At 68.8% G+C, this 56,046-nt stretch carries 52 protein-coding genes and 2 pseudogenes (2 of these 54 running past the window's edge); 29 read left to right on the top strand and 25 right to left on the bottom strand.

Going from position 1 to position 56,046, the window contains the following annotated elements:
* Both ACFWPK_RS02635 and ACFWPK_RS02640 read left to right on the top strand, forming a co-directional pair.
* Positions 1–218: the end of a HAMP domain-containing sensor histidine kinase gene (locus tag ACFWPK_RS02635; RefSeq protein WP_378912803.1), read on the top strand. The gene continues 799 nt to the left of window position 1, outside the view; the window shows 218 of its 1,017 coding nt (coding positions 800–1,017); its start codon lies off the left edge, out of view; the stop codon is at positions 216–218.
* Positions 215–868, top strand: coding sequence for a response regulator transcription factor (locus ACFWPK_RS02640; RefSeq protein WP_301901138.1), 654 nt, complete (start codon positions 215–217; stop codon positions 866–868). Before ACFWPK_RS02635 ends, ACFWPK_RS02640 begins: the two co-directional genes overlap by 4 nt.
* 51 nt (positions 869–919) lie before the next feature.
* Here the strand turns inward: ACFWPK_RS02640 and ACFWPK_RS02645 are convergent, their stop codons facing one another.
* From ACFWPK_RS02645 to ACFWPK_RS02660, 4 genes are all read right to left on the bottom strand, one after another.
* On the bottom strand, positions 920–2,113 hold the full coding sequence (locus ACFWPK_RS02645; protein ID WP_378913139.1) for a cation:proton antiporter: 1,194 nt from the start codon (positions 2,111–2,113) through the stop codon (positions 920–922).
* A 10-nt stretch (positions 2,114–2,123) separates the two neighbouring features.
* Positions 2,124–2,606: a cation:proton antiporter regulatory subunit gene (locus ACFWPK_RS02650; RefSeq protein WP_378912804.1), complete on the bottom strand. Its 483-nt coding sequence runs from the start codon at positions 2,604–2,606 to the stop codon at positions 2,124–2,126.
* Between the two features lie 61 nt (positions 2,607–2,667).
* Positions 2,668–3,147 (bottom strand): cation:proton antiporter regulatory subunit, encoded by a 480-nt coding sequence (locus ACFWPK_RS02655; protein ID WP_378912805.1) that lies wholly within the window; start codon positions 3,145–3,147, stop codon positions 2,668–2,670.
* A 123-nt stretch (positions 3,148–3,270) separates the two neighbouring features.
* Positions 3,271–3,795, bottom strand: a complete 525-nt coding sequence (locus ACFWPK_RS02660) for a pyridoxamine 5'-phosphate oxidase family protein (RefSeq protein ID WP_378912806.1) — start codon at positions 3,793–3,795, stop codon at positions 3,271–3,273.
* 211 nt (positions 3,796–4,006) lie between these two features.
* Here ACFWPK_RS02660 and ACFWPK_RS02665 point away from each other — a divergent pair, with 211 nt between their 5' ends.
* Positions 4,007–4,342 (top strand): STAS domain-containing protein, encoded by a 336-nt coding sequence (locus ACFWPK_RS02665; RefSeq protein ID WP_101468711.1) that lies wholly within the window; start codon positions 4,007–4,009, stop codon positions 4,340–4,342.
* 67 nt (positions 4,343–4,409) lie between these two features.
* Here the strand turns inward: ACFWPK_RS02665 and ACFWPK_RS02670 are convergent, their stop codons facing one another.
* Positions 4,410–5,447: an LLM class F420-dependent oxidoreductase gene (locus ACFWPK_RS02670; protein ID WP_378912807.1), complete on the bottom strand. Its 1,038-nt coding sequence runs from the start codon at positions 5,445–5,447 to the stop codon at positions 4,410–4,412.
* A 150-nt stretch (positions 5,448–5,597) separates the two neighbouring features.
* Here ACFWPK_RS02670 and ACFWPK_RS02675 point away from each other — a divergent pair, with 150 nt between their 5' ends.
* Positions 5,598–6,257, top strand: coding sequence for a cyclodeaminase/cyclohydrolase family protein (locus ACFWPK_RS02675; protein ID WP_378912808.1), 660 nt, complete (start codon positions 5,598–5,600; stop codon positions 6,255–6,257).
* Position 6,258: 1 nt separating this feature from the next.
* Here the strand turns inward: ACFWPK_RS02675 and ACFWPK_RS02680 are convergent, their stop codons facing one another.
* Positions 6,259–7,143 carry an NADP-dependent oxidoreductase gene (locus tag ACFWPK_RS02680; protein WP_378912809.1) on the bottom strand — a complete coding sequence of 295 codons (885 nt, stop codon included), beginning with the start codon at positions 7,141–7,143 and terminating at the stop codon, positions 6,259–6,261.
* A 75-nt stretch (positions 7,144–7,218) separates the two neighbouring features.
* Here ACFWPK_RS02680 and ACFWPK_RS02685 point away from each other — a divergent pair, with 75 nt between their 5' ends.
* The 3 genes and pseudogenes from ACFWPK_RS02685 (at position 7,219) to ACFWPK_RS02695 (ending at position 9,807) form a co-directional block, all read left to right on the top strand.
* Positions 7,219–7,659, top strand: coding sequence for a winged helix-turn-helix transcriptional regulator (locus ACFWPK_RS02685; RefSeq protein ID WP_378912810.1), 441 nt, complete (start codon positions 7,219–7,221; stop codon positions 7,657–7,659).
* A gap of 276 nt (positions 7,660–7,935) precedes the next feature.
* A pseudogene (locus ACFWPK_RS02690) lies at positions 7,936–8,307 on the top strand (L,D-transpeptidase); the annotation flags it as partial.
* Positions 8,308–8,418: 111 nt separating this feature from the next.
* Positions 8,419–9,807 (top strand): hypothetical protein, encoded by a 1,389-nt coding sequence (locus tag ACFWPK_RS02695; RefSeq protein ID WP_378912811.1) that lies wholly within the window; start codon positions 8,419–8,421, stop codon positions 9,805–9,807.
* Between the two features lie 59 nt (positions 9,808–9,866).
* On the opposite strand, the gene ACFWPK_RS02700 is transcribed toward ACFWPK_RS02695, so the two are convergent.
* Entirely contained in the window at positions 9,867–10,718 is an 852-nt protein-coding gene (locus ACFWPK_RS02700) for a bifunctional 5,10-methylenetetrahydrofolate dehydrogenase/5,10-methenyltetrahydrofolate cyclohydrolase (protein ID WP_378912812.1), read from the bottom strand.
* Positions 10,719–10,888: 170 nt separating this feature from the next.
* Between ACFWPK_RS02700 and ACFWPK_RS02705 the strand changes: the two genes are divergently transcribed.
* Together ACFWPK_RS02705 and ACFWPK_RS02710 are read left to right on the top strand one after the other, a co-directional pair.
* A complete protein-coding gene (locus ACFWPK_RS02705) occupies positions 10,889–11,761 on the top strand; it encodes a YdcF family protein (protein WP_378912813.1) in 873 nt (290 codons plus the stop codon).
* A 65-nt stretch (positions 11,762–11,826) separates the two neighbouring features.
* The gene (locus ACFWPK_RS02710; RefSeq protein WP_378912814.1) at positions 11,827–12,633 is read left to right on the top strand and encodes a putative protein N(5)-glutamine methyltransferase; all 807 of its coding nucleotides are present in this window, start codon (positions 11,827–11,829) and stop codon (positions 12,631–12,633) included.
* A gap of 140 nt (positions 12,634–12,773) precedes the next feature.
* Here ACFWPK_RS02710 and ACFWPK_RS02715 read toward each other — a convergent pair whose 3' ends face one another.
* Positions 12,774–13,601 (bottom strand): SDR family NAD(P)-dependent oxidoreductase, encoded by an 828-nt coding sequence (locus ACFWPK_RS02715; protein ID WP_378912815.1) that lies wholly within the window; start codon positions 13,599–13,601, stop codon positions 12,774–12,776.
* A gap of 32 nt (positions 13,602–13,633) precedes the next feature.
* The gene (locus ACFWPK_RS02720; RefSeq protein WP_378912816.1) at positions 13,634–15,208 is read right to left on the bottom strand and encodes a succinic semialdehyde dehydrogenase; all 1,575 of its coding nucleotides are present in this window, start codon (positions 15,206–15,208) and stop codon (positions 13,634–13,636) included.
* Between the two features lie 147 nt (positions 15,209–15,355).
* Between ACFWPK_RS02720 and ACFWPK_RS02725 the strand changes: the two genes are divergently transcribed.
* Positions 15,356–16,036 carry a TetR/AcrR family transcriptional regulator gene (locus ACFWPK_RS02725; protein ID WP_378912817.1) on the top strand — a complete coding sequence of 227 codons (681 nt, stop codon included), beginning with the start codon at positions 15,356–15,358 and terminating at the stop codon, positions 16,034–16,036.
* On the opposite strand, the gene ACFWPK_RS02730 is transcribed toward ACFWPK_RS02725, so the two are convergent.
* Positions 16,010–16,756, bottom strand: a complete 747-nt coding sequence (locus ACFWPK_RS02730; RefSeq protein WP_378912818.1) for a DMT family transporter — start codon at positions 16,754–16,756, stop codon at positions 16,010–16,012. The genes ACFWPK_RS02725 and ACFWPK_RS02730 overlap by 27 nt on opposite strands.
* Positions 16,757–17,162: 406 nt before the next feature.
* Between ACFWPK_RS02730 and ACFWPK_RS02735 the strand changes: the two genes are divergently transcribed.
* Positions 17,163–17,864 carry a response regulator gene (locus tag ACFWPK_RS02735; RefSeq protein ID WP_378912819.1) on the top strand — a complete coding sequence of 234 codons (702 nt, stop codon included), beginning with the start codon at positions 17,163–17,165 and terminating at the stop codon, positions 17,862–17,864.
* A gap of 26 nt (positions 17,865–17,890) precedes the next feature.
* Positions 17,891–18,895 (top strand): ATP-binding protein, encoded by a 1,005-nt coding sequence (locus ACFWPK_RS02740; RefSeq protein ID WP_378913141.1) that lies wholly within the window; start codon positions 17,891–17,893, stop codon positions 18,893–18,895.
* A gap of 110 nt (positions 18,896–19,005) precedes the next feature.
* Here ACFWPK_RS02740 and ACFWPK_RS02745 read toward each other — a convergent pair whose 3' ends face one another.
* Positions 19,006–19,473 (bottom strand): hypothetical protein, encoded by a 468-nt coding sequence (locus tag ACFWPK_RS02745; protein WP_378912820.1) that lies wholly within the window; start codon positions 19,471–19,473, stop codon positions 19,006–19,008.
* Between the two features lie 13 nt (positions 19,474–19,486).
* On the opposite strand from ACFWPK_RS02745, the gene ACFWPK_RS02750 reads away from it, so the two are divergent.
* Positions 19,487–21,358, top strand: a complete 1,872-nt coding sequence (locus tag ACFWPK_RS02750) for a DUF4153 domain-containing protein (RefSeq protein WP_378912822.1) — start codon at positions 19,487–19,489, stop codon at positions 21,356–21,358.
* A gap of 135 nt (positions 21,359–21,493) precedes the next feature.
* On the opposite strand, the gene recD is transcribed toward ACFWPK_RS02750, so the two are convergent.
* The 3 genes from recD to recC are packed head-to-tail and all read right to left on the bottom strand — an operon-like array spanning position 21,494 to position 30,182.
* A complete protein-coding gene (recD, locus tag ACFWPK_RS02755; RefSeq protein ID WP_378912823.1) occupies positions 21,494–23,437 on the bottom strand; it encodes an exodeoxyribonuclease V subunit alpha in 1,944 nt (647 codons plus the stop codon).
* The gene (locus ACFWPK_RS02760) at positions 23,434–26,796 is read right to left on the bottom strand and encodes a UvrD-helicase domain-containing protein (protein WP_378912824.1); all 3,363 of its coding nucleotides are present in this window, start codon (positions 26,794–26,796) and stop codon (positions 23,434–23,436) included. The genes recD and ACFWPK_RS02760 overlap by 4 nt, the downstream gene beginning before the upstream one ends.
* Positions 26,793–30,182, bottom strand: a complete 3,390-nt coding sequence (gene recC / locus ACFWPK_RS02765; protein WP_378912825.1) for an exodeoxyribonuclease V subunit gamma — start codon at positions 30,180–30,182, stop codon at positions 26,793–26,795. Before recC ends, ACFWPK_RS02760 begins: the two co-directional genes overlap by 4 nt.
* A 189-nt stretch (positions 30,183–30,371) precedes the next feature.
* Here recC and ACFWPK_RS02770 point away from each other — a divergent pair, with 189 nt between their 5' ends.
* The 4 genes from ACFWPK_RS02770 (at position 30,372) to ACFWPK_RS02785 (ending at position 34,123) form a co-directional block, all read left to right on the top strand.
* Entirely contained in the window at positions 30,372–30,578 is a 207-nt protein-coding gene (locus ACFWPK_RS02770; RefSeq protein WP_378627280.1) for a hypothetical protein, read from the top strand.
* A gap of 85 nt (positions 30,579–30,663) precedes the next feature.
* Positions 30,664–31,560, top strand: coding sequence for a tat pathway signal sequence (locus ACFWPK_RS02775; RefSeq protein ID WP_378913142.1), 897 nt, complete (start codon positions 30,664–30,666; stop codon positions 31,558–31,560).
* A gap of 157 nt (positions 31,561–31,717) precedes the next feature.
* On the top strand, positions 31,718–33,139 hold the full coding sequence (locus tag ACFWPK_RS02780; RefSeq protein ID WP_378912826.1) for an NAD(P)/FAD-dependent oxidoreductase: 1,422 nt from the start codon (positions 31,718–31,720) through the stop codon (positions 33,137–33,139).
* 204 nt (positions 33,140–33,343) lie between these two features.
* Complete coding sequence (locus ACFWPK_RS02785; RefSeq protein ID WP_378912827.1) at positions 33,344–34,123, top strand: hypothetical protein; 780 nt, start codon at positions 33,344–33,346, stop codon at positions 34,121–34,123.
* Positions 34,124–34,182: 59 nt separating this feature from the next.
* Here the strand turns inward: ACFWPK_RS02785 and ACFWPK_RS02790 are convergent, their stop codons facing one another.
* The 4 genes from ACFWPK_RS02790 to ACFWPK_RS02805 form a co-directional block, all read right to left on the bottom strand.
* The gene (locus ACFWPK_RS02790) at positions 34,183–34,851 is read right to left on the bottom strand and encodes an urease accessory protein UreD (RefSeq protein WP_378912828.1); all 669 of its coding nucleotides are present in this window, start codon (positions 34,849–34,851) and stop codon (positions 34,183–34,185) included.
* Positions 34,841–35,548: an urease accessory protein UreG gene (ureG, locus tag ACFWPK_RS02795; protein ID WP_378912829.1), complete on the bottom strand. Its 708-nt coding sequence runs from the start codon at positions 35,546–35,548 to the stop codon at positions 34,841–34,843. Before ureG ends, ACFWPK_RS02790 begins: the two co-directional genes overlap by 11 nt.
* A gap of 28 nt (positions 35,549–35,576) precedes the next feature.
* Positions 35,577–36,227 (bottom strand): urease accessory protein UreF, encoded by a 651-nt coding sequence (locus ACFWPK_RS02800; RefSeq protein ID WP_378912830.1) that lies wholly within the window; start codon positions 36,225–36,227, stop codon positions 35,577–35,579.
* Positions 36,228–36,355: 128 nt separating this feature from the next.
* Positions 36,356–37,825: an MFS transporter gene (locus ACFWPK_RS02805; protein ID WP_378912831.1), complete on the bottom strand. Its 1,470-nt coding sequence runs from the start codon at positions 37,823–37,825 to the stop codon at positions 36,356–36,358.
* 92 nt (positions 37,826–37,917) lie between these two features.
* Here ACFWPK_RS02805 and ACFWPK_RS02810 point away from each other — a divergent pair, with 92 nt between their 5' ends.
* Both ACFWPK_RS02810 and ACFWPK_RS02815 read left to right on the top strand, forming a co-directional pair.
* Positions 37,918–38,589: a TetR/AcrR family transcriptional regulator gene (locus ACFWPK_RS02810; protein ID WP_378912832.1), complete on the top strand. Its 672-nt coding sequence runs from the start codon at positions 37,918–37,920 to the stop codon at positions 38,587–38,589.
* Positions 38,590–38,650: 61 nt separating this feature from the next.
* Positions 38,651–39,325, top strand: a complete 675-nt coding sequence (locus ACFWPK_RS02815) for a class I SAM-dependent methyltransferase (RefSeq protein WP_378913144.1) — start codon at positions 38,651–38,653, stop codon at positions 39,323–39,325.
* Between the two features lie 36 nt (positions 39,326–39,361).
* Here ACFWPK_RS02815 and ACFWPK_RS02820 read toward each other — a convergent pair.
* Positions 39,362–40,267 (bottom strand): annotated as a pseudogene (locus ACFWPK_RS02820) (DUF418 domain-containing protein); the annotation flags it as partial.
* 237 nt (positions 40,268–40,504) lie between these two features.
* Positions 40,505–41,725 carry a DUF418 domain-containing protein gene (locus ACFWPK_RS02825; protein ID WP_378912833.1) on the bottom strand — a complete coding sequence of 407 codons (1,221 nt, stop codon included), beginning with the start codon at positions 41,723–41,725 and terminating at the stop codon, positions 40,505–40,507.
* 220 nt (positions 41,726–41,945) lie between these two features.
* Between ACFWPK_RS02825 and ACFWPK_RS02830 the strand changes: the two genes are divergently transcribed.
* From ACFWPK_RS02830 to ACFWPK_RS02845, 4 genes are all read left to right on the top strand, one after another.
* Positions 41,946–42,932, top strand: a complete 987-nt coding sequence (locus ACFWPK_RS02830; RefSeq protein WP_378912834.1) for a zinc-binding dehydrogenase — start codon at positions 41,946–41,948, stop codon at positions 42,930–42,932.
* Between the two features lie 174 nt (positions 42,933–43,106).
* Positions 43,107–43,550 (top strand): PaaI family thioesterase, encoded by a 444-nt coding sequence (locus ACFWPK_RS02835; RefSeq protein ID WP_378912835.1) that lies wholly within the window; start codon positions 43,107–43,109, stop codon positions 43,548–43,550.
* Positions 43,551–43,571: 21 nt separating this feature from the next.
* Positions 43,572–44,423, top strand: coding sequence for an alpha/beta fold hydrolase (locus tag ACFWPK_RS02840; RefSeq protein ID WP_378912836.1), 852 nt, complete (start codon positions 43,572–43,574; stop codon positions 44,421–44,423).
* A gap of 90 nt (positions 44,424–44,513) precedes the next feature.
* Positions 44,514–45,737, top strand: a complete 1,224-nt coding sequence (locus tag ACFWPK_RS02845; protein ID WP_378912837.1) for a cytochrome P450 — start codon at positions 44,514–44,516, stop codon at positions 45,735–45,737.
* 58 nt (positions 45,738–45,795) lie between these two features.
* Here the strand turns inward: ACFWPK_RS02845 and ACFWPK_RS02850 are convergent, their stop codons facing one another.
* Entirely contained in the window at positions 45,796–46,566 is a 771-nt protein-coding gene (locus ACFWPK_RS02850; protein WP_378912838.1) for an SDR family NAD(P)-dependent oxidoreductase, read from the bottom strand.
* Between the two features lie 58 nt (positions 46,567–46,624).
* Here ACFWPK_RS02850 and ACFWPK_RS02855 point away from each other — a divergent pair, with 58 nt between their 5' ends.
* Positions 46,625–46,984, top strand: coding sequence for a MerR family transcriptional regulator (locus ACFWPK_RS02855; protein WP_378912839.1), 360 nt, complete (start codon positions 46,625–46,627; stop codon positions 46,982–46,984).
* A gap of 39 nt (positions 46,985–47,023) precedes the next feature.
* On the opposite strand, the gene ACFWPK_RS02860 is transcribed toward ACFWPK_RS02855, so the two are convergent.
* Positions 47,024–48,334, bottom strand: coding sequence for a hypothetical protein (locus ACFWPK_RS02860; RefSeq protein ID WP_378912840.1), 1,311 nt, complete (start codon positions 48,332–48,334; stop codon positions 47,024–47,026).
* 180 nt (positions 48,335–48,514) lie between these two features.
* On the opposite strand from ACFWPK_RS02860, the gene ACFWPK_RS02865 reads away from it, so the two are divergent.
* The 5 genes from ACFWPK_RS02865 to ACFWPK_RS02885 are packed head-to-tail and all read left to right on the top strand — an operon-like array spanning position 48,515 to position 53,648.
* On the top strand, positions 48,515–49,636 hold the full coding sequence (locus ACFWPK_RS02865; RefSeq protein WP_378912841.1) for an ABC transporter ATP-binding protein: 1,122 nt from the start codon (positions 48,515–48,517) through the stop codon (positions 49,634–49,636).
* 37 nt (positions 49,637–49,673) lie between these two features.
* The gene (locus ACFWPK_RS02870; RefSeq protein ID WP_378912842.1) at positions 49,674–51,044 is read left to right on the top strand and encodes an ABC transporter substrate-binding protein; all 1,371 of its coding nucleotides are present in this window, start codon (positions 49,674–49,676) and stop codon (positions 51,042–51,044) included.
* On the top strand, positions 51,041–51,898 hold the full coding sequence (locus tag ACFWPK_RS02875) for a metallophosphoesterase family protein (RefSeq protein ID WP_378912843.1): 858 nt from the start codon (positions 51,041–51,043) through the stop codon (positions 51,896–51,898). Before ACFWPK_RS02870 ends, ACFWPK_RS02875 begins: the two co-directional genes overlap by 4 nt.
* The gene (locus ACFWPK_RS02880) at positions 51,899–52,846 is read left to right on the top strand and encodes a carbohydrate ABC transporter permease (RefSeq protein WP_378912844.1); all 948 of its coding nucleotides are present in this window, start codon (positions 51,899–51,901) and stop codon (positions 52,844–52,846) included.
* A complete protein-coding gene (locus ACFWPK_RS02885; protein WP_378912845.1) occupies positions 52,836–53,648 on the top strand; it encodes a carbohydrate ABC transporter permease in 813 nt (270 codons plus the stop codon). The genes ACFWPK_RS02880 and ACFWPK_RS02885 overlap by 11 nt, the downstream gene beginning before the upstream one ends.
* A gap of 9 nt (positions 53,649–53,657) precedes the next feature.
* On the opposite strand, the gene ACFWPK_RS02890 is transcribed toward ACFWPK_RS02885, so the two are convergent.
* From ACFWPK_RS02890 to ACFWPK_RS02900, 3 genes are all read right to left on the bottom strand, one after another.
* Positions 53,658–54,587 (bottom strand): LysR family transcriptional regulator, encoded by a 930-nt coding sequence (locus tag ACFWPK_RS02890; protein WP_378912846.1) that lies wholly within the window; start codon positions 54,585–54,587, stop codon positions 53,658–53,660.
* Positions 54,588–54,693: 106 nt separating this feature from the next.
* Positions 54,694–55,365 carry an O-methyltransferase gene (locus ACFWPK_RS02895; RefSeq protein WP_378912847.1) on the bottom strand — a complete coding sequence of 224 codons (672 nt, stop codon included), beginning with the start codon at positions 55,363–55,365 and terminating at the stop codon, positions 54,694–54,696.
* A 58-nt stretch (positions 55,366–55,423) separates the two neighbouring features.
* A protein-coding gene (locus tag ACFWPK_RS02900; RefSeq protein WP_378912848.1) for a hypothetical protein crosses the window boundary here: on the bottom strand, positions 55,424–56,046 show its 3' portion. The gene runs 358 nt beyond the window's last position; only the last 623 of its 981 coding nucleotides appear in the window; its start codon lies beyond the right edge, outside the window — the gene reads right to left on this strand; its stop codon occupies positions 55,424–55,426.

Here is a 56,046-nt window from a genome sequence, read left to right on the forward strand (position 1 = left end):
AGGTCACCTTGCTGATCACGCCCCGAGCCGACACCGTGATGCTGCGGGTGACCGACAACGGTCGCGGCGGCGTGGTCGAGGACGGGGCGGGAATCCGCGGGATGCGCGAGCGCGCCATGCTGATCGACGCGACGCTGACCATCTCCTCCCCGGAGTCGGGCGGCACCGCGGTCGAGCTGATCGTCCCGGTCACCGCGCGCGAAGGAGTTCCGGCATGAGCGCGCCGACCCGGATTCTGCTGGCCGACGACCACGCGCTGGTGCGCAGCGGGCTGCGGATGATCCTGGACAACGAACCGGACCTGCTCGTGGTCGCCGAGGCCGCCAACGGGCTCGACGCGGTCACCGCCCTCGCCGACGACAGCATCGACCTGGTGATCCTCGACATCGCGATGCCGCGGATGACCGGCATCCAGGCCGCCCGCGAGATCACCAGGAACAACCATCCGGTGCGCATCCTGATGCTGTCGATGTACGACAACGAGCAGTACTTCTTCGAGTCGCTGAAGGCCGGCGCCTCCGGCTACGTGCTGAAGTCGGTGGCCGATCGCGACCTCATCGAGGCGTGCCGGGCGACGATGCGCGGTGAATCGTTCCTCTACCCCGGTGCCGTCACCGCGCTCGTGCGCGACTACCTGCAACTGGCCCGGCAGGGCTCCGCGCTCCCGGAAACGATACTCACCCCGCGCGAGGAAGAAGTTCTCAAGCTGATCGCCGAGGGCTATTCGGCCAGGGAGATCGCCGCCGAGCTGGTGATCAGCGCCAAGACCGTCGACCGGCATCGCGCCAATATCCTGCAGAAACTGGGCCTGCGCGACCGGCTCGACCTGACCAGGTACGCCATTCGCGCCGGATTGATCGAGCCGTGAGAACGTCGAAGGCCCCCGGACCGAGCGATCGCGGGGGCCTCGACAAGGGGGTCATTCGGCGAGCGGGTCGACCTCCACACGCTGCTTGCGACCGGCCACCAGGCGCATGACCGGTTCCACGATGCGGGCACCGATCGGGCCGATGATGGCCATCAGGAGCACGTAGGTGGTCGCCAGCGCCGCGAATTCGTCGGGTACCGCACCCGCGGCCACCGCGAGGCCCGCGATGACGATCGAGAATTCACCGCGCGCGACCAGGGCGGTACCCGCGCGAGCCCGGCCCAGTTGCGAGGCGCCCGCGCGTTTGGCCGCCCACCACCCGGTGGCGATCTTGGTGACCGTCGTGACCACCGCCAGCAGCACCGCCCAGCCGAGCACCGGTGGGATGGTCGTCGGATCGGTGCTCAAACCGAACAGCACGAAGAACATCGCCGCGAACAGATCGCGCAGCGGTTCGAGGATCTTGGTGGCATCGTGCGCGGTCGAATCCGAGATCGCGATACCGAGCAGGAACGCGCCGACCGCCGCCGACACCTGCACCGCCGAGGCGATGCCCGCCACCAGCAGCGCCGAACCGAGCAGCTTGAGCAGGAAGATCTCGCGATCCTCACTGGCCACGATCGCCGAGACGTATTTGCCGTAGCGCAGCGCGACGACGAGCACCAGGGTCACCGCGACCAGCGCGATACCCACGGTGGTCATCCCGGCCACGAACCCGACACCGGCCAGCACCGCGGTGAGCACCGGCAGATACACCGCCATCGCCAGATCCTCGAACACCAGGATCGACAGGATCGTCGGTGTCTCCCGGTTACCCAGCCGACCCAGGTCGTTGAGCACCTTGGCGACGATGCCGGAGGAGGAGATGTAGGTGACACCGGCCATCGCGATCGCCCCGGTCGGCCCGAGGCCGAGCATCAGCGCCACGATCACCCCCGGCGTCGCGTTGAGCACCAGGTCGAGCAGGCCGGCAGGCCACGATTTACGCATGCCGGTGACCAGTTCACCGGCGGTGTATTCCAATCCGAGCAGCAACAGCAGCAGTACGACGCCGATCTCGCTGGCGATGTGGATGAAGTCCTCCACCTCGTGCAGCTCGATCAGCCCGCCGGTACCGAAGACCAAACCACCGAGCAGGTAGAGCGGGATCGGTGAGAGGCCGATGCGGGCCGCGATCCGCCCGAGCACACCCAACCCGAAGAAAACAGCCCCCAGCTGGATCAAAGCCAGCGCGGTTCCACTGATCTGCACCGGCTCAGCCGTCGGTCAAGATCGAAGCGGCGGCGTCGAGCCCGGCATTCGTGCCGACCACGACGACCATATCGCCGCTGGCGAACACGAACTCCGGTCCCGGCGATGCCAGGACCTGCCCCGCGCGCAGGACCGCGACGATCGAGGCGCGGGTCTTGGTCCGCATCTCGGTATCGCCCAACCGCCGCGACGCGTACGGCGAATTGGGCGGCACCGGCATAGATCGCGTGCTCACTCCGTCGAGTTCGCGATGTTCTTCACGCAGTTGCGCGACCAACTGCGGTGCGCCGAGCAGGCTCGCCAACGTGCGGGCCTCGACAGCGGACAGTGGAATCTGGACGGTCGAATCAGGATCGCCGACCTTGGTGAAAATCAGGTCGGTACCACCGTCGCGGTGGTCGACGATGCCGATACGGCGGTCCACCTTCGAGAGCGAAAACTCTTTGCGGACACCGATTCCCGGCAGGGATGTGACTTCTACATTCATGGGATCACCTAACCTCAGCTAGGGGATACCTTACCTGCCCTTTACTATCGGCATGGATTCATCAACCGGCGCCGAGCAGCCGCCCCGCCGCGTCGAGACCCTCGTCGGTGCCGACCACGACGACCAGATCGCCGGGGATGAAGGTGAAATCGGTTCCCGGCGACGGGGTTACCTCGCCCGCGCGCACCACCGCGACGACCGAGGCCTTGGTGCGGGTGCGCATCTCGGTGTCGCGCAACGGGCGACCGTCGAAGGGACTGCCACGGTCGATCGCGAACTGCCTGGTCGACAGCTCGCCCGCACTGTGGGTCTCGCGCGTCTTCTGCACCACCTGCGGCGCACCGAGTAATCCGGCCAGCACGCCGATCTCGTTGTCCGACAAGGGAATCGAGGTAGTCGAGTCGTAATCACCGGCGCGCGAGACGACCAGGTCGACCGAGCCGTCGCGATGCTCGATCACGCCGATCCGGCGACGCGCCTCCGCCAGCGGAAAGTCCTTGCACACGCCGATTCCCGGTAAAGGCGTCACATCGATGTTCACGCCCTCACAGTACGACCAGATAGGAATAACACCACCCCCTACCCTGCGCACCCGTGCGTCGAAGCTCGCCGCGTTCGCCTGTCCGGCCTCGGCGGCGTCGGGAACCGAGAACTTCGCGCGCCGCTACCGCGCGAATCGCCAGCGGGTGGCGCCGTGCGGATCGGTGAGCGCGACGCCGACCGCGATGTGCGGAACGAATCGGAACAGGTACCAGGGTGCGGGGCCCGCGCTCTGGGCACTGAACGCGGCGGTGACGGCCTCGCCGTCGCGTTCGGCGGGCCAGCCGGTGTCACGGTAGGCGGCGGTGACCCGATCGAGCTCGCCGTGATCGATCGTGCGGGTGGCGACACCCTCGAAGACGAGGTCGACGTCGTCGGGGAAGCGCAACGACAGCGTGCACGCCGGATTGCCTGCGAGGTAGGTGGTCTTGCGGGCGGCGGGGCCGCTGGTGAAATAGAAGTACTCGCCGACCTGGGCCGCGCCGATCCCGGCCGAATGTGGTCGACCGTCCGGACTCGCGGTCCCGAGGAACTGGGCGGTCTCGAGCGCCGCGAGACCGGTCTCGATGGCACTGCGCGCACGGCTCCACGGCAACTGGTCGGCACCGTAGATATTGAGATCGGTGGCCTCGACGGGTTCGGGCAACATCGTGCTCCCTCTGATCGCAGATCTGCCGGTAAAGGCGCTGGCCGAGAAGGTCAACGGTGGCTCACACTCGCGGTCGAGTATATCCGCGCGACCGGCGCCGACCATGGCGATCGCGCGGCGCTACCCGCTGTGGCTTGCGTATTCGGGCGAAGTCGGGTGTTGTTGAACAGTGACCAACTCTTCCGGAGACGCGTATCCACTCACGGACACGATGACCACCACGACGGCGGTACACGACGGCGTCACGGTGCTGACGGTGACCGGCGAGGTCGACCTGGCGACCGCACCCGCGCTCGATGCCACCATCGAGGCCATCCTGGCCGAGAAACCGGCGGCGCTGGTGATCGACCTGACCGCGGTCGGGTTCCTGGCGTCGGCGGGCATGGCGACGCTGGTCGCCGCGCATCAGCGGGCAGGCGAGACCACCTCGATCGCCGTCGTGGCCGACGGGCCCGCCACCAGCCGTCAGCTGAAGATGACGAGCCTGGACCAGGTGTTCGCCATGCACACCACCCTGGACGCCGCCTTGGCGTCGTTCACGTCCTGACACAGCGAAACGCGCCGCCGACCGGAGACTTCTCTCCGGACGGCGGCGCGTTTGTCGTCGGTGGGTGTCAGCAGAGGGTGCGCAACTGCTCGATCAGCTTCACGCGACCGGCGGCGTTCTCGGCGATCGGCGTGACGTTGAGCGTGGTGACGCCCGCCTCGGCCATCGCGGCGATGCGCTCCTTCACGAAGCTCTCCGGGCCGATCAGCGACACATCGCGCACCAGCTCGTCGGGCACCGCCTGGGTGGCGGCCTGCTTGTCACCGGCCAGGTACAGCTCCTGGATGCGGTCGGCGGCCTCGCCGTAGCCGTACTTGGTGGCGAGGGTGTGATAGAAGTTCTTGCCCTTGGCGCCCATGCCGCCGATGTAGAGGGCCAGGTGCGGCTTCACGAACTCGAGCAGCGGGGTCACGTTCTCACCGATCGCCAGCGCGGGACCGGCGAAGATGTCGAGCTCGCCCAGCGCCGGGTCGCGCTTGGCCTTGCCCGCGGCGAGCGCGTCGCCCCACACATCCTTGGCCCGCTCCGGCAGGAAGAAGATCGGCTGCCAGCCGTTGGCGACCTCGGCGGCCAGCTCCACGTTCTTCGGACCGAGCGCGGCCAGCAGCACCGGAATGTCTTCGCGCACCGGGTGATTGATCAGCTTGAGCTCTTTGCCCAGGCCGGTGCCGCGGTCGGCGGGCAGCGGGATCTGGTAGTACTTGCCCTGGTAGTTGAGCTTCTCGCGACGCCACACCTTGCGGCAGATCTCCAGGAGCTCGCGGGTGCGCCCGATCGGAGCGTCGTAGGGCACGCCGTGGAAGCCCTCGATGACCTGCGGACCGGAGGCGCCGATGCCGAGGATGAACCGGCCGTCGGAGACGTAGTCCAGGCCGGCCGCGGTCATCGCGGTGAGGCTGGGGGTCCGGGTGTAGAGCTGCAGGATGCCCGAGGCCAGCTGGACCCGCTCGGTGCGGGCGGCCAGGAAGCCCAGCGCGCTCACCGCGTCGAACGAGTACGCCTCCGGCACGAAGACGATGTCGAGGCCGGCGCGTTCCAGGTCGGCGACCTCGGCCGCCGTCTCCTTGAAACCGTCCGTGTAGTTGATGCTCAATCCGATCCGCATGCACTCAACATAGCCCCGGACACCACGCGCACCCCGACCGGTCGGTCTGTCGGCGCAGGTGCTGGTCGCGCGGGGTGCGTGAGCGGGCACGCGGTAGCGTTGAGGCAAAGATTCCACGCAATTCTCGCCGCATCGAAAGGCCACCCCGTCGTGTCGCAGCCCACCGTGTCGCCGCAGCAGATCGCCCCCTCCTTCGGTTCGGTGACCTTGGAGCACTATCTGTCAGAGCTGGCCGCGAAGGTACCCGCCCCCGGTGGCGGGGCCGTGGCCGCGCTGCACGCCGCGCAGGCCGCCGCGCTGGTGGCGATGGTGGCGCGCTACACCACCCGCGCCAAGGACGCGGAGAACCGGCCGGTGATCGACCAGATCATCGTGGCCGCCGATGCCGCGCTGGCCAGGTCCCTCGCCCTCGCCGATGCCGACGCGGCCGCGTTCACCGCCGTCGGTGCCGCCTACAAGCTGCCGAAGGACACCGACGCCGAGATCGCCGCCCGCACCGCGGCGATCAACGAGGCGCTGGTCGAAGCCGCCCGCGTGCCCGCCGCTGTGGTCGACGAGGCCGACGAAATCCTCTCGCTGGCCGCCGAACTGCTGCCGATCGGCAATCCGAACGTGGTCACCGATATCGGTGCCGCCGCCGACGCCGCCCGCGCCGCGGCGATGAGCTCGCAGCTCAATATCGAGATCAATGTGGGCTCCCTGCCCGCCGATCTCGGTGACCCGTTCGCCGCCGCCCTGCTGCGCGTCGACACCATCGCCGCGCGCGCCGACGCCCTGCACGGCGACGTGCTGCACGCCGTGCGCGGCTGAGTCAGCCGCTCGCGGTGAGCACGATCTTGCCGCGGACCCGGCCGGATTCGCTGCGCCGATGCGCGGCGGCGAGTTCGGTGATCGGCAGGATCTCGGCGATGTCGACGGTCAGCTCGCCGTGGTCGACCGCCGCCGCGAGCTCGTCGAGCGCGGCCGTCGCCGGTGCGACGTAGAGCCGGTGCACTCGCGAATCCGGATGTGTCGCCGGGCCTTCGGCGGCCACCACCCGGCCGGTGGCGCTCAGCACGGTCAATGACCGATCCGTGTAGTCGCCGCCGATCAGATCCACCACCAGGTCGACCTCGCGCACCGCGGTGGTGAAATCGGTGGTCCGGTAATCGATCGGTTCGGTGACGCCGAGTCCGCGCAGATAGGCATGGTTGCCGGTCCGCGCGGTGGCGGCGATCGCTGCGCCTCGCCGCGCGGCGATCTGCACCGCCAGATGCCCGACGCCACCGGCCGCCGCGTGCACGAGGACCCGCTCGCCCGGCCGCACCGAGGCCACAGCCTGCCAGGCGGTGAGTCCGGCCACCGGAAGCGCGGCCGCGTGCACCGGGTCTATCGAGGCGGGGACGCGGGCGAGCCGATTCTCCTGCGCCACCACGTATTCCGCGTTGGCGCCACCGAACACCATGCCGTACACCGCTTCTCCCGGCGCGAACCGCGGCGCACCGGCACCCACCGCCGCGATTACGCCGGACACATCGAGCCCGAGCACGAGCGGTGGCTCACCCAGCTGCCGGATCAGGCCGCTGCGCACCTTCCAATCCGCGGCGTTGACGCTGGTCGCCACCACCCGCACCAGCACCTCCCCCGGACCCGGTGCCGGCCGAGGCACCTGTGCGCGCTCGAATACGTCCGGTCCGCCGAAAGATCTCTGCACCATCTGCCACATACCGTCGAGTCTGCGCCGAGCAGTGCCCCCATGGTAGTAGGCACCTTTCGGATAACGTGGTACCTCATGGATACTGTCGGTGAGCAGAGTTCGGTCGAGGCGTTCCTGCGTGACTGCCCCGCGCGGCAACTACTGTCGGTACTCGCCGACAAATGGGTGCTGCTGGTCCTGGGCAGCCTGCGCGAGGCGGGCGGACCGGTGCGTTTCAACGAATTGCGCAGGCGCCTGGACGGCATCACCCAGAAGGTGCTCACCCGCACGCTGCGCGATCTGGAACGTGACGGCCTGGTCCGGCGCGAGGTGTTCCCCACGATGCCGCCCCGCGTGGAGTACAGCATCACCGCGCTCGGGGCGGATCTGGGGCGGATCAGCCAGGCGATGGGCGCCTGGGTGGTCGAACATCACGAGGAGATCACCGCCGCCAGAGCCGAATTCGATGCCCTGCGAACCGCCGAACCGGCCCCACTGCCGCAACCGGGGCGATCAGCAGCACCGATCTCGAAGTGAGAACATTTTTTCGAGGTCCCGACCTGCACTGACGCAAGACGACACACCGGTACACCCGTTGGCCGTTACCACTTCGATAGGTCGAGTTGATCATGGCGGCCTAGACTTGGATTCCGCCTACGAGTGAGTGAAGGGGTGGCGTTTATGAGGAACGCAGTTCGTTTCCTGTTCGTCGCGATCATGGCGGCAATACTGGCCGCATCCTGGTCGGGAGCCGCGTCCGCGGACTTGATCGGAGGCCAGCGCACCCAATACGGCGGTGGCACATACGCAGAGGCGAACCTGTCCACACACACCTTCACCGTGAGCCAGGGCGGACAGGTCGTACGGGTGATGCCCGCGTCGATGGGCAAGCCCGGTTTCGAGACGCCCACCGGTACCTTCAGCGTTCTGGAGAAGGACCGGTCGGTGGTGTTCGACTCGCGGACCATCGGCATCCCGCTCGACGATCCGGAGGGCTACATCATCGACGGTGAATACGCGGTGCGGCTCACCTGGGGTGGCGTGATGGTGCACTCGGCACCCTGGTCGGTGGACTCGCAGGGCAACGCCAACGTGAGCCACGGCTGCATCAACCTCGCCCCCGCCGACGCCGCCTGGTACTTCGAGAATGTCGGCATCGGCGATCAGGTCTATATCCACTGGTAAACATTTTCCCTCGTGGCATTCGGCGAACGCGCCGTCAGGGCAGTATCGTGCCCGTAACGAAATCGTTGCGGGACATACCCTGACGGCGACGAGCCTGATGAAGGTGGGGCGATGGATCGACCGGAAGCGCACAGACCGATCGGGGCTCGACAGCAGGACCCGGGATCGGCCGGTGCTCCGCTCGCGGCTGTCACCCCGATTCGGCGGTCCCGCGACCTCAGCGCGCCGCGGCCTCGTCGGCTGAGCGAGCAGCCGGTCAGCGGTGCGCGCCATCGCATCGAAGGTGGACCGACGACACCGGCAGGCATTCCGGTCGTTCCGGCCGCCGGACTACAGGACACCGAGTACGGCAGGGTCGTTCCGGCCGACGCCACCGTCACCGATCGGCTGCCCGTGATCGGCGGAAAATACGATCCCGGTGCGCGCCACAGCATTCCGGACACCGCGTTCTCGATCGACGACAACGGGCCCGACACCGACGAGATCCCGATCATCACCTCCCCTGCCCCCACGTGGGCGGCTCTCGATTGGCCCACGCGAGGCAATGACACTGCGGTGTCCCGGCATTCGCATCGCGCACCCGAGGACCGCGGTGCGGATACCTTCCCGCCACGCCCCGCGGCAACCTACGGCGGTGCGGACACCTTCCCGCCACGCCCCGCAGCGACCTACGACGGTGCGGACACCTTCCCGCCTCGCCCTGCGGCGACCTACGACGGTGCGGACACTTTCCCGCCACGCCCTGCGGCGACGTACGGCGGCGCGGACACCTTTCCACCACGCCCTGCGGCGAACCACGGCGGCGCGGACACGTTCCCACCGCGCCTCGCGCCCGATTACCGCGACGCGGACGCCTTTTCGGCAACCGAGACAGCCGACTCCCCTGGCGCGGACAGCGAGCCCTCGCGTCCCGCACCCGACTACAACGGTGATGACGAAGTCTTCGCGCGAATGATCGACCGCTCCAAGCGACGGCGCGTGCCCCGATGGGTCGCACCGCTGGTCGCCTCGGTGGCCGGTGCCGTCCTGCTCGGCGGCACCTACGTCCAACTGCGTGGGCCCGCACCGGCATCCACGGCGGCGAGCACTCCGCTCGTGCCGAGCTCGGCGAGCCCGGTGACGGTCGAGTGCCCCACCGAGCAGATCGGCGCCATGGTGCGGGGCAACGGCTCCGGCGGCACCGAGTCCGGCATCGCGGCGATCCTGGCCTTCCAGCACGCCTATTACGTCGCGCGATCAGGCGATCAGGCGCGGACCCTCGTGGCCGCCGGTGCTGTGGCACCCTCGGCGGCCGCCATCCAGGCCGGAATCGACTCCACTCCGGTGGGAACCACGCACTGTGTGGAGATCACCCCGGGTGCCTTCGCCGATCAGTACCTCGTCAAGATCACCGCGTTCCGGCCGGATTCGGCGCCGAGCACCTACACACCGCAGCTGGTGGAGACCGCCGTGGTCGGCAAGAAGACGCTGATCACCTCGTTCGGGGCGGCACCGCGCTAGACCCGAACGAGGGGCCGATCAGCAGCTGCGCGATCGCACAGCTCGATCACGAAAGGCGTTCAGGCGCGGGCGTTCTCGGCCGCGACCACCACGTGGCGCATGAGCAGCGCGGTGGTCACCGGGCCGACACCGCCGGGGACGGGGCTCAGCGCCGCCGCCTTGCCGATGACCGATGCCGCGTCGACATCGCCCACGATGCCGCCGTCTTCGGCTTCGTTGGTGCCCACGTCGATCACCACGGCGCCGTCGCCGATGTGCTTGCCGGTGACCAGGCCGATCCGGCCCGCCGCGGCGACCACGATATCGGCGGGGGTGGTGACCGCGGCCAGGTCCGCGGTGCGTGAGTGCGCGACGGTGACGGTGGCGTTCTCGGCGAGCAGCAGCTGGGCCAGGGGCTTGCCGACGATATTGGAGCGGCCGACCACGGTGACGAGGCGGCCCTGCAGCGCGATGCCGTGATGCTTCAGCAACTCGACAACGGCCTCGGAGGTCGCGGGGACGAAACCGTCGAGGCCGGAGGCGAGCAGGCCGAGCGACAGCGGGCTGACGCCGTCGACGTCCTTGGTCGCGGCGATCGCGGAACTCACGTCGTCGAGGTTCACGCCGGCGGGCAGCGGGGTCTGCAGCATGATCGCGTCGGTGGCCGGGTCGGCGCTGCGCGCGCTCAGTTCGGCGCGGATCGTTTCGGCGCTCGCGTCGGCACCGAGATCGATGCGCTCGCAGGCGATTCCGAGCCGTTCGGCGGCTTTGCGCAGCGAGTTCACGTACCAGGCGCTCGCCGGGTCGTCGTTGGCGACGATCAGCGCCAGCGTCGGCGCGGTGCCCGCGGCGGTGAGCGCGGCCGCGCGCTCCTTCGAGTCGGCGTTGATGGCGGCGGCGAGTTCCTTGCCGGTCAGCGAAGCGGTATCCACGGTGAGTCACCTTATCCGCCGCCGGGCGCACGGCCTTCCGCCGGGCCGCGACGCGCGCAAGCTGGTCGAGGTCCGCCGCGGCCGTGATCTCCGGTCGTAGGGTGTTGCCTGCTCTGTCATCAGCTATGCCAGCACGTACCGAACCGTTCGCGGGAAGGGTTGCGACTGTCGTGAAGATCTCGAGGCATTGGAAACAGGTGGCCGCCGCTGTCGTCACCGCTGCCGCACTGACGGGCACCGCGGTCGGCCCCGCCGCCGCGGAGGCGGACGTGGCCGCGCTGTACAACTCGGCGCAGCGGCATTTCACCGACGGTGACGATGCCGCGGGGCGAGCCGACCTACGCGCGCTCATCGCCGCCGATCCGCACGACGCCGAGGCACTCGCGCTACAGGCGATCTGGTCGCACTACGCGGGCGACACCGCCGCCGTCGGTGACGCGCTGGCCCGGCTCGGCGGGATCGACGCGGGCATGGCGGCGGGCACCAACCATGTGCTGCACGCGGTCACCGCGGCCGCCGCCACCCTGCCCAATCCGCTGCCCGCACTGGTCGGTCCGCAGACCGGCATCGTGGTCCTCGGCTACGGCCTGTTGCCCGACGGCGCGCTGCGACCGGAGCTGGAGAACCGGCTCACCGCGGCGTGGTTGCAGGCGGTCGCCGCGCCGTTCTCACCGGTGATCGTGACCGGCGGCAATCCGCAGAACGGCATCTCCGAGGCCGAGGCCATGCGGCGCTGGCTGGTCGCGCGCGGGCTGCCGGGTGATCGGATCCATGTGGAGGATCGGGCCGGGTCGACGGTGCAGAACGCACTGTTCAGCACCCGGCTGCTGCGCGATCTCGGTGCGACCAGCGCGGTGGTGGTGACCTCCCCGAATCACATTCGGCGCGCGGTCGCCGACTTCATCGTGGCGGGCACGCATGTGGTCGGGGCGATGACCTCGCTCGAGCAGCTGGTTTCCCAGTTGCCCCCGCCCGCGCGCCAGGCCCAGCGCGGGATCTACCTCGACGCGACCCGCACCTTCGAACTCGACACTTCACGCTGAGTCGTTGCCTCCCGGCCACTGCCCGCGGTGATAATTCGCTTGCCCCGGTCAGGAACAATCGGCGCATGAGCGGTTCCAGTTTTCCCGAGGTGGTCGTGACGTTGCGGCGTGCGGGATGCGTGTTCGCCGAGGACGAGGCCACGCTGTTGATCGAGGCGGCGGTCGGCGATCCGGGGCGGCTGGATGCGTTGGTCGGACAGCGGGTCTCGGGGACTCCGCTCGAATATCTGCTCGGCTGGGTGGAATTCCGTGGGCTGCGAGTCGGGGTGCGACCTGGAGTTTTCGTGCCGCGTCAGCGCACCGCGTTTCTCGTGGATCAGGCGGTCGACGGCGTCGCGCCGGGCACGACGCGTGCCTGCGTGGTCGACCTGTGTTGTGGCTGTGGGGCACTCGGGCTGAGTGCGGCGACCGAGCTCACCGCACGGGGGTGCGATGTCGAGCTCGTCGCCGCTGATATCGACCCCGTCGCCGTCGCCTGCGCGCGCGAGAATCTCGCGCCGCTGAGCGCACCGGTATTCGGCGGTGATCTGTTCGACGCGCTGCCGGGTGACCTGCGCGGGCGCATCGACATCTTGCTCGCGAACACACCGTACGTACCCAGCGCCCGGGTCGCGGACCTGCCGCCGGAAGCACGCGAGCACGAGCCGCTCGTCGCGCTGGACGGTGGGGCAGATGGGCTCGACGTGTTCCGGCGGGTCGCCGAGGGCGCGGCCACGTGGCTGGCGCCGGGCGGCACCGTGCTGGTGGAAACCGGGGCAGGGCAGGTCGATACCGCGTGCTCGGTGCTCACCGCGCACGGTCTCCTACCCCGCGTGGCCCGGTCCCAGGAGCACTACGCCACCGTGGTCGTCGGTACCAGGGAGCCTCGCTGATCGCGCGGCAACCACCAACGGTCGACACCGATCGGCCGTCGCGGTCGATGCGGACGTGCACAGGGTGCCCGACATGACGATGCCCCCGTCGAACGATCGCCTCCACGACCGGTCGACGGGGGCACCCCCGCACCGAATGCCTACTTGCGCCCGGTGAACTGATCCATCGAGTGGTACACGCCCACCGCGTTCAGGTACAGGTCGCGAACCTTGATCGGCAGCAGACCGGTCAGCGCCCGGTTCATCCGTGAGGTCCACGGCAGCACCACCAGGGCACCGCCCTTCTTCATCTCCGACCACGAGGTGTCGACGACATCGTTCTGCTCGAGCATCGGCGTGAACAGAATGCCCTTCGCACCGTCGAACATGCCGGTGTTGATGTAGGTCGGACAGACCGTGGTGACCTTCACGTGGTCGTGGCCCGCCTGCTCGAGCTCGATACGCACCGAATCCGACCAGCCGAGCGCCGCCCACTTCGACCCCGCGTACACGGCCATGCGCGGGTTGGCGACCAGCCCGGCCGACGACGCGATATTGAGCACGCGTGCCTGGCCCGCACCGGCGACCATGCCGGGCAGGAACTCCAGGGTGACGTACATCGGGGCCAACGAGTTGATCGCCATCGTCTTGTCGATGTCGGAGCGGTTCTCGGTTTCCCAGAAGTAGGTGTTGCCGCGCACGATGCCCGCGTTGTTGACCAGGATGTCGATGCCGCCGACCTCCTTGCGCACCGCCTCACCGGCCTCGCGGATCGAATCCTGCGACGACACGTCCACCACGTAGTGGTGCACCTTGCCACCCGCGGCGGTCAGCTGCGCCGCGGTATCGCGCAGCGCCAGCTCGTTGATATCCCACAGCACCACCGCGTCGGCGCCTTCGGCAACGGCCCGCTCCGCGAACAGCTTTCCCAGGCCCATCGCCGCGCCGGTGACCAGGACCCGCTTACCTGCGACCGATTCCAACTTCATTTCTCGCTACACCTACCCCTGCTCGTATTCCGCTACTTCTGGCGCAGCGTCTTCATGACACCGAAAACCAGCGTCATCGTCTTGGCCCACATCTGCTCGGACATCCCGGGCAGCGGCGCGATCGGCAGCAGTCGCTGGACCGCGATGGTCTGGGTGTCGATGTACTTCAGCAGGCCCTCCGGCCCGTGACGACGACCCTGACCGGAGATACCGAGCCCGCCCGACGGCGCGTCGACGCTGCCCCAGGCGGCACTGAAGCCCTCGTTGACGTTCACCGAACCGGCGTTGATCCGCGCGGCGACGTCCTTGCCGCGGTTCACGTCCCGGCTCCACACACTGGCGTTGAGGCCGTAGGCGGTGTCGTTGGCTGCCTCGACGGCGGCGTCGTCGGAGTCGACCTTGTACACCGAGACGACCGGGCCGAAGGTCTCCTCGCGGAAGACCGTCATGCCCGGCGCCACGTCGGCGAGCACGGTCGGCTCGTAGAAGTACGGGCCCAGATCCGGGCGGGCACGGCCACCGGCGAGCACCTTCGCGCCCTTGGCCACAGCGTCGTCGACGTGGGCCGAGACGGTCTCGAGCTGACGGGGGAAGGTCAGCGATCCCATGTCCCGGCTGTAGTCGAGCTCGCCGCCGAGCGACATGTTCTTGACGTTGCCCACGAATTCGGCGACGAACTGGTCGTAGACCGAGGCGTCGACGTAGATGCGTTCCATCGACTCACACAGCTGACCCGCCGACGAGAAGCAGGCGCGCACAGCCAGTTTCGCCGCCTTGGAGACATCGGCGTCGGCCAGCACGAGCAGCGGGTTCTTGCCACCGAGCTCGAGGGAGTATCCGATCAGGCGCTCACCGGCCTGCTGGGCGATGGTGCGGCCGGTGGCGCTGGAACCGGTGTAGTCGACGTAATCCGCGCGCGCGATCACCTCGCCACCGATCTCGCGGCCACGGCCGAGCACCGCCTGCCACAGACCGCGCGGCAGCCCGGCCCGCTCGGCGGCGTCGATGGCCCACAGCGCGGTCAGCGCCGTCTGGTTGTCGGGGCGCGCGATCACGGCGTTGCCCGCGATCAGGGCGGGCAGCGCGTCCGAGACCGCCAGCGCGAGCGGGTAGTTCCACGGGGAGATGACCGCGACGACACCCTTGGGCCGGTTGCGCACCTCGACCGAGGTGAGCACCGGCAGCACGCCGCGCGGCTTGCGGTCGGCGAGCAGTTTGGGGGCGACGGTGGCGTAGTAGCGCGCGTTGAGCGCCACGTCGGCGATCTCGTCGAAGGCGTGCGGCCGGGACTTGCCGGTCTCGGTCTGCACGATGTCGAGGATGGTGTCCTGCTCGGCGAGCACGATGTCGTGGAAGCGGCGCACGATCTCGGCGCGCTGCTTGACTCCCACCTTGGCCCAGTCGCGCTGCGCGTGCCTGGCGACGGCGAAGGCGCGCTCGATATCGGCCACCGAGGACTGCGGCAGGTCGCCGATCTTGTGGCCGGTCGCCGGGGCGAAGACCGCGACCGACGGTGCGCCACCGGCGACTCCGCGCTCGAACAGGGGCTTGACCAGCGCGGCGGGCAGCACGGTGGGTTCGGCGGTCAGCTCGGGGGCTGTCGTCATTGTCGGCCCTTCTCCTCAACAGATGGATCGCGCGGAACGGATCGCGCACGTTCAGGTCATTTACTGAACACTAGTGTTAGATTAATGCCAGCGCCCTGGTTCGTGTCAAGCTTTCAGTGCGCGATGACCGGCTGTGAGGGAGGTGCGATGACCGAGGAATCGACGGCGGTGCGTCGCGGGCGCCCGCCGCAAACCCGGGAGCAGGCCGACGAGGTCCGTGCCAGGATCATCGAGGCGACCGCCGCGGTGTTCGCGCGCAACGGCTCGCGCGGGTTGAGCGTCGCCCAGATCATCGAAGAGGCCGGGCTGGCCAGACCCACCTTCTACCGCTATTTCGGCAATGCGTCCGAGCCGCTGCACGCGGTCCTCGACGCGTCCAACGACGGTCTCGTCGGCGGCATCCGCGAGGCACTCGCAGGTACCGACGAGCCGGTGCAGCTGGGCATCCGGCTGATCGACGCGTACATGGACTGGGCACGCGGGCACGGCCCGATGCTGGGGCCGTTGTTCGCCGAGCTGCACGATCCCGGGTCGGTCGTCTCGGGCTATCGCGAACGCGCGCTCGACGATATTCGCGATCTGGTGCGCAAGACCTTCGGCGATCTCGGGCGCCCTGTCCCCGCTCCGCTGGACCTGGACGCGGCACTGCACGTGTGCGAGTACGTCGTCTACCGGCTCACCGAGGGCAGTGAGCCGGGTAGCGATCCCGATCCGGCGCTGGCGTCCGAGGCCAGGGGGACGATGATTCGCGTGCTGCTGGTAACCCTCGGCACCCGCGACGATCTGGCCTACGCGATGGAACTACCCGGTCTGTTTCCCAACCTGTAGCGCCGCCGGTTCCTCCGCAGCACGACCTGCCGTGACCAGGGCGATCGACAGCAGCACCGCACCGGCCCAGCCCGCGAGGCCGAGTCGCTCATCCAGCAACAGCACCGCCAGCAGGGTGCCGGTGAGCGGTTCGAGCAGGGCAAGCAGCGCTCCGGTGCCCGCGCCCGCCTCGGTGAGGCCACGGAAATAGAGCGTGTACGCAATCGCCGTCGGGAACAGTCCGAGTGCGAGTACTCCCAGCACGCCGTTCAGGGTTGTGTCGATCGCGGTGGTGGTCAGCGCGGCCGGGAGGGCGAGCAGGATCGCGCCCGCGGTGAACCCGACGCCGGTGCTGGTGACAGGATTCAGGCCGGGGACGGGAACCGCGGCGATCACCGTGAGCGCGGCGAAGGCGGTGGCCGCGGCCAGTGCCAGAATCGCGCCCAGCAAGACCCGCGACCCGCCCGCGCCGGGTGTGCCGACGAGCAGTGCGAGCCCGGTGAGGGCGAGGGCGATGCCGCCGGCGCGGGTGCGATCGAGTGCTCGCCTGCCGGTGAGGTGTTCGGCCACCGCGACGATGACCGGGGACATACCGATGGTGATCAGCGTCGCCGTGCTCACCGAGGACAGTGCCACCGCGCCGAAATAGCAGCCCTGGAACACCGGAGCCAGGACTGCGACCGCGCCGATACGCCGCCACGCGGGCACTACCGCGCGGTAGTGCCCGACGGGTGAGGACACACAGTCCGACCAGCAGCAGACCGCCGACGGCCAGTCGCACGGCTGCTACGGCCGGCGGGGACAGCTGGGTCGAGCGTTGGACGAGGGTGCCGAGTAGGCCGCCGGTTCCCCAGAGGATTCCGGCGAGGACGAGATCAGCTGTGCCCACGCGGGCGGACAGCGAGACAGACATGGGTGTGTGCTCCTGCGACAGAAGGTGAGGGGGTCGCGAGAAGCGAGGTGCTGGAGTGGACACGGGTGGCCAGCTGGGCCGGTGCGCGCTCCTCGGGAGCGCGGCGGGGCACCTCGCTCAGGAGGCGGGCGGCGGGGTGGAACGGAAGCACTCGTGCACGTCGCGAGTGTACTCCACACAGAATCTCCACATTTGGCGACGCAACCCTCCACACCGGCTCGCTAGGGTCGCACCATGGAAAACAGTGGGGGCGGGCCAGGACAGGCGGCACGCCGGGTCCTGGTGGTCGACGACGAGGTGACGATCGCCGAGTCCGTGGCCGCCAGGCTGCGTGCCGAGGGGTTCACCGTCGACCTGGCACACGACGGGCCCGCCGCGGTGGCGGCGGCCCTGGCGGGGGAACCCGATCTGGTGGTCCTCGACGTCATGCTGCCGGGGTTCGACGGGCTGGAGGTGTGCCGCCGGATCCAAGCCGAGCGCCACGTGCCCGTCCTCATGCTCACCGCGCGCACCGACGAGACCGACCAGCTCATCGGCCTCGGGGTCGGCGCCGACGACTATCTCACCAAGCCGTTCTCGATGCGGGTGCTCGCGGCCCGCGTGCACGCCCTGTTGCGGCGCGTCGACCGGGCCGCCGAGCGCGGCGACACCAGCATCGTCGTCGGTGATCTGCGGATAGATCTCGCCGAGCGGCGGGTGTGGCGTGGTGACACCGAAGCACGGCTCACCCCACTGGAATTCGACTTGCTGAGCCGGCTCGCGCAACGTCCGCGGGCGGTGCTGGCCAGGGAACGGCTGCTCGAGGACATCTGGGACTGGTCCGACGCGGCGGGCACGCGCGCGGTGGATTCGCACGTGAAAGCCTTGCGGCGCAAGCTCGGTGCCGATCTCATCCGCACCGTGCACGGTGTCGGGTACGCCTTGGACGCACGATGACGGCGCCTGAGCGCGCCGCGGCGTTGCTGGACCGGATCGCCGACGTGTTGCCGCGGCCACTGGATCGGCTGCGGTCGATCAAACTCAAACTGGCCGTGCTGATGTTGTGTTCGGGCGGTGTCGCGTTCGGGTACTTCCGGCTGAAGATCGGCTGGCTGCCGCCGCGCACCACCGTGGCGGCGATCGGGATCGCGCTGCTCACCTCGCAGTTCCTCGCACACGGCATCACCCGGCCGCTGCGCGAGATGACCTCGGCTGTCCGGCGAATGGCACAGGGCGACTACAGCTTTCGTGTGCGGGCGTCCTCGCGCGATGAGGTGGGGCAGCTCGCGACCGCGTTCAACCAGATGGCCGCCGACCTGGCCGCCGCCGACCGGCAGCGTCGCGACCTCATCGCCAATGTGTCCCACGAGTTGCGCACGCCGGTGACCGCACTGCACGCGGTCCTGGAAAATCTGGTCGACGGGGTGAGCGAACCCGACCCGGCGACGCTGCGCACCGCCCTCGCCCAGACCGAACGGCTCGGCCTGCTCGTCTCCGAACTCCTCGACCTGTCCAGTATCGAAGCGGGCGCGTTCACGCTGGATCGCGAAAACCTGTCGCTGACACCGCTCTTGGCGGAAGTGATCGCCGAAGCCGAGGTGATGACCGCCGCGCTGGGGCGCGGTGTCCGGTTCACGACTTCTGTCGAACCCGCCGACGCGACCGTGTTCGCCGATCGGGCCCGCCTGCACCAGGTGCTGTTCAACCTCCTCGACAACGCGGCCAGGCACGGTCCGTCCGGCGGTGAGGTGCGGGTCTCGGTGTCGACCGGCCCCGAGGGGACCGTCCTCGAGATCCAGGACGACGGCCCCGGCATCCCGGAAGCCGAGCGCGCCACCGTTTTCGACCGCTTCACCCGCGGTGGTCGCACCGACGGCGGCGGCACCGGCCTCGGCCTCGCCATCGCCCGCTGGGTGATCGACCTCCACGGCGGCACCATCGCCGTCGCCGACCCCGGCTCCCGCATCCGCGTCGTCCTTCCGGACTGACCCGATATCCAGATCACCCTCCCGGCACTTCGGTCCCGGGACGCATCCGCACACCTCCAGGAGGGGAAACTCATGTCCGACAAACCGATATCCGAAGCACCGACACCTGATCAGGCCGCAATTGAGAGCCAGAAGTCCGGTGTGCAGGCGGGTGCCGAGCAGCCCGGTGCCGAACCCGTCCTCGCCAAGGCCGCAGCGTCGGTCAGCCCATCACCGGACACGACGTCGTCCGCCACAGAAAGCTCGCCCGCCGCACCATCCGCGTCCGCTACACCCGTGCCTGCCGCACCATCCCCATGGGCCGCGCCCGCCGCACCATCCGCGCCCGCCGCACCCGCTGCACCCGCCGAGCCGTCCGCACCCGCCGCACCCGCTGCACCCGCTGCACCCGCCGAGCCGTCCGCACCCGCCGCACCCGCTGCACCCGCTGCACCCGCCGCGGATAGCTCGGTGCCGTTCGCGACATTGCTCGCCGCGAGTCGTGAGGGCAGCCCCGTCCGGCCGGGCACCGCGGGCTGGCAGGCCACAGCGTGGCCGAGTGTGTCATCGGCGAGTTCCAGACCGTCGGCGAGTTCCATGCACTTACCTGCGATGCCGCCGCCCCTACCGCCGGTGCCCAAACGCTGGCAGGCAGTAGCCCGCCCACCCGGCGTCCTTCCCGCCGCCGCCCTGGCCGGCATCGTCGGTGCCACGGTGATCCCGCTCGACCGTCCCGGCATCGGCTGGCTCATCACGGGCACCGCCATCACCGGAGCTCTCTGCGCGGTGGACTACCGCGCCCGGACCCGTCGGGCATCCGAGGACGACTCACCGGAATCCGCCCCGACGGCCGGAACATCACCGGCGACAACTCCGTCCACGACTGCGCCGACCACGGCCGACAGCACCGGCGCGAAATCCGCTGCACCACTGTCGCATTCAGTGCCTGACGTTCTCGCGGCACCGAACACCGACGAGGTCACGGCAGTCACCGGACGTTCCGAGCCGGATCGCACGGCAGACCCCGGCCCAGTCGACAATGCCGCGCCCGCGAACGCCGCAACGAGCGACGGACAAGCGGCAAGTCGATCGGCCGATACGGCCGGCGACCGAGCAGCGGTTCAGGGCGGCGCGGCCGACACCGGGACAAACGCCGCGACAAATGCTGCGAAGACTGCTGATTCGGCTGCGGCCGGCCTCGGCGGGGTTACCGCGAAAGCACCTGTCACCGACCGGGAAACGCAGTCGAATGAGGTTGCTTCCCACTCTATTTCGCTCAGTGATCGGATCTGGTGGGGGGCGGCCGCGATTGGGTTGCTCGGGGTGGGGACAGTCCGGGCCGCGGGGTGGTTGTTCGTTCTCTGCTTGATCGCGGCGTGCGTCGCCGGGTCGCTGGCGGTGTTGGGACGACGGAGTGTGCGGGGAACCGTCCACGACATGTTCGCGGTGCCGTTGGCGTCGTTCGGGGCTGTGCCGTGGGCCTTTTCGGGCTTGCGGGAGTCACGTTCGGTGGGGACCTCGACCTTGCGGCGTTACGGGGTTTCCGTAGCGGTGACGGCGGCATTGCTGGTGGTGTTCGTGCCGCTGCTAGGCGGAGCGGATGCGACCTTCGCGGGCCTGTTGAACGGGCTCGTTCCGACCGTGGACGGTCCGGCGGCCTGGCAGTGGACCTTCTTGTTCCTCATCGTCACCGTGGGAGTGCTCGGGGCGCTGTATCTGCTCGCGGGCCCGCCCGCGCGTGCGGCAGATTCGGTACGGCCGCAACGGCTTTGGTCGCGCAGTGAGTGGATGCTGCCGGTCGGGGCGCTGACCGTGTTGTTCGCGGTGTTCGTGGGCGCTCAGTTCGTGGCCCTGTTCGGTGGCGACGACTACGTGCAGCGGACAGCGGGCCTGACCTATGCCGAGTACGCGCGCAGCGGGTTCTGGCAGCTCTCGGCGGTGAGCATCCTGACGCTGGCCGTCATCCTGGCGGTACTGCGCTGGTCGGCGCAGGAAACCGCCGCCGATCGCCGGTCGCTGCGCATCCTGCTGAGCGCGGTGAGCGTGCTGACGCTGATCATCGTGTGCTCCGCGCTCGGCCGGATGTGGACCTACCAGCAGGCCTACGGGTTCACCGTGCTGCGCCTGCTGGTGACGACGTGCGAGCTCTGGGTCGGCCTCGTCTACGTCCTCGTGCTGATCGCCATCGCGCGACTGCGCTGGAGCTGGGTGCCGCGCGCCGCGATCGGGACTGCTCTTGCCACCCTCATCGCGCTCGCGGTGATCAACCCGGAAGGCCTGGTCGCCGAGCGCAATATCGACCGTTGGCACACCAACGAGCGCCTGGACGCGGACTACCTGGGCAGCCTCTCCCCGGACATTCTCCCTGCCCTCGACGACCTGAACGACTCGTACCTCCGCGCAGAAATCGAAGCCTCGATCCTCGCCGACTTGGACGACGACCACTGGTGGTCATGGAACTGGTCACGCAGCTCGGCTCGCTGATCGTCGCGGACGTGGTCGCTCACCTCGGGCGACCGCGGCCCCCGACTCACAACGGCTCACCCGAGCCGACAATCCAGTGACCACACCTCTCGACACTGATCTTCTGGAGCCGGTCGTCGCTCGCGACGCGAATCACTACCCCTGTGCTGCAACAGTTCTGGACAGCCCGCTGGCGCGCAGGACGCGGCGGCCGATCGCGGCGCGGATGGAGTCCTCGGTGCCGATGACGCGGACGTGGGTGCGGGCCCTGGTGATGGCGGTGTAGAGCAGTTCCCTGGTGAGCAGCGTGGATTCGGGTTCGGGAAGGACGACCGAGACCGTGTCGTACTGGCTGCCCTGGCTGCGGTGGATGGTCATGGCGAAAACCGTGACCACGGCGGGGAATTGCGTCGGGTGGACCAGGTAGGGCTCACTGCCGCGCTGGAGGGCCGCGCGCAGTGAGCCGTCGGGGCGGCGGATGATGACGCCGGTATCACCGTTGTAGATGCGGGCCTCGTGGTCGTTGGCGGTGACCAGCAGCGGTTGCCCGGGGTACCAGACCGATTGCGGCCCTTCGGGTCCCGCGCCACCCGCCGCGGCCCAGTCGGCTGCCATCCGGTCCCAGCGTTCGACACCGAAGGGGCCCTGGCGGTGCGCGCAGAGCAAGCGGTGTGATTCCAGCGCGGTCAGGGCGCCGATCGCGTCGCCCGCTTCGGCGGCGGCCGTGACGGCGAGGGCGCCGGTTGTCACGTCCGCCCGCACAGCGCGGACGTCGTCGGGGGTGCACAGCGATACGTCGTCGCCGCCCGCTCGCAGAATAGCCAGCGCCGCATCGGCATCGCCCGCACGGACCGCGACCGCCAGGTCGGCGATATGCCCGCCGAACCGCCTGCCCCTGGTCAACCGGACGATCCCGCCTTGCAAACGCCGCTGCTCGAGGGCGGTGAGCGAGTGCGTTTGCGTAGCAGGCACCTCCGCGCCCGCTCCATCACCAGGAGCCGTTGACGGCTGCGATCCACCGAGATCGAGGCCGAGCACCGCACGAAGCGCCGGGTTCGGCGCGCCGCTGACCGGCCCGGCGACGAGATCGGCCAGCACCGCACCCGCATCGACCGAGGCCAGCTGGTCGGGGTCGCCGACCAGGACAAGGCGGGTATCGGGGCGCAGAGCGGAGAAGAGGTGGCTCATCATCGTCAGCGACACCATCGAGGTCTCGTCGACCACGACGACGTCGTAGGGCAGCCGGTTGTGTTCGTGGTGGCGGAACCGGGTGGTGCGGCCACGTTGCCAGCCCAGAAGTCGGTGCAGGGTCGAGGCGGTGAGTTCGGGCAGGCCGAGGACGGCGGCTTGTTCGCGCACCGCCTCCTGCAGCCGGGCCGCCGCCTTGCCCGTGGGGGCGGCGAGGGCGATACGCAGGGCGGGCAACTTCGGCGAGGCGCCGCGATGGGCGGTGAGCAGAGCCAGGATGCGGGCGATGGTGTGGGTTTTGCCGGTGCCCGGACCACCGGCGACGACGGTGGTCCAGTGGGTCGCGGCCAGGGCGGCGGCCAGTCGTTGCCGGTCGGGGCCGTCACCGAGAGGGTCGGCGAAGAGCCGATCCAGCTGCGCGCGAACGAGTTCGGTATCGATCGCCGGGTGGTCGGCACTGCGTTCGGTGAGCACTCGCCGCAGGGTTTGTTCCTGCTGGTAGTACCGGTCGAGGTAGAGCAGCGCGCCACCCTCGGCGTCGGCTTCGACGATCCGCAACGGGCGCAGCGGACCGGACTGCCCGCCGCAGATCAGCGGACTGCGACGCAGGGCGGTGAGCACCCGATCGGTATCCGGCCACGGCAGGGTCGCCGGGTCGATTCCCGTCGTGCCGTCACGGGTTTCGTCGGCGTCGATGCCGATCTCGCGCATCCGGGCCAGCTCGAGACACACCGATCCGGAGCGCACCGCGCGCACGGCCAGCGCCGCCGCGAACAGCACGTCCTCGCTGTCCTCGCGCCCCATCCGACCCAACCGCACCGCGACGTGCACGTCCGCCGCCGACAGCACGCCGGCCTCGTTGAACACCCGCAGCAGCCCGGTCCCCCGCTGCGCCACCTGAATCGCCGTCATCGTTGCCCCGCGAGCAGATCCGACAGCGCGACAACCAGTTCCGCGGACGGGTGCCAATCGAAAACGCCGTGTCCCGGTGGGGTCGACGCGCCGATCATGCCCCGGACGAACAGGTATCTGGCCCCACCGAGATGGCGCGCGGGATCGTAGTCCGGCAGCCGCCAGCGCAGATAACGGTGCAGCGCAACGGCATACAGCAGCGCTTGCAGCGGATAGTGCGAGCGGATCATCTCCGCGACCATGTGGTCGCGACGGTAGTGCTCGACGGTGAGGTCCCCGGTGCCGAGCCGGTTGGTCTTGTAGTCGACGATGAGATAGCGGAGCTCGCCGGTGTCATCGGGTACCCGCAAGACCGCGTCGATGCTGCCGGTAAGGTAGCCGCGCAGCACCGTATCGGGCAGTGCGGCAACGTGATCGGCGTATCCGGCGAGATCGTCGTCGGCGGGTACGTGGGTGCGCAGCAGCGCGGCGACGGCGTGCATCCCGGCCGAGCGCGCGCCGGGTGTGTCACCACCACCGAGTGGCAGCTCGAATTCCAGTTCGTTGAGCCGGTCACGGGTGGCGATCGCGGCCAGAGAGCCGAAATCGGCCGGGGTGCGCAGGACTTCGAGCAGCGCCGAGGACAGCACGTCGACATCGAGCTCGGCCATCGTGTGCTCGACCGCCTCGACACACCGTCGGTTGACCTCGGCGGCGAGGTCGGGCACCGAGGTGTCGACCGTTTCGAGCACGCCGTGGACCAGCGTGCCGAACTCGGCGCCATAGGGCAGGTCGTTCATCAACGACGGGGCGGCCGTGCTGTCGGTGAAGGCGTCGACCGGCGCCTCGGTCGGTTCGTCGTCAGGACCTGGACCGTCCTCGGGTTCGGAGTCGCTCAGTCCCGGGGCGTCGTGCGCGCCCGCGGTGAGCGCCGAATACGAGGTGCGCCGCCACTGCTGGTCGAGCGCGCGGGTGAACCCGGCGGCCGCCAGCTCACCGGTCGGCAGCTCGGTGCGCACCCGCCGGGGCGCCACATCCTCGGGGCGATCGACCATGGTCACCGAGATCGCGTCCGAGGCGCCCGCAGCCCACTCGGAAATCCGTTGCGCCGCAGCGGTGTCAGCGGGAATCTCCGCACGCCGCGGAACCTGCGCCGAACCCGGTCGCCTGCCCAGCATCATCCGGTGCAGCGGCGCGGCGCCGGTGGTCACCGCGGGCGCCCACCACGCGACGACCTGGCACATCGCCCGGGTCAGCGCCACATACAGCAGCCGCAGCTCCTCCCCCGATTCCTCTGCTTCACAACGCAATTGGCGCTCGCCGTAGCCGGGGGCCTCCTTGCCGCCGATATCGAGGACCCTGGTGCCGTTGTCATCGTGGAACAGCAGCGTCGCCGGATATGGATTCTTGGCGCTGTCCCAGGTGAAAGGCAGGTAGACGATGGGGAATTCGAGGCCCTTGCTGGCGTGCACGGTGGCGATCTGCACTGCCGCCGCGTCCCGATCGAGCCTGCGGCTGCGACCGCTGATGCTGCCGGCCTCCGGGTCGCGAACACGGTCGGCGAGCCAGCGGGTGAGCGCGGTCAGGCCGAGCCCCTCGGCCACCGCGACCTCGTCGAGCAGCTGCGCGAGGTGGCGCAGGTCGGTGAGTTCGCGTTCGCCGTTGTCCACCGCGAGCAGGCGCGGCGCGAGGTCGGCTTCGGTGGCGAGCTTGTCGAACACGGCGGCGAATCCGGCGCGCGCGAACAATCGCGCGGCGTCGCGCAACTGGGTCGAGACCCGGCCGACGAGATCCGCACCGCCCGAGTCGATCTCGGCTGCGGTCACGCCGAGGATCGGTGTGCACGCTGCCAGCCGCACCCGGTCACCGCGATGCGGTTGTTCGAGGGCACGCAACACCCACAACCAGTCGGTTGCGGCGACGGTCGCGAAGACGCTGGTGCCACCGGCCAGGACGGAGGCGACCCCGACCCGATCCAACGCCGCACGCACCACATCGATCTGGGATCGGGTGCGCACCAGCACCGCGATATCGCCGGGCCCGATCGGTCTGCGTACCCGTCCGTCGCCCACTTCACGCAGCGATTGATCCCCGCCGCGTAGGGGTTTGGCGTCGATGGCGGTGCCGGATTCGAGCAGGGTGACGATATCGGCGGCCAGATCGTCGGCCACCTTGGCCCGCTGCCTGCCCACCGAAGGGAACCCCGACCGATTGCGCGGACCGGCCCCGGTCCGCGGCAGTACCCGGAGTCGCAGCGGGCTGATCGCGTCCGGTTCACCGTGCAGTCGGGTCGTCGGCCGTGTCGGCGTGACCGGGTACACGCTGATCTCGGGGTGACCCAATTCCGCACCGCCACACAGGTGGTCGATGGCGCGCAGCAGTCCGGCGTCGCTGCGCCAGTTGCGGGTGAGCTCGCTGCGTCGATCCGCCAGTGCCACGGCGTCGAGGTAGCTGAGCACTTCGGCGCCGCGAAAGGCGTAGATGGCTTGTTTCGGGTCGCCGACCAGCACCAGGGTGGCGTGCTGGTGGAAGGCCAGGCGCAGGATGTCCCACTGCAACGGATCGGTGTCCTGGAACTCGTCGACCAGCGCGACCCGGTACCGCTGCCTGATCCGGGCGCAGGCGCGCGGCCCGTGTTCGGGGTCGGCCAGCACATCGTGCAGCAGCACCAGCAGGTCGTCGAAATCACGCAGTCCCGCACGGCGTTTGCGGCGTTCGGTCTCGGCGCGCACGGCGCTCGCGTAGGCCACGCGCTCCCCCGCCGCACCGTCGGTGCGTGGCGCGAGGTCGGCGTGCCGATCGTGGACCGCCGCCAGCGCCAGGGTGTGCGCGTCGCGCAATGTGAAGGGGGCGCGGTCGCGGGCGTAGCGGGCCAGGTACAGGTCGTCGGCGACGGTGGCGACGAGGTCGTCCACCGATTCGACCAGCCGGGCACCCGGGTCGTGTTCACCGGCGAGACCGAGTTCGTCGAGCATCCGCTGACAGAACGAGTGGGTGGTGGCGATGGTGCCCGCGTCGAAATCGGCCAGGGCGGTGAGCAATCGGTGCCTGCGCAGACGCACGGTCGCGGGGTCGGTGTCGGCCATCGCCCGGACGAGTTCGTCCTGGTGGTGCCGTGCGGCATCGGGCTCGGCGAGCGCGGTCGCCACCGTGACGAAACGGTCCCTGGTGCGTTCGCGCAGTTCCTGGGTGGCGGCGCGGCTGAACGTGACGAGGAGCAGTTCGGTGATCGCGATGCCCGCCTCGGCGACGTAGCGCACCGCGAGCCCGACGATGGCGTGCGTTTTGCCGGTGCCCGCGCTGGCCTCGAGCACGACGGTGCCCTGGGGCAGCGGACCGGTGGCGTCGAAGGCGGTGGGCGCCGATACGGTCCCCGTCACGGCTGTCCCTGACTTTCGGCGGCGAGTAGCGGCGCCCACCAGCGGCGCGCGAGGGCACCGAAGTGGGTGCTCTCCGGCTCGCCCGGTCGGCTGGGTTCGGTGGCGAGACCGGCGAATCGGGGTGCGCGACCCCACACGTAGCGCAGGTAGCGGTCGGTGTGGTCGCCGAACTTGTCGGGGCCGTTGGGGCCGCCGTCGAAGGCGTGTTCGGCGGCGAGCAGGGCGTCGGCGACGCTGTCACCACGGAACCGGCGCTCGGCGTAGGCCGCGGTGGCGGCGGGTGCGCAGGGCAGCGGTTCGCACAGTCCTTCCTCACGCAACCGGACCAGATCACGCAGGATCGCCAGTGCGGCAGGCGCTTCGGGTGCCGTGATCACCGATCTGGCTACGGGTCTGCTGCGGAATTGACCTCGTCCGGTACTGATCGCCTGCCACGATCGGTCTTCGGTAGCGGCGAGGGCGAGTAGCGACACCCAGGACGCGAGCCGGTGTTTCGGTGCCAGACGCGAGTAGGTGGTGCGCACCAGTGTCTCGCCACGGACCTCGGGCACGGTGCCCGCGAGGGTGCGACCGTTGCCGAGGTCGATGGCGATGTCGACGGCGCGCGGCGGTGCCTCGTAGTCGGGTAGTGCGGTGCGGACGAGGGTGTCGACCGTGCCTTCCACTTCGTCGAGCACCTTGGCACCGAAACTGAAGGGGGGCAACGTTCCCCGGCGCCATTCGGCGGCACGCAGGCCCGCCGGGTCGGCTCCGGTGAGGCGGGCGGTCAGCATTCGTTCGCCGAGATCCCACTTCGCCAGGCCGTCGAGTTCGATCGGGAGCTGATCGGCGATGTCCTCGGATTCTTCGGGCACCCGCAGGCCGAGTCGCTGCCACAGGAACGCGCGCACCGGGTGTTCGGCGAACGAGATCAGTTCCGCCAGTGCGACATCGGTGACGGGAGCGGGCGGCAGCGGCGCGGTGAGCAGCGGTGGGCGCGGTCGTGACGGGCGGGCGGCGGCGCGCGCACCGGCCAGCGCGACGGTGTCGAAGCTGCGTGGGTTCTCGGGGGCGAAGTTGCGGCGGTCGAAGGCTTGCAGCGGGTGCCGGATGTGGACTTCGCCCATGGCTGCCGGTCCCACCTGGGTGGCGAGCACGTCGAGGAGTTCGGCCACCGGGACGGCCGGCGGGCGGGCGGCGCCGGTGACCGGGTCGGCGCCGGTGTGCAGGACCAGCAGGGTGTCCCCGGCCGCCATGATGGCGTCGAGGAGGAGCTGGCGGTCTTCGCTGCGCGCATCGCGTTCGCCGACCAGCGGGTCGCGGGCCAGCAGGTCGTCGCCGTCGACACTGCCCGGTCGCGGGAAGACGTCGTCGTCGAGGCCGAGCAGCACCACCACGCGGTGCGGCACCGACCGCATCGGCACGAGGGTGCACACGGTGAGTTCGCCGGTGCGGAAGTTCGCGCGGCCGGGGCCGCCTGCCAGGCGACTGGTCAGCAGGACCGCCACGTCGGCCAGCCGCAGCGGGGTGGCACCCGCGTGTTCGGTGGCGGCGACGATCTCGCGGCGCGCTTCGGTGCGGATCCACGACTGCGTGACGGGCACATCGGTGAGCAGTTCGACGGCCCGCAGCAGCACCGAGGTCCATTCGGCGGCGGGCCGAGGACCGCGCAGGTCACGCAGACAGACCGCGAGCCGGTCGATGAACTCGGCGAAGCGGCCCGCGAGGTCGACGTCGTTGGAGTCGACATCGTCGAGTGGCAGCGCCAGATCGAGCCAGTCGTCCCCGGATTCGTCGGCGGTGACCCCGAGCAGAATGCGGTCCACCGCGGCATTGAGGGTGTTCTGCGCGAAATCGGCGAGGCCGAACGCCTCGCGTTGACGCTGCCCGATCCCCCACCGCGCGCCCGACTCGGCCGCCCACTCGCGCAGCCGTTCGATGTCGTCGTCGTCGAACCCGCAACGGCGGCGCACGGTCTCGCTCGCCGCCAGGTCGAGTACCTGCGTCACCGTGACGCGACCGTCGGCCAGTTCGAGTAGCTCGATCACCACGGCCAGCATCGGGTTGGTCACCGCCCGCCCGCGATCGGCGAGCCGCACCCGCAACTGATGCGCCGGGTGTTCACCCTCGACCGGCAGGTCGATGCCGGTGCCGCGCTGCCCGAACGCCGCCCGCACCAGCGGCCCGAACGCCTCCACGTCGGGGCACATGATCAGCACGTCGCGCGGCTCGAGCGTCGGATCCGCCGCGAACGTCCTCAGCAGCAGATCGCGCAGTACCTCCACCTGCCGCGCCGGGCCGTGACACGCGTGTACCTCAACACTGCCGTCCGGAGCCGCACCCGTTTCGGGGACTCGGTCCTCTCGCACGGCCGCCTGGACGACACCGAGTAGCGAGTGCGTGGCGATCTCATCGGGTAGGTGAATGTCACTGTCCAGCACCGGATTCAGGCGCTGTTCCAACTCCCGCACATCCCGGGCCAGCCCCGCGAGCAAGGGGTGGGAAACCAGGTCCGCGGTGTGATCGTCCGCGCGCGGGCAAACCGTTGCACCGACTCCACCTCCGGCGACCGCCCGAGCATCGCTGAGCGTGGTCCACATGGCCGGGCTCGGGTGTGCCATCCACAGGTGGACGTCGCGGTGGGCGGCGAGGGCGGTGATGACGGCCAACTGGTCGGCGGGAAGTCGGGTCAGGCCGAAAACAGAGAGCCGCTCGGGCAGGTCGACCGAGGCGGGATCGGCGCGCAGGCGGGCGCAGGCGTCAGCGAGCCGTTCGGCCGGGCTCGGGGCATCGACCGCGGTGCGCAGCGCGCGCCACAACCGCGGCTGCCACGCGAGATCGTCGGGTACCGGCCCGCCCGCGCCGTCGGTGTCCGCGCCCGCGGCCCAGTCGAGCAGCACCTGCGGACGCTGGGCGGCGTAGGAGTCGAACAACGCGGCCAGGTGGGCGGCGGTGGCGTAGCGTCGGCCGACTCGGTGATCCGCCCCCGGCAGGCCGAGATGGCGCGCCAGAACCGCTGCCCACGGCTGGTCGGCGACCTCGTCGATCACCCGCAACAGCGTCCACACCAGTCGCTGACCGGCCCACGGATCGTCGGCGGGCGCGACCCCGCTCGCACCGGCCAGCACCTCGGCCACCAGCGCCGCGGGCGCGGGAAAGGCGATATTCGCGGCTACCCCGTCGCCGACCGGGCCACGACCGGCACCAGCCACATCGGATCCGGAATCCGCGACGCCCACCACACCGAGCACACCCGACAACCGTTGCGCCAACCAGCGCTCCACCCCTTTGGCCGGCACCGCGACCACTTCGGTGACGAAAGGATCGGCAGGCACTGCCCCCAGCAAACGCCCCAGTCCGTCGGCCAGCGCGTCGGCGCGTTCGGCGCGATGGAGGTGCAACGGCATCCGTTGTTTATACGCCCAGCGACCGACCCGCAATCGAGCGACCCCGCCACCACCACTGGACCGGGCTAGTGAAATACGCCACACCGCAACGCGTCCCGGCCACGCCTGCGGCACCCTCGACGCCGACCGTGGGATCGTTGCCGTTCGGGTGGGACAGTACGGCCGCGGGCGAAAGGCTGGTTTCGTTTCATGATCGCGCAGGTGTTTCCCCTGGTTCCCGGTGGCGGCTTCATCGTCCGCCGAGTGGGCGCGCGCTGGGAGCTGATCAATTCCCGGCGCTACGGGCCTGATCAGGTACTGCATTCGTGGCCGCTGGACCGGCACGGCGAGGCCTTCGAGCACTGCCATCGCCTCAACGGCTGCACCATCGCCACACCGCACGCCGCGCATCACTGAACGCAATTCCCGTGCGCCGCAACAACGCTGTCGCCCGGGGGCCCGATTTGCGGTGAAGTTGTGCGCTCGAGCCTTCGGTGTGCGAGTGTGGTCCCTCGTGCGTGACCGTTCTCCTTCCACCCGTGTCGTCTCCCGGGTCGCAGCAACTGCCTGCCTCCTCGCCGCCGCCGCCGTCCTCACTCCGGGCGTCCCCGTTCTCGTCGCTCCGGCCCATGCCGCGCCGCCCGCGTTGACCCAGGTGTCGTTGCCGGGATTCGACGCCGACATGAGCGCCCGGATAGCGCGCGCCGACGCCTACCTCGCCGGTCGCCCCGGCGCCGTCGGCTACGTGCTGCGTGACCGCAAGACCGGCGGCATCTACGCCAACGAACACGCCGAGAACCAGGTCTGGACCGCGTCCACGATCAAGCTGGCCATCGCCGCCGACCTGCTCAACCGGGCCCGCGTCGGCGCCATCGGCCTGTCCCCCGACGACCGCTTCAACATCGAAGCGATGCTGGCCACCTCCAACGACCACGCCACCGACGTGCTGTGGCACAAGTACATCGGCTTCGACCGGATGGCCTACAACAACGCGTTCCGCGGCTACGGCATGGTCAGCCTGATCCCGCAGCCCACCACGACCGCGCTGTTCCCGGACTGGTCGTTCCAGAAGTGCACGGCCGCCGACCTGGACCGGCTGATGAACACCATCCTCGACACCATGCACCCCGAAGATCTCGCCTACCTGCTCGACCGGATGCGCTCGGTCGACTCCAACCAGCACTGGGGCGTGTGGGGCGCCGGTGCCCGGATGCGACCGGGCCTGAAGAACGGCTGGTCGGCCGAGGCCGACGGCTGGGTGGTCAACTCCGTCGGCGTCGCGGGCATCGACGAGCGGTACACGCTGTCGATCATGAACGCGCTCGGCGGAGCAGGCGGCTACACCGACGGCGCCGAGACCGACACCCGGGTGGCCGAGATTCTTCTCGCAGGTCGCTGATTCGGCCGATCCCGTATTGTCGTTCTCGTCGTTCGACGAGACACCGCATCACACGCCGCGATCGGGTTCTTGTTGCGACGTCACAACCGGAGCCGACTACGGTTAACCCTGTCACCACCACCGCGGGGTCCGCCCCAGTCTGTCGAGGAGCGCGACGATGAGCAATGAGTCTGTCGGGAAGCGGCACCACGTAGTGGTGATCGGTTCCGGGTTCGGCGGTTTGTTCGGTACCCGGCATCTGCGCAAAGCCGATGTCGACGTCACGCTCATCTCCAAGACGTCGACCCACCTGTTCCAGCCGCTGCTCTACCAGGTGGCCACCGGCATCCTCTCGACCGGCGAGATCGCTCCGGCCACGCGTCTGGTGCTGCGCAAGCAGAAGAACGCGCAGGTGCTGCTCGGTGACGTCATCGACGTGGACCTGGCGAACAAGAAGGTCACCTCGCGACTACTCAACCGCGACACCGTGACCGGCTACGACAGCCTGATCGTCGCCACCGGTGCCCAGCAGTCGTACTTCGGCAACGATCACTTCGCCACCTACGCGCCCGGCATGAAGACCATCGACGACGCGCTCGAACTGCGCGCACGCATCCTCGGCTCGTTCGAACAGGCGGAGCTGGCGACCACTCAGGAAGAGCGCGACCGGCTGATGACGTTCATCGTCGTCGGCGCCGGCCCGACCGGGGTGGAGCTGGCCGGGCAGATCGCCGAACTCGCCGACCGCACCCTCGACGGCACCTTCCGCACCATCGATCCCCGCGACGCGCGCGTCATCCTGCTCGAAGGCGCGGGCGCGGTGCTCGGCCCGATGGGCCCCAAGCTGGGCGCCAAGGCGGCCAAGCGGCTCGAGAAGATGGGCGTGGAGATCCAGCTCAACGCCATGGTGACCGATGTCGACGCGCACGGCGTGATCGTCAAGGACGCCGACGGCACCACCCGCCGGATCGAGGCCGTCTGCAAGGTGTGGTCGGCGGGCGTGCAGGCCAGCCCGCTGGGCAAGATGATCGCCGAACGCTCCGACGGCACCGAGGTGGACCGGGCGGGGCGCGTGATCGTGGAGCCCGACCTCACGGTCAAGGGTCATCCGAACGTGTTCGTGGTCGGCGACCTCATGTCCGTGCCCGGCGTGCCGGGGCAGGCGCAGGGTGCCATCCAGGGGTCGACCTACGCGGCCAAGGCCATCAAGGCCGGGCTCAAGGGTCAGACCCCTGAGCAGCGCGCGCCATTCAAGTACTTCAACAAGGGCTCGATGGCCACGATCTCGCGGTTCGACGCGGTCTGCCAGATCGGCAAGCTCGAGTTCAGCGGATTCCTGGCCTGGCTCGCCTGGCTGGCACTGCACCTGTACTACCTGGTCGGTTACCGCAGCCGGATCGTCACCGTGATCGGCTGGTTCGTGTCGTTCCTCGGCCGCAACCGCGGTCAGATGGCGGCGACCGAGCAGTGGATCTTCGCGCGGCTGGCGATCGAGGAGGTCAACGCCGATCAGGCCGAGGCCAACGAACTCGCGGCCGACGTGGGCGCGCCGCCGACCACCGCCGAACCGCTCACCGCGGAACAGCGCAAGATCGGCTGACACAGCTCGACAAGGCCGGGTGGTTCCGTCGAACCACCCGGCCTTCGTCGTGCCAGTTACCTTTCCGCATACCGGCATTGCGGGTTGCCGACGTTTCGGACCCATCCGAGTCGAGCACCGGTCCGAATGTCGGAGGTCATATGTGTGACCAATCCCCAGGATGAAAGGTGATCTATGGCGACGGGGAAACACAGGGCGCCGAACTTGCAGCGACAGAAGGTAGGTTCGGTCGTCGCAGCCGGAGCGGTACCCCTGGTCATGGCCCTGATCGGCACGGGCACCGCGAATGCCGATCCCGCGCAGGCGGCGGTGACCCAGCCCGAACATCAGCCCGGAGCGGAGTTCGACGCGGTGGCGCCCAATGCCACCCCGTATGTGGGCCAGCCGATGCCCGCGAACACCCGCAGCTCGCTGCAGTGGTCGCGGACGGGGCCGGAAATGGATTACCTGTCACCGGTGGGTCCGCTGCACGCGCCGACCGCGGTCGCGCCGGTGCCACCGATCCTGCCCCCGCCGGGGCAGTTCCGCTTCGGTGACCAGCAGGTTCCGGTGCCGGACTTCGTGCCGGTCGATACCTCGATCCAGATCAACGACACCGCGGCCAATACCGAGGCCAACCTGGCGACGTTCCTCGACTCGGTCGGGCTCGAGCGCAGCCGCTCCGACCGGATCGCCTCCGCGACGCTCGGTTCGGCGGCACGGGGCGCGGCGGTCGGTTCCACCGTGGCGATCCCGTTCGCGATGATGGCGAGCACGGGCGGTGCGGTGGCCGGGCTCATCGCCGGTATCCCGTTCGTGCCGATCGGCTTGGTCGCGGGCCCGATCCTGGGCGGCATGGCCGCGTACATGGCCGTGTCGATCCCCGTCACGGTCGTCGGCGCCGGCATCGGTGCGGCGGTGGGTGCGGCGAGCGGTTTCCTCGCGCCGCCGCGTGGGATGGTCCCCGAGGCCGCCGATTCCGAAGCCGAGCTCGTCAGCGCTTGATCGAATTCCCAGCGGTGGGAGTCGGGTTTTCTGCCCGGCTCCCACCGCCATTTCCTCAGCTATGCGTTGGCGATCGCGAGCGCGCGCAGGCGGCTACTCGTGCGGGTGGCCAGCGATCCACCCGCGGCCAGCGGGAGCCGAACCTCGTCCACACTGCCCGACCAGGCCGGGCGATCATCGGGGTAGACCAGTTCGCTGTCGAGCGCGCGTGGTGCGGTCAGCCGATCGTCGGTCGACGAACCCGCGCCGAGTTGGAGCCGGTGCCGCAGCAGCGGTACCTCACCGATATCGGCCAGCAGATCACCGCGCCACCCGCCGCCGTCCTCGCCACTGCGGCCCAGTTGCACCCGCTCACGCAGCCGCAGGCGCGCATCGGGTGCCAGCTGCACCGTGGTCACCGTGTGATGGTGTGCGCCCCCGGCCACGATCGTCGGCTCCGGATCGAAGTCGAGTTCGGCGCCCTCGCCGACCTCGAAACGCCAGTGCGCGTTCGACCACAGGGTGTCCGCGCCCGGTAGGGCGATCGTCGCCGCCACCGACCGGACCACCAGCCGCGCGCCGGGGCGCACGACGATGGTGATGTCGAGGTCGTCCCCGCCGAGCGGAGTGGCCGCGGTGCCGATCAGGTGCACGGTGTCGATGCCGGTGTGCCGCCCGGCCAGACCGCCGACCGCGTCGATGCGGGGCAGTCTGCCCGGTACGGCGACGATGCTCAGTTCAGTGCGCAACGCCGGTGGCCGCGTCCTGTTCGGCGGCGACCCGCAGCTGTTCGCGCACCCAGGCCAGGACCGGGGTGGCGGCCGGGTCGTCGGTCAAGGACACCAGCGCGGTGGGGCGGCCGTCGCGGACCTTGGCGGCGTCACGCTCCATCACGCCAAGGTCGGCGCCGACCAGCGGGGCGAGGTCGGTCTTGTTCACCACGAGCAGGTCGGAGAACGTGACGCCGGGTCCGCCCTTGCGCGGCACCTTGTCGCCACCGGCCACGTCGACGACGAAGATCTGCACGTCGATCAGGCCGGAAGAGAAAGTGGCCGTGAGGTTGTCGCCGCCGGATTCCACCAGGATCAGGTCCAGCGGCGGGTTGGCCGCGACGAGGTCGTCGATGGCGTCGAGGTTGGCGGTGATGTCGTCGCGGATGGCGGTGTGCGGGCAGCCACCGGTCTGCACGGCGGTGATCCGCTCGTCGGGCAGCACGGCGTGGCGGCGCAGGAAGTCGGCGTCCTCGGTGGTGTAGATGTCGTTGGTCAGCACCGCGAGGGACAGCTCGTCGCGCAGTTGCCTGCACAGGGCCGCGACCAGCGCGGTCTTGCCGGAGCCGACCGGGCCGCCGATGCCGATGCGCAGGGCATCACCCGCGGCGCGGTCGCGCTTGGGCCGGTCGTGGCTGTGGTCGTGCGGTTCGCCATCGATCAGATGGGGAGGCATGGGGGCTCCTTCTTCTCGGGTTCAGGGATCAGGACGCGAACAACGGCATGTCGCGATGGAGGTGACGTTCGGCGAGCGCGTCCTGCAGCGGATCGGACAACGCGGCGAGGCCGATGGCTGCCTCGGCGGCGATCCGGTCGCACAGCGGCGCCAAGCGCATGGTGCTCGCGGCGATGGCGGCGGGATCGAGGGCGAGCAGGCGTTGCGCGGCGGTGGCGGCGCCGGTGAGTGTGGTGTAGACGACGACGCCCGCCAGCTGTTCGGTACTCGCACCACAGGCGGCGCCGACCATGCCGAACACCGTGGACAGATGCGGACGCGGACCGGCCGCTGCCCAATCGTGGTGCGGCCACAGCTGTTTGGCCAGGCGGAGCAGACCACGCCCCTGCGCGCGTGAAGCGGCCCGCGCGGCAGGCGATGGTGTGCGGGCGTCGGCTTCGAGCTCGGCGCGTTCGGGAGTCAGCGCCCCGCCACAGACCGCGGCGGACAGCGAGGCATTGACCAGTCCCGAGGTCGCCACGCGACGCCGGAGGTACAACTCCACACTCGCGTTGTCGCGCAGCAACCCCGACGACACAGCTTCCTCGACGCCACCGGAGTGCACGTGTCCACCGATAGGCAGGCGCGAATCGGCCAGGGCGAGCAATGTCGCCAGGCCCGTCGCACCGTCGTTTCGCATCCGACGATCCTAAGCATCCGACCTGGACGTCCGCCCGGTGAGGCTGACGATCAACCCACACAGTGGCAGCGATCACCCCACCCGGCGGTCGTCACCGACGCCGACGAGCGTCGAGACCTGTTGTCGGCTCAGCGGGTGGTGCGGGCCGAGCGCCAGGCCAGCACCGCCATCGCGATCAGCAGCAGTGCGCCGCCGGCGGTCGCGAGGTGCATTCCGCTGACGAAGGATTCGCGGGCCGCGTGGATCAGCCCCTCGTCACCGGAGGACTGCAGGAGGGTGTCGCCCAGGGTCTCGCCGAAGTCGCCGCCGGAGCGGAACACCAGCGCGGCTACCGAACCGAGCAGGGCCAGACCCAGCGCGTTGCCGAGTTCGAAACTCGTTTCGGAGATCCCGACCGCCGAACCCGCCCGCTCGGCGGGCACCGCCGACACCGCGACATCCGACACCAGCGTGAACGAGAAGCCGTACCCGATACCGGCGATCACCGAGCCCGCGACGTACCAGCCGAGGCCGCCGTCGACACCGACGCCGAGCAGCATCAGGTTGCCGATCGCCGACAGCATCAGCGCGAGTGTGAACGTCGCCCGCACGCCCAGCCGCAGCCCGAGGCGCGCGCCGCTCATCGAGCACACGAACACCGCGATCGCCATCGGAATGCCGAGCAGCGCGGCGGCCAGCGGGTCACGTCCGGTGACCGACTGCAGGTAGATGCTGGTCAGGTAGCTCATCGCGGCGAGCGACATCATGCCGGCCATGCTCGCCCCGATCGCCACCCGGAACAGCGGCCGCGTGAACAACGACAGGTCGAGCAGCGGTTCCGCGAGATGACGCTGCCTGCGCACGAACAGCACGAGCAGCCCGACGCCGATCACCGCGATCACCAGCGACACCGCGTCCAGGCCTTCGGCGGCGATGTGTTTGATCCCGTAGATCAACGGCAGGATGCCGCCGATCGACAGCGCGACGCTGGGCAGATCGATCGGGCCGAGGGCCGCGGAACGATGTTCGGGCAGCAGGATCGGCCCGAAGATCAGCAGAATCGCCAGCACCGGAATGTTGATCAGGAACACCGAGCCCCACCAGAAGTGGTGCAGCAGCACACCGCCGATGATCGGCCCGATCGCCGAACCACCGGCGAAGAACGCGGTCCAGATGCCGATCGCGGTGGCCCGTTCCCGTGCGTTGGGGAACAGGGTGGAGATCAGCGCCAGGCTCGACGGCAGCAGCGTCGCACCGCCGATGCCCATCAATACGCGGGCCGCGATGAGGATCGGCGCGGTGGGCGCGAACGCGGCGAGCACCGACGCGACGCCGAAGATGGCGGCGCCGACGAGCAGGATATTGCGGCGGCCGATCCGGTCGCCGAGGTTGCCCATCGTGATGAGCAGACCCGCCAGCATGAACCCGTAGATGTCGAGGATCCAGAGTTGTTGCGACGCGGTGGGATCCAGGTCGGCCGTGAGGGTCGGCATGGCAAGGAAGAGGACCGAGATGTCCATCGACACCAGCAGCACCGGCAGCAGCAGCACGCCCAATCCGAGCCATGCGCGGCGTCCACCGGCGACTGCGGTGGGCACCGCCGGTTCCAGCTTCGTCATTTTCCGAAATCCTTCCACGGTTTGCGTACGCCGTACGCGGGAGCTGGGTACAGTGTACGCATGAAGGTTGTATTACGAAAGCGAGTCATGGGATGACCGAGGCGAAGCTCACCCGCACCGCGATCGTCGACGCCGCGATCACCCTCGCCGACGCCGACGGACTCGACGCGGTATCGATGCGCCGCATCGCCGACCGTCTCGACGTGGGCACCATGTCGCTGTATCGGCACGTGGCGAACAAGGACGAACTCATCGCGGCCATGACCGACGAGATCGCCGCCCGCCACCCCTACCCCGATCCGGCCGGTCGGGGGTGGACGTGGCGCGACCGGGTGCGCATCGCCGCGGAGATCGATTGGGAGCTCTACCAGCAGCACCCCTGGGTGCTGCTCACCTTCGCGGTCCCCCGCTACAGCTTCGGCCCGCAGGGCCTGACGAGCCTGGCCTGGCTGGTCGAGGGCCTGCGCGAACTCGACGTGACGGCGCGCGAGGCCACCACGATGGGGTTCTCCGTCTGGAACTACATCTCCGGCGCCAGCCTGCCGGTGGTCGGCGGTGCGCTCCTCGCCGAGAAGCGCACCGCCACCGACGACACCAATGGCCTGCGCGATCTCCTCGAGGGCAAGCCCTCCTTCCCCGTGCCGCCTGCGCTGGCCGACCTCGAAGGCGCGGGGGTGAGCGACCTGACCTCCGAGGACCTCCTGTTTCTCGGCCTCGAAGCGCTCTGCGACGGTTTCGCCGCGCGCGCCGCCCGTCGAGCTTGACCGCGAGCGTCGTTCAGAATGTCGGAAGACACGGTGGTCGTCGGTGGTGAAGACTGGACCCATGACCGACGCGCAGCCGTCCGCCGATCGCCGCCTCGCCGCCCAGGCACTGGCCGCGAACGATCCGACCGGATGGTTCGAACCGCTCTATGCCGAGGCCGCGGCGGGGACCTCGGTGGTTCCGTGGGATCGAGACGTTCCCAACCCCCTGCTGGTGGACTGGCTCCGCACCGTCTCGCTACCGCAGGGGACGCGGGGCCTGGTGATCGGCTGCGGGTACGGAACCGACGCCGAATTCGTTGCCGCCCAAGGCATCCGAACAACAGCCTTCGATGTCTCCCCTACCGCCATTCGCGGCGCGCGGGCCCGCTTCCCGCATTCCCCCGTCACCTACAAGGTCGCCGACCTGCTCGAGCCGCCGCCGACCTGGCTCCACGCCTTCGACCTGGTCATCGAGTCGATCACCGTCCAATCCCTGCCTCCGGATGTCCGCGCCGCCGCCATCACCAGCATCCGCGACCTGCTGGCGCCCGGCGCGACCCTGCTCGTCATCGCCGACATCAGCAAGGCCCCCGCGACCACCGGCCCACCCTGGCCCCTCACCCGCGGCGAGATCGACTCGTTCACCGCCCCCGACCTGACCCAGGTCCGTGTGGAATCCATCCCTCGCCACGACGCCTCGGGCCTGAACCGCTGGCGGGCCGAATTCCACCGCCCGCCTCGAGCCGCCGACTGACGGCTTTCGCCAGGCAGGGACGGTCCAGTAGGTCGCAGCACGCAGGACCCATTCCACCGGCCCATACGGGTGGCGGCTCAGCCACCGGGCACTGAGCCCGAGCTGGGCGGCGAAGGTGACCAGGCCGATCGCGATCACGACGCCGAGCGACACATCGTCGGCGAAGGCGAAACCGTAGCCGGTGTAGACGATCATCAGCACGATCGATTGCCCGATGTAGTTCGAGGCCGCCATCTTGCCCGCGGGTGCGAACACGGCGAATCGGCGACCCAGCCGTACCGACCGCGCTGCCAGCACCACAGCGGCGATGTAAGCGAAGGTCATCAGCGGATTCACCAGCGCCTGGATCCCGTACAGAACGGGCGGCGGTGTCCACCACCCCATCGACGCCGCGAAAGTGAGCGCTGCAACGGGCAGTCCCGCACCAAGTCCCACTACGAGAGCTCGTAAAGCCGAGGTACGCGCCATGTTCGATCGCTCGAGCAGGTTCAGTTTGCCCGCGGCCATGCCGAGCAGGAACATGGCCAGGCTCGGCACCGCCCCGGCGGACCACACCAATAGCAACGCGGTGGGCGCGACAGCGAGCTGGGCGGAAAAGGTTTCGGCGGCCGTGCCGGTATAGGCGGCCCCTACCTCGGGCATCCGAAGTCCGTCGCCGGGTGTCAGGCCGGGCAGGACGCTGTCGATCGCCCAGAACAGCAACAGCGCCGTACCCGCGAGGACGGCCGTCCGCGGGCCGAGCGCGCGAACCGCGATCAGGATCAGGCCGAGGACGGCATACAAGGTGAGAATGTCACCGTCCCAGAGGAAGAAGGCGTGCACGAGGCCGACGACCATCAACGCGGCGCAGCGCCGCAGTGACCGTGCCGTCGGCGAGGCACCGGCCCGTATCGCGGCCGTCACCTGCAGCGTGAACGCATAACCGAACAGGAACGCGAACATCGGATAGAACCGAGCGGACAACAGCGCGTCCACTGTCGCCAGAACCAGGCGATCACCACCCGAATTCGCACGATCCGGCGCCCATTGGCCGACGGCGACGATCGCATTGCAGATCAGGATCCCGAGCAGCGCGAACCCGCGCAGGGTGTCGAGCTCGGCGATCCGGTGTACGGGTTTCGTTGCGGGCGGATCCGATACGTCGAGCACGGGACAACGGTAGAGCGCCGAATCGGCAGCTTATGCGCCGGGCGCAGCGTGCTGTTCGGGCCGACGCCGCCACGGTGGGATCGTCAGGTAGGTCGCGGCGCGCAGCAACCACTCCACCGGACCGTAGCGGTGACCGCGCAACCACCAGGCGCTGAGCCAGAGTTGGGCGGCGAAGGTGAGCAGGGCGATCGCGATGACGGCCAGTGGTTCGATGGTGTCGGCGAGGGCGAGGCCGTAGCCGGTGTAGACGAGCATCAGGACGATCGACTGACCGATGTAGTTGGTGGCGGCCATGCGCCCGGCCGGGGCGAGCAGGGCCGTGCAGCGGCCAAGGCGTGCGGACTGTGCTGCCAGCAGGATCGCGGCGACATAGGCGAACGTCATGGCCGGATTCACCAGAAATTGGAGGCCGTGGATCGCGGCGGGGGCATCCCACCAGGTCATCGACTCGGCGAAAGTCATCGCCGAGATCGGCAGGCCGAGACCGAAGCCGAGCACGAGTACACGAAAGGACCAGCGGCGCAACATATCCGGGTCAGCGAACAGGTTTCGCTTGCCCGCCGCCATCCCGATCAGGAACATCGCCAGGCTCGGCACACCCTGACTGAACCAGATCAGCAGCAGGAAGACCGGCGCGAGGGCGGTCTGCGCGGAGAACGTCGACGCGAAGTCCGCGGTGTAGTCGGCGGATATCGCGGGCAGGTCGACGAACTCACCGAACGCGAGAACACCGGTACTGCCCGGCAGGAAGGTCCACGCCGACCAGGTCACGTACAACACCACCCCGACGATCACCGCGGTCCGCGGCCGCATCTTGCGCAGCGCGATCAGCGTCAGGCACAGGAACGCGTACAGCGTGAGGATGTCCCCGATCCACAGCAGGTAGACGTGCACGAGCCCGATCACCATCAGCGCGGCACACCGCCGGAGCAACCGCCGCACCGGCGAAGCCCCCGCACGCTGGGCCGCCGCGATCTGCAGCGTGAACGAATAGCCGAACAGGAACGCGAACAGCAGATAGAACCGCCCGGCGAACAGCGCGTCGACGGTGGCGCGCACCAGCAGATCGACGGTGCCACCGAAGCGCAGAACCGGATCCTCGCGAGTGCCTACCACCGACCACAACGTGGTCGCCACCACCACGTTGGTGATCAGAATCCCGAACAGGGCGAACCCACGCAGGATATCGAGCTCGGCGATACGCGATCCGGATCGCACTGCGGGCGAACGTGTTCCGAGTGCGTCTGCCATGCACCGAGCGTACGCACGCCGACCGGTCACATTCGTCCACCGTGCGAGCTATTTTCACGCCGTACCGGAGAGCGACTCGCGGTCAGCCCTGCGGCGTATTGACAGCCGCGCCCCACCATGCGACGGGCCCCCGACCACCTGAGCGACCCACGACCGCCACGGTGCCACAATGGAGCACGATCACGCTCGGCAGGGACTCGCAACCACCACGGAGGCGGACATGCAGGCAGTTGTCATCGACGAATTCGGCGAACCGAAGAATGTGCTCACCGCACAGCAGGTACCTGCCCCCGAACCAGGGGAAGGTGAGGTGCGGATCGCGATGTCGCTGTCGCCGATCCACAACCACGATCTGGCGATCATCCGCGGCGTGTACGGCTACCGGCCCCCGCTGCCCGCGATCCCCGGGACCGAGGCCGCCGGTGTCGTCGACGCGGTCGGGCCCGGTGTCGACACCCTCCAGGTCGGGCAGCGGGTGGCGATCGCCGGCGTGCGTGGGGCGTGGGCGGATTCCTTCGTCGCCCGCGCCGCACAAGCGGTGCCGATCCCGGATTCGGTGTCCGACGCGACGGCCTGCCAACTGCTCGCCATGCCGCTGAGCGCCCTCATGCTGCTCGATGACCTGCAGGTGACGTCGGGGCAGTGGATCGTGGTGAATGCCGCCAACGGCGCGGTCGGTCGCCTGCTCAACTTGTTCGCGAAGGAACGCGGTGTGCGGGTGCTGAGCCTGGTGCGCGGCCAGTCCTCGGTGCAGGCGCTCGAACAGCTCGGCTACGGTCCGGTGCTCGATACCGAATCGGTGGGCTGGCTCGCCACGGGGGCCGACATCACCGGTGGCGAACCGATCGTGCGCGCCGTCGACCAGGTCAGCGGCCCCGCCGCGGGCGACCTGATGGCGCTGCTCGCCCCGCGCGGAGAACTGATCTCCTTCGGCGCGCTGTCGGGCAAGCCGCTGATCATCGACACCGGCGCCGTCATCTTCAAACAGGCTGTGGTGAAGGGGTTCTGGGGCCAGCAGCGCAGTTCCGACATCGATCGCGCCGATTACGTGCGGCTGATCACCGAACTCGTCACCCTCGCCGCCAACGGCACCCTGCGCCTCGACGTACAGGCCGATTTCCCGCTCGATCAGGCCGCCGAGGCCGCCGTGGTCTCCGAAACTCCCGGCCGCAACGGCAAAGTGGTCCTGCACGCCGGAACTCGCTGACTCTCGGCCGGGCGGCGTGACGCCGCCGCTCGCCTCGCCCGGCCGACTCTTTCCAGACCCCCAACAGCAGGCGAAATTTCCACGATCGGGGTGTTCACGCGCGGCGCCAGCGGGCAGGATTCGCCGCATGAGGAGCAGCGACGGTCCACCGCTGCCGAGCAGAGGACTGAGCCGATGACCGCACAGGCACCCAATCCCGACTTCGCACAGCTGGTCCCCAGCGTGGTGCTGTCCATGCCCGCCGCCGCCCACCTGGGTTTCCACTTCAGCCGGGTCGAGCCCGGCGATGTCGAGATCGTGCAACCACACCGCCTCGAACTCACCCAGCACGACGGCTATTTCCAGGGTGGTGTCCTCGGCTCGCTCGCCGATTTCGCCGCCGGTTCGGCCGCGGGCACGCTGCTGCCGGTCGGCTGGGTGAACATGACCATCGACTACACCGTGAAGATCCTCGCGCCGGCCAAGGGCCCGAATGTGGTCGCCCGCGGCCGGGTGGTCAAGCCCGGCGCGCTGCTCACGATCGCCGCCGCCGACGTGTTCTCGGTGGAGGAATCCGGCGAAACCCTGTGTGCCACAGCGCTGGTGACGATGCGCAACGTCCGTCTCGCGGCGGCCTGAGCACCGGGAACGAGTGACCTCATGTCGATCATCGACGTCGGCGGTGTTCCGATCGCCTGCACCGACACCGGCACTCCCGCGGGAAGACCCGACGCCGCCACCGTGGTCTTCGGCCACGGATTGTTGTTCGGCGGCTGGATGTTTCGGGCCCAACTCGAGTTCCTGCAACGCGACTACCGTTGCGTCACCCTCGACTGGCGCGGTCAGGGCGATACCCCACCCACCGCCGGCGGCTATGACATGGACACTCTCACCGCCGACGCGGCAGGTGTGATCCGCGCTCTGGACGCGGGACCCGTGCACTGGGTCGGCCTGTCCATGGGCGGCTTCGTCGGCCAGCGACTGGCCGCCAGGCACGGTGATCTCCTGCGGTCGCTCACGCTCCTCGACACCAGCGCGCAAGCCGAGGATCCCACCAAGATCGATGAATACCACCGTCTCGCGTGGGCGCTGCGCTGGTTCGGCATCCGCCCCATCGCGGGCCAGGTGGCCACTCACCTGTTCGGTCCCTCGTTCCGGGCTTCCGACGCCGGAAAGGCGGTGGTTCGCGAGTGGTCGCGTCGCCTGACCGTGGTCGACCGCGTCGGTTTGCGCGATGCGGTCCACGGCGTCACCGAACGTGGCGCCGTCGATGACGAGCTCCCGGCGATCACCGTCCCCACCCAGATCATTGTCGGCGCCGATGACGCCGCCACCCCGCTCCCACATGCCCGCCACATCGCCTCGCTCATCCCCCACGCGCAGCTCCACACGATCCCCGCGTGCGGCCATTCGAGTTCCCTCGAACAACCACAGGCCGTCACCGAACTGCTCCACAGTTTCCTGGTCTCGGTCGAGTCGAGTACGTCGACGACGGAGCCGCGCACCTCCTGAATCGCGAATTCGCTTTCGCCACAGGGTGTTCCGTGCCAGGGTTGCGCGCGGTCGGTGCGCATCCAGCCCGGCGCGGGTACCGTCGATTCGATGGCCGACCTCACCGCTCCCGCCCATGTCGAGTCCATCGGCGCCGACTTCTTCGACGATCCGCACGCGCAATATCGCCGGTGGCGCGCCGCGGGTCCCGTCCATCGGGTTCGCTTCCCCGACGACGTCATCCGCTGGGTGGTCGTCGGCTATCCCGAAGCCAAGGTCGCGCTCGCCGACCCGCGATTCCGCAAGGACGCCGTCGGGCTCAACGCGATCCTGCACGGCAAGCGCGACACCACCGCGACGGACCCGAATATCGTCACGCTCCTGAGCCATATGCTCGGCACCGACCCGCCCGCGCACACTCGGCTGCGCAAGCTCGTGAACAAGGCTTTCACCAGCCGCCAGGTCGCGTTGCTGCGCCCACGCATCGAACAGATCACCGAGGCATTGCTGGACGCGATGAGTGAGCGCGACGAGGTCGATCTGATGAGCGATTTCGCCAATCCGCTTCCGGTGACGGTGATCTGTGAGTTACTCGGCGTCCCGTTCGAGGATCGCGAGGACTTCCAGGCCTGGACGAAGGCCTTGGTCACCGTTGTCGGCGAGGGTGAGCAGGACGAGCGTCCTGCCGCGTCGGCCGCGATGGTCGGCTATCTGGCGAAACTTGTGCGCGTCAAGCAGTCCGAGCCTGCCGAGGATCTGCTGTCGCAGCTGGTCCTCGCCGACGACGAGGGCGATCGGCTCACCGATCAGGAACTGGTCTCGATGGCGTTCCTGCTGCTGGTCGCGGGCCACGAGACCACGGTGAACCTCATCGGCAACGGTGTCCTCGCCCTGCTCCGCAACCCAGAACAGTGGCAGGCCCTGCGCGCCGACCCCGCCGGTGTGCCCGCCGCCGTCGAGGAATTCCTGCGCTTCGACGGTCCCGTCGATATGGCAACGGCCCGCTTCACCGCGAAACCGATCACCCTGGGCGGCACCGAGATCCCCGAAGGCGAGATCGTCTATGTCGCCCTCGCGGCAGCCAACCGCGACCCAGCCCGCTTCCCGGACCCCGACACTCTGGCCACCGACACCGCCACCACGGGCCACCTCGCCTTCGGCCACGGCATCCACTTCTGTGTAGGCGCTCCCCTGGCCCGCGTAGAAGCCGAAATAGCCTTCACCGCACTCCTGCACCGCTTCCCCGACCTGACCCTTTCCCCCACCGCCGACCTCCACTGGCAGACCAGCACCCTCATCCGGGGCCTACTCGAACTACCCGTCCGCCTGCACTGAAGCGCCGTTCACATGGGCGCTGACCTGCACCGAAGGCAGGTCAGCGCCCGAGTGGCAGCTAGCCGAGCCCTTGCGCGAAGCCGCCGTCGACAACGAGTTCGGTGCCGGTGGTGAAGGTCGCATCCACTGCCAGATACAGGGCGGCAGAAGCGATTTCGTCGACGGTTCCCGGTCGGCCCATCGGCGTGGTTGCCTTCCCGTCGCGAATGAATTCCGCTCGTTGCTCTTCGGTCAGTTCGGCGACGCCCATGCTCGGCGTGAGGATGAAACCGGGCGCGACGGCGTTGACTCGGATTTCGCGTGGCAGGAGCTCGGCGGCGAGGACCTTGGCGAACGCACGGACCGCTTCCTTTGCAGCGGAGTAGGCGCTCAAACCAGGAAAGATCCGATCATTGGACACCGTGGTGAAGACGATGCTGCCGCCTCGGCCGATGAGGGGCGCCAGGCGCTGAGTGGTGAAGAACGCGCCCTTGGCATTGACATCGAACACCCGGTCCCAGTGCGCGACGGTGACTTCCTCGAGGGTCTGGAACTCCGCGATGCCGTGGTTGACGAACAGGTAGTCGATGCCGCCGAGGAGTTCGGCGACCGAGCTGCCGAGGCGATCGATATCGCCGGAATCGGTGGCGTCCGAGCGGATGACATGCGCGGGGAACTGATCGAGAGCCGCGCGCGCCTTCTCGACCCCGGTCTCGCTACGGCCGGTCAGCACAACTTCCGCACCGCGGTCCAGCAGTGCCCGCACAATCGCCAGGCCCATACCGTGGGTGCCGCCGGTGACGACCGCCTTCTTGCCCGCCAACGTTTTCGGTGTTTCGTATTCGGTCATGCTGCGACGCTAAACTTTGACGTCGACGTGAAGGTCAAGAGCGTGAGGCGGGCATCACATGCGTATCGGCGAGCTGTCACGCAGAACCGGACTGAGCACCCGGGCACTGCGCTACTACGAAGAGCAGGCCCTGCTTCAACCCCAGCGGCAGTCCAGCGGCTACCGCGACTACGACGAATCAGCGGTGGAGTCGGTACGACGCATCCGAATCCTGCTGGCAGCGGGCCTGTCCACCCGGGTGATCGCCGAGGTCCTGCCCTGCATGATCGACACCGGCCGCTACCTCGCCCCGACCTGCGAGGAAATGGCCGACGACCTCCGAGCCGAACTCGACCGCATGAAACGCGACATCGACGAACGGCAAGCAGCCCGCGCAATCCTCGAATCCATCCTCGCCGCCGGGTCGCACGCCAAATGAATTCCGGGCTCGCCACCGCGCGGAATCGATTCCGAACTATCAACGCCGCCGAGTAATTCGCTCCGCAGCGGCTCGGCGGTTGTCGTCCTCTTCGGTCGGGTCGTCGGCGATCCGAAGCAATCGTGCACGAACCTCGCCATTGCTCGGATCGACGTCGGCGATTGCTATCGCACGGGTCTCGGATTCGCAGTCGTCGAGGCACTCGACGGCTCGCTCGTTGGCGAAATCCGGGGACAGTCGACTCAGCGCCGCCGCACATCGTCGGCGTAGACGGGCGTAGACGGTGGTGTCGTAGAGGTTCTCGATCGTGGTGACCGCGGCGAAGTGATCCAGCCGCGCGAGGGCGTTCACCAGCTCGTATTGATCCCCGATGCCGTCGTTCTCCCGTGTGGCGGCCTCCACGAACAACTCGTTGAGGCGGGGAGCGTCCGATGCTGTAGCGCTGATGCGGGTGAACATCGAAAACGCGGCCCACTCCAGGTACCCCTTTTGGTCGAAGTCCGACCTCGACCTGGACACGGACCTCGACCACGCCAGTACAGCAGGGGATCCCGACTTCTCGAGGGCGCGACGCAGCGCACGTCGGGAACGGGGATCCCAGCTGTCGTCCACGCACCGGCGATCATCGGTCACAATGGCCAATAGTGTTACTTCCCACTGCGCTTCAGTCAGGTCGGCGGCAGATTTCGGTGCCATGAGGTTCGATTCCGCAGCCGCCCGGAGTACCAGGTCGCGCTCGGAAACCCGCCCCTGCGCACGCTCTTGCGCCGCCCATTCCGCCCGAACAGCCGCCGCCGACGCGAACGCCTGGTCGATACGCGCGTTCGCGCCCCGCCACTGCGGCAACGATGTCCGGCCATGCAGATCCATCCCGATCGACCATCGCAGCTGATCGTCATCGGCGACGTCGAGAACGTCACCGAGCAACCCTTGCGCGGCAGGGTGGTCGGCGACCGGAATCAGCTCTCCGAGGGCCAGATCCACGTCACGCCCAGTGCGCAGGTACCGGCATAGTTCGAGGACGGCTTCCGCGCTGCCACGCCGGGCGAGTTGACCCAGCACCCCGACGGCGAGCCAGGCGGCCGCGTCACCGGTGGGGTCAGGCGGTCCGGCATATGCCGCACGCAAGCGAACGAGGTCGATCCCCAAGTCGACCGCCAGACTCGCATACAACCAGTCGCGTTCCTCTATCTGATGATCCCATCGAGGGTCGTGCACGATGCAATCGACGAGAAGGTCTCCGGCAACCGTGGGCTGCATCGACGCCTCCTCACGGCACCGGCCACGCCCCCGCTGCAGCAATCCGAGCAATGTGTCGGGCTCGGCCCACACCGGTTCAGTCCATGTCATGCAGTACCCACATTCGGCGACCATATGGCCCGCAGCCGCGAACAGCCAGCGAATATCGACGGCGGTCGGCAGGCAGCACTGAGGGTGTCGTTCGTGGGTCGGTAGTGCCGAGATGATTGGACCGATCGACGTTCACTATCGCACCGGCGCGCGGACCGTAGAGCGCTCGACACTGGGCGCATGGCACGACTGCAGATCGAAGCGGTGTCGAAGAAGTTCGATGCCGAGTACGCGGTGCGCGAGGTGAGTCTCGATATCGCCGATGGTGAATTCATGGTGTTGCTCGGGCCGAGTGGCTGTGGCAAATCCACCCTGTTGCGGATGATCGCCGGGTTGGAGGAGCCGAGCGAGGGCCGGATTCTGGTGGGCGACGTCGATGTCACCGACGCGGCGCCGCAGCGGCGGGACCTGGCGATGGTGTTCCAGAGCTATGCGCTGTATCCGCATCTCTCGGTGGCCCGCAACATCGGGTTTCCGTTGCGGGCCCGGCGCAGGCCGCGGGCGGAGATCGCGCAGCGGGTCGCCGAGGTGTCGGCGACGCTGGAGATCTCGGCGCTGCTGGAGCGGCGCCCGGTCGCACTGTCGGGCGGACAGCGACAGCGAGTCGCGCTGGCGCGCGCCATGGTTCGCGATCCCGGCGCGTTCCTGATGGACGAGCCGCTGTCGAACCTCGACGCGAAGCTGCGCAGCGCGACCCGCGCCGAGCTGATCGCGCTGCACCAGCGCCTCGGCGCGACGTTCCTCTACGTCACCCACGATCAGGTCGAGGCGATGACGATGGCGACACGTATCGCGCTGCTCAACCAGGGCCGCATCGAACAGTGCGGCACCCCGGAGGAGCTCTACGACCGCCCGCGTTCGACTTTCGTCGCCGGCTTCCTCGGCTCACCCCCGATGAACCTGTTCCCCGCCGTCGTCACCGCGAGCGACGGCCACATGAAGGTGATGGCCGACGGCATCGACGCCGCGCTGGACATCGCCGAGGATTCCGGCGACGCCACCGCCGTCGTCGCCGGAATCCGCCCGGAACGCCTGCGGATCGACGACACCTCGACCGATGTCCGCGGCCGGGTGCGGATGGTCGAGAACCTCGGCAGCGAGGAACTCGTACACCTGGAGTCCGGTCTCTGCGTGCGGGTTGCCCGTCCGGCCGGTGTCCGGGTGGGCGAGGACATCGCCTGCCGCGTCGACCCCGCCGACATCCACCTGTTCGATCCCGACACGGGCCTGCGCCTGACATGGCAAGCACCCGAACCCCATTCGACTCCGGCCGTCGACGCGGTCGCTGTCCCCGTGCACTGAATCTCAGCAAGATCCCGATGAGAAGGATAAACCCACCATGAAACGCACACTCCCCGCGCTGGGCGTGGCGCTCACCACCGCCCTCGCCCTCACCGGCTGCGGCCTGGGCACCACCGGCTCCACCGAGTCCACGAGCACCGCGCAGATCCCCGAACTGCGGGCCGATCAGCAGGTTTCGATCGTGTTCGAGTCCTACAGCTACGGCGTGGCAGGAGCCTGGACCGACACCTTCAACGCCCTGATCGCCGACTTCAGCGCCAAGCACCCCAATATCAAGGTCACCGCGCAGAAGCCGCAGGGCAACAGCCCCAACCCGGCCACCGACACCGTCTCCAGCATCCAGAACCAGATGGTGGCAGGCACCCCGCCCGATGTCGCCCAGCTCGGTTTCTCCGACCTGGACTTCACCATCAACCAGCTCAAGGCCAAGCCTCTGGACCAGCTGGTCGGCGCGCCCGCGGTGAAGCAGAACTTCGACGGCGCCCGCCACGCGTACGCACCGCGTGCCCGCACGCTCGACGACTGGGACGGCCACACCTACGGCGTTCCGTTCGTCTTCTCCACTCCCGTCCTGTATCTGAACGCCTCGCTGTTCACCGAGGCCGGTCTCGACCCGGCCAAGCCGCCCACCACCTGGGACGAGGTCACCACCGCCGCGAAGGCGATCGCCGAGCGCACCGGCAAGGGCGGGGTCTACATCGACTGCCTGACCAAGACCGCCAAGGACTGGTGTTTCCAGTCGCTGGTCCGTTCGAACGGCGGTCGCGTGATCTCCGAGGACCGCAGCACCCTCACCTTCGCCGACGCACCCGCCGTCGAGGTCACCAAGATGGCACAGAACCTCGTGAACACCGGCAGCATGCCCAATCTCAATCAGAAGCAGGGCTACGAGGCGTTCGGCCGCGGCGAGATCGGCATGATGCTCGAGACCAGCGCGCTGCAGAGCATTTTCGTCACCGGGTCCAAGGGCAAGTGGGACCTGCGTTCGGCGCCGATGCCCGGCTTCGGCGCCAAGCCTGCCGTCCCGACGAATTCCGGTGCGGGCCTGCACATCCTGTCCAACGATCCCGCCAAGCAGCGGGCCGCGTGGGAGCTGATCAAGCACCTCACCAGCGAGGATTCCTACAAGAAGATCGCCCAGAACATCGGCTACCTGCCGCTGCGGACCGGTCTGCTCGAGGAAGCGGGCGGTCTGAAGGAATGGGCCGACCAGAACCCGCTGCTGCGCCCGAATGTCGCGCAGCTGGCCAAGATGGAGCCGTGGGTTTCCATGCCGGGCAACAACTATCTGCAGATGCGCGACGGCATGATGGACGCCGTCGAAGCCGTTGTGTTCCAGGGCGCGGACCCGCAGTCCACGCTCACCGCCGCCCGCACCGCGGGCACCGAACTCATGCCGAAGTCATGAGTGAGCTGACGATCGTTCAGATCACCGACACCCATCTGCGGCCCGAGGGCGAACTGCTCCACGGCGTCGACACCGCCGCCAATCTGACCGTGGTGCTCGACCGGCTGCGCGAATTCGGGCAGCGCGTCGACGTGCTGATCTTCTCCGGTGATCTCAGCGACAACGGATCACCCGAGGCCTACCGGCGGTTGCGGGCCGCCGTCGAGCCCGTCGCGGCCGAACTCGGCGCCGAGATCGTCTACGCGATGGGCAATCACGACGAACGCACGGCCTTCGGCATCGAATTGCTCGGCCGTGACACCGTTGACCCCGACCTCCCGCACGACCACTGCGTCGAGGTCGCGGGAGTGCGGATCATCGTGCTGGACAGCACCACGCCGTACCAGCACGACGGCAAGCTCGAGCCCGAGCAGCTGGCCTGGCTGGCCGACGAACTGCGCACCCCCGCGCCGCACGGCACGGTGCTGGTGGTGCACCATCCGCCGCTGCGCTCGCCGCTGGCCACCCTCGACTTCCTCCGGCTCAAGGATGCCGAACAGCTGGCCGAGGTCGTGGCGGGTACCGATGTCCGGATGATCCTGTGCGGACACAACCACCTCACCGGCGCGTCGGCGCTGGCCGGTATTCCGGTGTGGATCGGTCCCGCGATGGCCTACCGGGTGGATGCGATGGCACCGGCGGGCAGGCACCGCGGGTTCGTCGGATTCGGGTACAGCCGTATCGATGTCATGGAGTCGACGGTGCTGGCCACCGCGATCGACGCCGCACCGGCACCCACGGTCTATGACCGGCCGGAGTCGGAGATGCTCGAGCAGATCGCCGCGATCGTCGCCGCCAGGGCGGCGGTGAAGTAGATGTTCGTCATCGATGCGCCGGCTTCGCCGACACTTCCGGTCGCGGCGAAGCCGGTGCGCCGGCGCCTCACCCGGCGCCGGGTAGCCCGGTTCGTCGCGCCGTACCTCTATCTGAGTCCGGCGCTGTTCCTGCTGGTCGTGTGGACCTATCAACCGCTGGTGCAGGCCTTGCAGCTGTCCACCTACTCGTGGAATCTGCTGCCGACGGCTCCGATGACACCGGTCGGTACCGCGAATTACGAACGGCTACTGGATCTTCCGGCGTTCTGGGGCGCCCTGGGCCGCACCGGGACACTGATCCTTGGTCTGCTGCCGTTCACGGTGGTGCTGCCGGTCGTCATCGCGATGGCGAGCAGGCGGGTCACCGGCCGGGCGCGCACGGTCTATCAGGCACTGGTGTTCGCGCCGTTCCTGGTCGCGCCGGTCGCGGCGGCCGCGGTGTGGCGCTGGTTGCTGCATCCGGGGACGGGTTTCCTCGCCCAGGTGACCGGTTCCGGCCGCAACTGGGTGTACGAGACCTCGACCGCGCAGGGTGTGATCATCGCGATCACCGCCTGGCACCTGATCGGCTTCGCGGTGCTCGTGGTGTGGGCCGGCCTGGCCGGAATCAGCGGCGACTACGACGAAGCGGCCAGGGTCGACGGCGCCTCCGCCGGTCAGATCCGGCGCTGGATCACCTTGCCGCTGCTCTCGCCCACCGTGCTGTTCCTCATCCTCACGACCGTGTTGCTCAGTCCCACACTGACTTTCCCGCTCATCGACTCGATGACCCAGGGCGGTCCCGCACAGGCCACCACCAATATCTACTACCTGCTCTGGGACTACGCCTTCCACAGTTTCGACGCCGGTCTGAGCGCCGCGGCCGGTGTGCTGCTGTTCGTCGGCTTCGGTCTGGTGGCCGCACTGCTGGTCTGGATCTCGGAAAAGGTTGCTGTCCATGACGATTGAACGACTGCGGGGGCTGGGCAGCCATCTGCTGCTCGCCGCTACGGCACTGGTGTGCGTGTTCCCGATCTACTGGCTGTTCGCGACGTCGCTGCGCAGACCGGAAGACGTCACCTCGCTGTCACCGATTCCGTGGCCGCTGTCGACGGCCAACTACCTCGACGCGGCGCAGAAGGTCGACATCGCCGGTCTGATCGCCAATACGTTCTTCGTGGCGGTGCTCTCGGCGGCAGGCCAGCTCCTGATCGCGTTGCTGGCCTCCTACGCGTTCGCCATCTACACGTTCCCGCTGCAGAACCTGTTGTATCTGGCGTTCGTCGGGGTGTGGCTGGTGCCGTTCCAGGTGACGATGCTGCCCAACTACATCCTGCTCAACCAGCTCGGCCTGATCAACACCCTGATCGGCGTCGTGCTGCCGACGCTGTGCTCGGCATTGGCGGTGCTGCTGTTGCGCCAGCACATGTCGGCGTTCCCGAAGGAACTCATCGCCGCCGCGAAGATCGACGGACGCTCGTCGTGGTCGATCCTGTGGACCGTGGTGGTGCCGAACCTGCGGCCCGCCCTCGCCGCGCTCGGCATCCTGCTGTTCATCAACGCGTGGAACGAGTACTTCTGGCCCGCGGTCGTGCTGCGCCAGTCCAACGCTGTGCTCCAGCTCGGACTGCGCAGTTTCATGGGCACCGAAGGCGATCAGTGGGGGCCGATGATGGCGCTGGCCGGTCTCGCCTGCCTGCCGGTGCTGCTGCTGTATCTGGTGCTGCAACGCCACATCGTCAATGCGTTCGTGCGGTCGGGATTGAAGTGAACGACGACTTCAGGCCGTCACAACCTGGTCGTCGGCCAGGGCAGGTGCCGTGGACGCGAGGCAATCCAGAAACATCGCGACCGCCGGATTCTGTTCGTCGGCCCGCCACACCACGTGCAGATCCAGGGTCGGGACCGGATCGACCAGTTTCACCGCCACCGGGTCGGTGTCGGAGGACCCCATGCCTGCCGACACCGCCCGTGGCAGCGAGGCGAACCCGACCAGCGGGCGCACCGAGACAATGTGGGCGGTGGCACCTGGATCGTCGGCGATATGGGTGATGTTCAGCGAGATCCGGGTCTGCGCGGCCGACCGCAGGATCGTGTCGTACATCGCCGGGCACTGATCACGAGCGAACAGTACGCAGTCCTGATCCTGCAGTTCGGCGAACGGCACGTGCGAACGGTGGGCCCAGCGGTGCTGTCGGCCGACCACCGCCACCAGCGGAATCCGGTGCAGCAGACGGCGATACCGGAAATCGGCGGTGCTGGGGTGGCCGTAGACCATGGCCAGGTCGAGGGAGCCGTCGGCCAGGGCGGCCAACTGCGGCCCGGTTCGCTTCTCCCACAACGACACCGAGATGCCGGGGTGACGGTCTGTCAGCTGGGCCAGCGCGTCGGGCAGGATGTGTTTGCTGGCAGGCAGGTTGTAGCCGATGTTCAGGCTGCCCGCGCGACCGGCGGCGGTCGCCTTCGCCGCCTTGGCGGCCCGGTCGAGCTGAGCCACGATCTGACGGGCCTGCAACTCGAACTCCCGGCCCGCCGGTGTCAGCCGCACCTCGTGTGAGTTGCGTGCGACCAGCTGCACTTCCAGGGACTTCTCCAGCTTCTGCAACTGGGCGCTCAGACTCGGCTGGGTCAGGTGCAGACGTTGCGCGGCACGCCCGAAATGCAATTCCTCGGCGAGCGCGATGAACGAGACGAGATGGCGGAATTCCATGACGGCGGCTCCTCTATCGAACACTCCCACGCTAGCGGCAGCGAACAACCCCGTGATGAACTCCGACCGCCCGGCAGTGGCCATCCGCATTGCCGGGCGGTGAAGATCAGGAATTCGGGCCGTTGACCACCGCGTAGGCGAACCCGTCCCAACCTTTCGAGCCCACGGTCTGGATGACGGTGGCATCGACACTCGGTTCGGCGGCGAGCAATTCGATCAGATCGCGGCTCGCCTTGGCGTTCGGGTCCTCGGTCTGCTCGTCGGCCAGGGTGCCCGCGCGCACCACGTTGTCGACGATGATCACCGAGCCCGGATGGGTCAGGCGCAGCGCCCACTGCACGTAGTTGGAGTTGTTGACCTTGTCGGCGTCGATGAAGACCAGGTCGAACGGTTCGGTCAGGTCCTCGGCGACGCCGGGCAAGGTGTCCAGGGCCGCGCCGACCAGGATCTCGACGCGGTCACCCACTCCGGCGCGGTCCAGGTTCTCCCGGGCGACCTTGGCGTGGCGGGGTTCGAACTCGAGGGTGACGACGAGGCCGCCGTCACCGACCGCGCGCGCCAGCCACTCGGTGCTGTACCCGCCCAGGGTGCCGATCTCGAGTACCCGGCGCGCTTTCGCGGTGCGGGCCAACAGGTTCAGCAGTTTGCCCTGGGGTGGGGATACGTCGATGGCGGGCAGGCCCGCTTCGGCGTTGGCGCTGAGTGCGGGCACGCCCTCCTCGCCTACCAGGGTGGTGACGATATAGCTGTCGACATCGGCCCAATCGTTGGTCGTCATGGTCGCAGTCTGCCACCGAGAGCGGGCCGGCACCGCCCTTGCGCGTCGAGTGCGATCGCTACTTCGCGGTCTCGACCGCGGTGACGCCCTGGATGATCTTGATCGCGCTCTGGGCGAGCGTCTTCGTGTCGATCAATGCCTGCGACAGTTTCACCAGCATCTGCGAGACCGTCATCGTGGCCATCGAGATGTCGAACAGCGCCCGCGCGATGAGCGCGGGAGTCGCCGTACCCGCCGACGCGATCAGCAGCGCGGTCATCTCGGCGAGCATGCCTGCGAGGTTGCTCAGGATCTCGACCACGATCTCCCGCACCGTCTCGACGATGCCCTTCATCGCGGCGTTGCACTCCGCGAGCACCTCGGCGACGGCGGCCTTCTCGGCGATCTTGCCTGTCAGCTCTGTCGCCGTGGCCACGTAGGCCTCGGCGGCGGCGCCTGCCCATTCACCGATTCCGCTGTCGAGCGCGGTGGCCCACTGCTCCGCGGTCGTTGTCAGACTCTTGGCAATCGCTTTCCACGAATCCGAGTACGCCTGGACCATATCCGGGCTGCCGGTGATCGATTCCAGTGATTTGCGCATCGGTTCTACGTGTTCGAGCATCCAGCTCATCAGCTGCGCACCGACGAAATTGAACGGATCGAACTTCGCGAGCGTGGAGGTGCCCTTGATCGCCTTGCTGA

It is taken from the genome of Nocardia sp. NPDC058519 (assembly GCF_042719755.1).
Taxonomy (GTDB): domain Bacteria; phylum Actinomycetota; class Actinomycetes; order Mycobacteriales; family Mycobacteriaceae; genus Nocardia.

Excerpts from the sequence above, each read along its gene's own strand:
- ACFWPK_RS02750 (WP_378912822.1), top strand. The coding sequence starts at position 19,487 with ATGCCGCCGCCCCTACCGCCGGTGCCCAAACGCTGGCAGGCAGTAGCC.
- ACFWPK_RS02845 (WP_378912837.1), top strand. The coding sequence starts at position 44,514 with ATGGCCGACCTCACCGCTCCCGCCCATGTCGAGTCCATCGGCGCCGAC.
- ACFWPK_RS02665 (WP_101468711.1), top strand. The coding sequence starts at position 4,007 with ATGACCACCACGACGGCGGTACACGACGGCGTCACGGTGCTGACGGTG.
- recC (WP_378912825.1), bottom strand. The coding sequence starts at position 30,182 with ATGCCGTTGCACCTCCATCGCGCCGAACGCGCCGACGCGCTGGCCGAC.
- ACFWPK_RS02725 (WP_378912817.1), top strand. The coding sequence starts at position 15,356 with ATGACCGAGGAATCGACGGCGGTGCGTCGCGGGCGCCCGCCGCAAACC.
- ACFWPK_RS02670 (WP_378912807.1), bottom strand. The coding sequence starts at position 5,447 with ATGCGGATCGGATTGAGCATCAACTACACGGACGGTTTCAAGGAGACG.
- ACFWPK_RS02710 (WP_378912814.1), top strand. The coding sequence starts at position 11,827 with ATGAGCGGTTCCAGTTTTCCCGAGGTGGTCGTGACGTTGCGGCGTGCG.
- ACFWPK_RS02660 (WP_378912806.1), bottom strand. The coding sequence starts at position 3,795 with ATGTTGCCCGAACCCGTCGAGGCCACCGATCTCAATATCTACGGTGCC.
- ACFWPK_RS02800 (WP_378912830.1), bottom strand. The coding sequence starts at position 36,227 with ATGCGAAACGACGGTGCGACGGGCCTGGCGACATTGCTCGCCCTGGCC.
- ACFWPK_RS02865 (WP_378912841.1), top strand. The coding sequence starts at position 48,515 with ATGGCACGACTGCAGATCGAAGCGGTGTCGAAGAAGTTCGATGCCGAG.
- ACFWPK_RS02860 (WP_378912840.1), bottom strand. The coding sequence starts at position 48,334 with ATGACATGGACTGAACCGGTGTGGGCCGAGCCCGACACATTGCTCGGA.
- ACFWPK_RS02815 (WP_378913144.1), top strand. The coding sequence starts at position 38,651 with ATGACCGACGCGCAGCCGTCCGCCGATCGCCGCCTCGCCGCCCAGGCA.
- ureG (WP_378912829.1), bottom strand. The coding sequence starts at position 35,548 with ATGCCTCCCCATCTGATCGATGGCGAACCGCACGACCACAGCCACGAC.
- ACFWPK_RS02805 (WP_378912831.1), bottom strand. The coding sequence starts at position 37,825 with ATGACGAAGCTGGAACCGGCGGTGCCCACCGCAGTCGCCGGTGGACGC.
- ACFWPK_RS02875 (WP_378912843.1), top strand. The coding sequence starts at position 51,041 with ATGAGTGAGCTGACGATCGTTCAGATCACCGACACCCATCTGCGGCCC.
- ACFWPK_RS02770 (WP_378627280.1), top strand. The coding sequence starts at position 30,372 with ATGATCGCGCAGGTGTTTCCCCTGGTTCCCGGTGGCGGCTTCATCGTC.
- ACFWPK_RS02780 (WP_378912826.1), top strand. The coding sequence starts at position 31,718 with ATGAGCAATGAGTCTGTCGGGAAGCGGCACCACGTAGTGGTGATCGGT.
- ACFWPK_RS02830 (WP_378912834.1), top strand. The coding sequence starts at position 41,946 with ATGCAGGCAGTTGTCATCGACGAATTCGGCGAACCGAAGAATGTGCTC.
- ACFWPK_RS02885 (WP_378912845.1), top strand. The coding sequence starts at position 52,836 with ATGACGATTGAACGACTGCGGGGGCTGGGCAGCCATCTGCTGCTCGCC.
- ACFWPK_RS02850 (WP_378912838.1), bottom strand. The coding sequence starts at position 46,566 with ATGACCGAATACGAAACACCGAAAACGTTGGCGGGCAAGAAGGCGGTC.
- ACFWPK_RS02880 (WP_378912844.1), top strand. The coding sequence starts at position 51,899 with ATGTTCGTCATCGATGCGCCGGCTTCGCCGACACTTCCGGTCGCGGCG.
- ACFWPK_RS02650 (WP_378912804.1), bottom strand. The coding sequence starts at position 2,606 with ATGAATGTAGAAGTCACATCCCTGCCGGGAATCGGTGTCCGCAAAGAG.
- ACFWPK_RS02640 (WP_301901138.1), top strand. The coding sequence starts at position 215 with ATGAGCGCGCCGACCCGGATTCTGCTGGCCGACGACCACGCGCTGGTG.
- ACFWPK_RS02810 (WP_378912832.1), top strand. The coding sequence starts at position 37,918 with ATGACCGAGGCGAAGCTCACCCGCACCGCGATCGTCGACGCCGCGATC.
- ACFWPK_RS02835 (WP_378912835.1), top strand. The coding sequence starts at position 43,107 with ATGACCGCACAGGCACCCAATCCCGACTTCGCACAGCTGGTCCCCAGC.
- ACFWPK_RS02680 (WP_378912809.1), bottom strand. The coding sequence starts at position 7,143 with ATGGTGCAGAGATCTTTCGGCGGACCGGACGTATTCGAGCGCGCACAG.
- ACFWPK_RS02715 (WP_378912815.1), bottom strand. The coding sequence starts at position 13,601 with ATGAAGTTGGAATCGGTCGCAGGTAAGCGGGTCCTGGTCACCGGCGCG.
- ACFWPK_RS02840 (WP_378912836.1), top strand. The coding sequence starts at position 43,572 with ATGTCGATCATCGACGTCGGCGGTGTTCCGATCGCCTGCACCGACACC.
- ACFWPK_RS02720 (WP_378912816.1), bottom strand. The coding sequence starts at position 15,208 with ATGACGACAGCCCCCGAGCTGACCGCCGAACCCACCGTGCTGCCCGCC.
- recD (WP_378912823.1), bottom strand. The coding sequence starts at position 23,437 with ATGACGGCGATTCAGGTGGCGCAGCGGGGGACCGGGCTGCTGCGGGTG.
- ACFWPK_RS02745 (WP_378912820.1), bottom strand. The coding sequence starts at position 19,473 with ATGGAACTCGCCGACGGTCTGGAACTCGCCGATGACACACTCGGCCAC.
- ACFWPK_RS02825 (WP_378912833.1), bottom strand. The coding sequence starts at position 41,725 with ATGGCAGACGCACTCGGAACACGTTCGCCCGCAGTGCGATCCGGATCG.
- ACFWPK_RS02685 (WP_378912810.1), top strand. The coding sequence starts at position 7,219 with ATGGATACTGTCGGTGAGCAGAGTTCGGTCGAGGCGTTCCTGCGTGAC.
- ACFWPK_RS02695 (WP_378912811.1), top strand. The coding sequence starts at position 8,419 with ATGGATCGACCGGAAGCGCACAGACCGATCGGGGCTCGACAGCAGGAC.
- ACFWPK_RS02870 (WP_378912842.1), top strand. The coding sequence starts at position 49,674 with ATGAAACGCACACTCCCCGCGCTGGGCGTGGCGCTCACCACCGCCCTC.
- ACFWPK_RS02735 (WP_378912819.1), top strand. The coding sequence starts at position 17,163 with ATGGAAAACAGTGGGGGCGGGCCAGGACAGGCGGCACGCCGGGTCCTG.
- ACFWPK_RS02890 (WP_378912846.1), bottom strand. The coding sequence starts at position 54,587 with ATGGAATTCCGCCATCTCGTCTCGTTCATCGCGCTCGCCGAGGAATTG.
- ACFWPK_RS02895 (WP_378912847.1), bottom strand. The coding sequence starts at position 55,365 with ATGACGACCAACGATTGGGCCGATGTCGACAGCTATATCGTCACCACC.
- ACFWPK_RS02855 (WP_378912839.1), top strand. The coding sequence starts at position 46,625 with ATGCGTATCGGCGAGCTGTCACGCAGAACCGGACTGAGCACCCGGGCA.